58 protein-coding genes (1 of these 58 running past the window's edge) are annotated in these 55,715 nt (G+C 68.3%); 31 read left to right on the forward strand and 27 right to left on the reverse strand.

The genetic code is table 11. The features are described from left to right. A partial coding sequence (locus A5702_RS01290; protein WP_231964959.1) for a hypothetical protein occupies nt 1-556 on the forward strand: 556 nt, incomplete at its 5' end. Nucleotides 557-783: 227 nt separating this feature from the next. Here A5702_RS01290 and A5702_RS01295 read toward each other — a convergent pair. Then, entirely contained in the window at nt 784-1,095 is a 312-nt protein-coding gene (locus tag A5702_RS01295; protein WP_067818350.1) for a hypothetical protein, read from the reverse strand. A 155-nt stretch (nt 1,096-1,250) separates the two neighbouring features. Between A5702_RS01295 and A5702_RS01300 the strand changes: the two genes are divergently transcribed. Both A5702_RS01300 and A5702_RS01305 read left to right on the forward strand, forming a co-directional pair. Beyond that, the gene (locus tag A5702_RS01300; protein WP_055399346.1) at nt 1,251-1,949 is read left to right on the forward strand and encodes a DUF899 family protein; all 699 of its coding nucleotides are present in this window, start codon (nt 1,251-1,253) and stop codon (nt 1,947-1,949) included. After that, nucleotides 1,946-2,422 carry an SRPBCC family protein gene (locus tag A5702_RS01305; RefSeq protein ID WP_068217574.1) on the forward strand — a complete coding sequence of 159 codons (477 nt, stop codon included), beginning with the start codon at nt 1,946-1,948 and terminating at the stop codon, nt 2,420-2,422. Before A5702_RS01300 ends, A5702_RS01305 begins: the two co-directional genes overlap by 4 nt. Nucleotides 2,423-2,437: 15 nt before the next feature. Here the strand turns inward: A5702_RS01305 and A5702_RS01310 are convergent, their stop codons facing one another. After that, nucleotides 2,438-4,243, reverse strand: coding sequence for a bifunctional diguanylate cyclase/phosphodiesterase (locus A5702_RS01310; RefSeq protein ID WP_156669442.1), 1,806 nt, complete (start codon nt 4,241-4,243; stop codon nt 2,438-2,440). A 740-nt stretch (nt 4,244-4,983) separates the two neighbouring features. Next, nucleotides 4,984-5,295, reverse strand: coding sequence for a DUF732 domain-containing protein (locus A5702_RS01315; RefSeq protein ID WP_055399344.1), 312 nt, complete (start codon nt 5,293-5,295; stop codon nt 4,984-4,986). Between the two features lie 172 nt (nt 5,296-5,467). Between A5702_RS01315 and A5702_RS01320 the strand changes: the two genes are divergently transcribed. Continuing rightward, on the forward strand, nt 5,468-6,055 hold the full coding sequence (locus A5702_RS01320) for an FKBP-type peptidyl-prolyl cis-trans isomerase (RefSeq protein WP_369817849.1): 588 nt from the start codon (nt 5,468-5,470) through the stop codon (nt 6,053-6,055). Nucleotides 6,056-6,081: 26 nt separating this feature from the next. Here the strand turns inward: A5702_RS01320 and A5702_RS01325 are convergent, their stop codons facing one another. Next, nucleotides 6,082-6,525 carry a nuclear transport factor 2 family protein gene (locus tag A5702_RS01325; protein ID WP_055399243.1) on the reverse strand — a complete coding sequence of 148 codons (444 nt, stop codon included), beginning with the start codon at nt 6,523-6,525 and terminating at the stop codon, nt 6,082-6,084. Between the two features lie 118 nt (nt 6,526-6,643). Here A5702_RS01325 and A5702_RS01330 point away from each other — a divergent pair, with 118 nt between their 5' ends. Next, nucleotides 6,644-7,276 carry a heme oxygenase (biliverdin-producing) gene (locus A5702_RS01330; protein ID WP_067818339.1) on the forward strand — a complete coding sequence of 211 codons (633 nt, stop codon included), beginning with the start codon at nt 6,644-6,646 and terminating at the stop codon, nt 7,274-7,276. 25 nt (nt 7,277-7,301) lie between these two features. Here A5702_RS01330 and A5702_RS01335 read toward each other — a convergent pair whose 3' ends face one another. Beyond that, entirely contained in the window at nt 7,302-8,735 is a 1,434-nt protein-coding gene (locus tag A5702_RS01335; RefSeq protein WP_068217582.1) for an FAD-binding oxidoreductase, read from the reverse strand. A 239-nt stretch (nt 8,736-8,974) separates the two neighbouring features. On the opposite strand from A5702_RS01335, the gene A5702_RS01340 reads away from it, so the two are divergent. Both A5702_RS01340 and A5702_RS01345 read left to right on the forward strand, forming a co-directional pair. After that, complete coding sequence (locus A5702_RS01340) at nt 8,975-9,658, forward strand: GAP family protein (RefSeq protein WP_055399236.1); 684 nt, start codon at nt 8,975-8,977, stop codon at nt 9,656-9,658. Between the two features lie 52 nt (nt 9,659-9,710). After that, entirely contained in the window at nt 9,711-10,481 is a 771-nt protein-coding gene (locus tag A5702_RS01345; RefSeq protein ID WP_068217585.1) for a class I SAM-dependent methyltransferase, read from the forward strand. A gap of 11 nt (nt 10,482-10,492) precedes the next feature. Here A5702_RS01345 and A5702_RS01350 read toward each other — a convergent pair whose 3' ends face one another. Together A5702_RS01350 and A5702_RS26095 are read right to left on the reverse strand one after the other, a co-directional pair. Then, complete coding sequence (locus A5702_RS01350) at nt 10,493-11,728, reverse strand: osmoprotectant NAGGN system M42 family peptidase (protein WP_156349398.1); 1,236 nt, start codon at nt 11,726-11,728, stop codon at nt 10,493-10,495. An 87-nt stretch (nt 11,729-11,815) separates the two neighbouring features. Further along, nucleotides 11,816-12,241 carry a hypothetical protein gene (locus tag A5702_RS26095; protein WP_156349397.1) on the reverse strand — a complete coding sequence of 142 codons (426 nt, stop codon included), beginning with the start codon at nt 12,239-12,241 and terminating at the stop codon, nt 11,816-11,818. A gap of 357 nt (nt 12,242-12,598) precedes the next feature. On the opposite strand from A5702_RS26095, the gene A5702_RS01360 reads away from it, so the two are divergent. Next, nucleotides 12,599-13,336: a sensor domain-containing protein gene (locus tag A5702_RS01360; RefSeq protein ID WP_068217694.1), complete on the forward strand. Its 738-nt coding sequence runs from the start codon at nt 12,599-12,601 to the stop codon at nt 13,334-13,336. 10 nt (nt 13,337-13,346) lie between these two features. On the opposite strand, the gene A5702_RS01365 is transcribed toward A5702_RS01360, so the two are convergent. Beyond that, nucleotides 13,347-14,228, reverse strand: coding sequence for a CoA ester lyase (locus A5702_RS01365; RefSeq protein ID WP_055399226.1), 882 nt, complete (start codon nt 14,226-14,228; stop codon nt 13,347-13,349). A 124-nt stretch (nt 14,229-14,352) separates the two neighbouring features. Here A5702_RS01365 and A5702_RS01370 point away from each other — a divergent pair, with 124 nt between their 5' ends. Next, a complete protein-coding gene (locus A5702_RS01370; RefSeq protein ID WP_068217697.1) occupies nt 14,353-15,276 on the forward strand; it encodes a class I SAM-dependent methyltransferase in 924 nt (307 codons plus the stop codon). 8 nt (nt 15,277-15,284) lie between these two features. Here A5702_RS01370 and zwf read toward each other — a convergent pair whose 3' ends face one another. Then, complete coding sequence (gene zwf, locus A5702_RS01375; protein ID WP_055399224.1) at nt 15,285-16,793, reverse strand: glucose-6-phosphate dehydrogenase; 1,509 nt, start codon at nt 16,791-16,793, stop codon at nt 15,285-15,287. A 152-nt stretch (nt 16,794-16,945) separates the two neighbouring features. On the opposite strand from zwf, the gene A5702_RS01380 reads away from it, so the two are divergent. Next, nucleotides 16,946-17,128 carry a hypothetical protein gene (locus tag A5702_RS01380; RefSeq protein WP_055399222.1) on the forward strand — a complete coding sequence of 61 codons (183 nt, stop codon included), beginning with the start codon at nt 16,946-16,948 and terminating at the stop codon, nt 17,126-17,128. 3 nt (nt 17,129-17,131) lie between these two features. Here A5702_RS01380 and A5702_RS01385 read toward each other — a convergent pair whose 3' ends face one another. Continuing rightward, nucleotides 17,132-18,610, reverse strand: coding sequence for an FAD-dependent monooxygenase (locus A5702_RS01385; RefSeq protein WP_255378640.1), 1,479 nt, complete (start codon nt 18,608-18,610; stop codon nt 17,132-17,134). A gap of 121 nt (nt 18,611-18,731) precedes the next feature. Further along, nucleotides 18,732-22,631 (reverse strand): ATP-dependent RNA helicase HrpA, encoded by a 3,900-nt coding sequence (gene hrpA, locus A5702_RS01390; protein WP_068217587.1) that lies wholly within the window; start codon nt 22,629-22,631, stop codon nt 18,732-18,734. A 53-nt stretch (nt 22,632-22,684) separates the two neighbouring features. On the opposite strand from hrpA, the gene A5702_RS01395 reads away from it, so the two are divergent. The 3 genes from A5702_RS01395 to A5702_RS01405 all read left to right on the forward strand — a co-directional run bounded on the left by A5702_RS01395 (nt 22,685) and on the right by A5702_RS01405 (nt 24,589). Next, nucleotides 22,685-23,458, forward strand: a complete 774-nt coding sequence (locus A5702_RS01395) for an enoyl-CoA hydratase/isomerase family protein (RefSeq protein ID WP_068217591.1) — start codon at nt 22,685-22,687, stop codon at nt 23,456-23,458. A gap of 7 nt (nt 23,459-23,465) precedes the next feature. After that, nucleotides 23,466-23,825, forward strand: coding sequence for a DUF3253 domain-containing protein (locus A5702_RS01400; protein WP_231964960.1), 360 nt, complete (start codon nt 23,466-23,468; stop codon nt 23,823-23,825). Nucleotides 23,826-23,911: 86 nt separating this feature from the next. Beyond that, nucleotides 23,912-24,589 carry a cutinase family protein gene (locus A5702_RS01405; RefSeq protein WP_068217594.1) on the forward strand — a complete coding sequence of 226 codons (678 nt, stop codon included), beginning with the start codon at nt 23,912-23,914 and terminating at the stop codon, nt 24,587-24,589. A gap of 4 nt (nt 24,590-24,593) precedes the next feature. Here the strand turns inward: A5702_RS01405 and A5702_RS01410 are convergent, their stop codons facing one another. Then, nucleotides 24,594-25,256, reverse strand: a complete 663-nt coding sequence (locus A5702_RS01410; protein WP_068217597.1) for an IF2 family translation initiation factor — start codon at nt 25,254-25,256, stop codon at nt 24,594-24,596. A 26-nt stretch (nt 25,257-25,282) separates the two neighbouring features. Continuing rightward, on the reverse strand, nt 25,283-25,840 hold the full coding sequence (locus tag A5702_RS01415; protein ID WP_068217600.1) for a CsbD family protein: 558 nt from the start codon (nt 25,838-25,840) through the stop codon (nt 25,283-25,285). Between the two features lie 246 nt (nt 25,841-26,086). Here A5702_RS01415 and A5702_RS01420 point away from each other — a divergent pair, with 246 nt between their 5' ends. From A5702_RS01420 to A5702_RS01440, 6 genes are all read left to right on the forward strand, one after another. Further along, nucleotides 26,087-26,341: a hypothetical protein gene (locus tag A5702_RS01420; protein WP_055399210.1), complete on the forward strand. Its 255-nt coding sequence runs from the start codon at nt 26,087-26,089 to the stop codon at nt 26,339-26,341. 176 nt (nt 26,342-26,517) lie between these two features. After that, a complete protein-coding gene (locus tag A5702_RS25380; protein ID WP_055399207.1) occupies nt 26,518-26,763 on the forward strand; it encodes a DUF6480 family protein in 246 nt (81 codons plus the stop codon). Between the two features lie 22 nt (nt 26,764-26,785). After that, the gene (locus tag A5702_RS01425; RefSeq protein ID WP_369817848.1) at nt 26,786-27,031 is read left to right on the forward strand and encodes a hypothetical protein; all 246 of its coding nucleotides are present in this window, start codon (nt 26,786-26,788) and stop codon (nt 27,029-27,031) included. A 103-nt stretch (nt 27,032-27,134) separates the two neighbouring features. Further along, entirely contained in the window at nt 27,135-27,350 is a 216-nt protein-coding gene (locus A5702_RS01430) for a ferredoxin (protein WP_068217604.1), read from the forward strand. Continuing rightward, on the forward strand, nt 27,347-28,750 hold the full coding sequence (locus A5702_RS01435; protein ID WP_068217607.1) for an NAD(P)/FAD-dependent oxidoreductase: 1,404 nt from the start codon (nt 27,347-27,349) through the stop codon (nt 28,748-28,750). Before A5702_RS01430 ends, A5702_RS01435 begins: the two co-directional genes overlap by 4 nt. Nucleotides 28,751-28,764: 14 nt before the next feature. After that, a complete protein-coding gene (locus A5702_RS01440) occupies nt 28,765-30,033 on the forward strand; it encodes a cytochrome P450 (RefSeq protein WP_068217610.1) in 1,269 nt (422 codons plus the stop codon). Nucleotides 30,034-30,039: 6 nt separating this feature from the next. Here A5702_RS01440 and A5702_RS01445 read toward each other — a convergent pair whose 3' ends face one another. The 3 genes from A5702_RS01445 to A5702_RS01455 form a co-directional block, all read right to left on the reverse strand. Further along, the gene (locus A5702_RS01445) at nt 30,040-30,885 is read right to left on the reverse strand and encodes an MOSC domain-containing protein (protein WP_068217612.1); all 846 of its coding nucleotides are present in this window, start codon (nt 30,883-30,885) and stop codon (nt 30,040-30,042) included. A gap of 89 nt (nt 30,886-30,974) precedes the next feature. After that, nucleotides 30,975-31,256 (reverse strand): DUF732 domain-containing protein, encoded by a 282-nt coding sequence (locus A5702_RS01450; protein ID WP_156349395.1) that lies wholly within the window; start codon nt 31,254-31,256, stop codon nt 30,975-30,977. Between the two features lie 388 nt (nt 31,257-31,644). Next, nucleotides 31,645-32,973 (reverse strand): PPE domain-containing protein, encoded by a 1,329-nt coding sequence (locus A5702_RS01455; RefSeq protein WP_068217703.1) that lies wholly within the window; start codon nt 32,971-32,973, stop codon nt 31,645-31,647. Between the two features lie 356 nt (nt 32,974-33,329). Between A5702_RS01455 and A5702_RS01460 the strand changes: the two genes are divergently transcribed. Then, complete coding sequence (locus tag A5702_RS01460; RefSeq protein WP_068217615.1) at nt 33,330-34,514, forward strand: glycosyltransferase; 1,185 nt, start codon at nt 33,330-33,332, stop codon at nt 34,512-34,514. 9 nt (nt 34,515-34,523) lie between these two features. Beyond that, complete coding sequence (locus A5702_RS01465) at nt 34,524-35,567, forward strand: bifunctional 2-polyprenyl-6-hydroxyphenol methylase/3-demethylubiquinol 3-O-methyltransferase UbiG (RefSeq protein ID WP_068217618.1); 1,044 nt, start codon at nt 34,524-34,526, stop codon at nt 35,565-35,567. A gap of 5 nt (nt 35,568-35,572) precedes the next feature. Here the strand turns inward: A5702_RS01465 and A5702_RS01470 are convergent, their stop codons facing one another. Beyond that, nucleotides 35,573-37,078 carry an FAD-dependent oxidoreductase gene (locus A5702_RS01470; RefSeq protein WP_197506474.1) on the reverse strand — a complete coding sequence of 502 codons (1,506 nt, stop codon included), beginning with the start codon at nt 37,076-37,078 and terminating at the stop codon, nt 35,573-35,575. A gap of 59 nt (nt 37,079-37,137) precedes the next feature. Beyond that, nucleotides 37,138-37,962, reverse strand: a complete 825-nt coding sequence (locus A5702_RS01475; RefSeq protein WP_068217624.1) for a hypothetical protein — start codon at nt 37,960-37,962, stop codon at nt 37,138-37,140. A 131-nt stretch (nt 37,963-38,093) separates the two neighbouring features. On the opposite strand from A5702_RS01475, the gene A5702_RS01480 reads away from it, so the two are divergent. The 3 genes from A5702_RS01480 (at nt 38,094) to katG (ending at nt 42,098) form a co-directional block, all read left to right on the forward strand. Further along, entirely contained in the window at nt 38,094-39,350 is a 1,257-nt protein-coding gene (locus A5702_RS01480) for an Ig-like domain-containing protein (protein WP_055399184.1), read from the forward strand. Between the two features lie 84 nt (nt 39,351-39,434). After that, nucleotides 39,435-39,875 carry a Fur family transcriptional regulator gene (locus tag A5702_RS01485; protein WP_055399182.1) on the forward strand — a complete coding sequence of 147 codons (441 nt, stop codon included), beginning with the start codon at nt 39,435-39,437 and terminating at the stop codon, nt 39,873-39,875. 96 nt (nt 39,876-39,971) lie between these two features. Beyond that, nucleotides 39,972-42,098 (forward strand): catalase/peroxidase HPI, encoded by a 2,127-nt coding sequence (gene katG / locus A5702_RS01490; RefSeq protein ID WP_231964964.1) that lies wholly within the window; start codon nt 39,972-39,974, stop codon nt 42,096-42,098. A gap of 61 nt (nt 42,099-42,159) precedes the next feature. On the opposite strand, the gene A5702_RS01495 is transcribed toward katG, so the two are convergent. From A5702_RS01495 to A5702_RS01505, 3 genes are all read right to left on the reverse strand, one after another. Beyond that, a complete protein-coding gene (locus tag A5702_RS01495) occupies nt 42,160-42,897 on the reverse strand; it encodes a glycerophosphodiester phosphodiesterase family protein (protein ID WP_082955907.1) in 738 nt (245 codons plus the stop codon). Nucleotides 42,898-42,966: 69 nt separating this feature from the next. Next, entirely contained in the window at nt 42,967-43,626 is a 660-nt protein-coding gene (locus A5702_RS01500) for a DUF1906 domain-containing protein (protein ID WP_197281189.1), read from the reverse strand. 168 nt (nt 43,627-43,794) lie between these two features. Continuing rightward, nucleotides 43,795-45,348, reverse strand: coding sequence for a GMC family oxidoreductase (locus A5702_RS01505; protein ID WP_068217632.1), 1,554 nt, complete (start codon nt 45,346-45,348; stop codon nt 43,795-43,797). A gap of 290 nt (nt 45,349-45,638) precedes the next feature. Between A5702_RS01505 and A5702_RS01510 the strand changes: the two genes are divergently transcribed. Genes A5702_RS01510 through A5702_RS01525 form a run of 4 tightly spaced genes read left to right on the forward strand, consistent with a single transcriptional unit; the run spans nt 45,639 to nt 49,087 of the window. Next, nucleotides 45,639-46,892, forward strand: coding sequence for a glycosyltransferase family 4 protein (locus tag A5702_RS01510; protein ID WP_067818270.1), 1,254 nt, complete (start codon nt 45,639-45,641; stop codon nt 46,890-46,892). Further along, nucleotides 46,886-47,638: a class I SAM-dependent methyltransferase gene (locus tag A5702_RS01515; RefSeq protein WP_055402241.1), complete on the forward strand. Its 753-nt coding sequence runs from the start codon at nt 46,886-46,888 to the stop codon at nt 47,636-47,638. Before A5702_RS01510 ends, A5702_RS01515 begins: the two co-directional genes overlap by 7 nt. Then, nucleotides 47,625-48,701 (forward strand): prenyltransferase, encoded by a 1,077-nt coding sequence (locus tag A5702_RS01520; RefSeq protein ID WP_068217635.1) that lies wholly within the window; start codon nt 47,625-47,627, stop codon nt 48,699-48,701. The genes A5702_RS01515 and A5702_RS01520 overlap by 14 nt, the downstream gene beginning before the upstream one ends. Next, entirely contained in the window at nt 48,698-49,087 is a 390-nt protein-coding gene (locus tag A5702_RS01525; RefSeq protein ID WP_197499747.1) for an ester cyclase, read from the forward strand. Before A5702_RS01520 ends, A5702_RS01525 begins: the two co-directional genes overlap by 4 nt. 34 nt (nt 49,088-49,121) lie before the next feature. On the opposite strand, the gene A5702_RS01530 is transcribed toward A5702_RS01525, so the two are convergent. Then, complete coding sequence (locus A5702_RS01530) at nt 49,122-49,787, reverse strand: class I SAM-dependent methyltransferase (protein WP_068217638.1); 666 nt, start codon at nt 49,785-49,787, stop codon at nt 49,122-49,124. Between the two features lie 120 nt (nt 49,788-49,907). Between A5702_RS01530 and A5702_RS01535 the strand changes: the two genes are divergently transcribed. Then, nucleotides 49,908-50,579, forward strand: coding sequence for a cutinase family protein (locus A5702_RS01535; protein WP_197506476.1), 672 nt, complete (start codon nt 49,908-49,910; stop codon nt 50,577-50,579). 131 nt (nt 50,580-50,710) lie between these two features. Here the strand turns inward: A5702_RS01535 and A5702_RS26100 are convergent, their stop codons facing one another. Further along, a complete protein-coding gene (locus A5702_RS26100) occupies nt 50,711-50,917 on the reverse strand; it encodes a hypothetical protein (RefSeq protein ID WP_156349501.1) in 207 nt (68 codons plus the stop codon). 257 nt (nt 50,918-51,174) lie between these two features. Between A5702_RS26100 and A5702_RS01540 the strand changes: the two genes are divergently transcribed. Then, complete coding sequence (locus tag A5702_RS01540; RefSeq protein WP_067818259.1) at nt 51,175-52,011, forward strand: family 16 glycosylhydrolase; 837 nt, start codon at nt 51,175-51,177, stop codon at nt 52,009-52,011. Between the two features lie 6 nt (nt 52,012-52,017). On the opposite strand, the gene A5702_RS01545 is transcribed toward A5702_RS01540, so the two are convergent. Both A5702_RS01545 and A5702_RS01550 read right to left on the reverse strand, forming a co-directional pair. Next, entirely contained in the window at nt 52,018-52,863 is an 846-nt protein-coding gene (locus tag A5702_RS01545) for an SAM-dependent methyltransferase (RefSeq protein WP_067818257.1), read from the reverse strand. Nucleotides 52,864-52,892: 29 nt separating this feature from the next. Further along, nucleotides 52,893-53,549, reverse strand: a complete 657-nt coding sequence (locus A5702_RS01550) for a hypothetical protein (RefSeq protein WP_231633787.1) — start codon at nt 53,547-53,549, stop codon at nt 52,893-52,895. A gap of 61 nt (nt 53,550-53,610) precedes the next feature. On the opposite strand from A5702_RS01550, the gene A5702_RS01555 reads away from it, so the two are divergent. Then, complete coding sequence (locus A5702_RS01555; RefSeq protein ID WP_055402256.1) at nt 53,611-54,621, forward strand: NADP-dependent oxidoreductase; 1,011 nt, start codon at nt 53,611-53,613, stop codon at nt 54,619-54,621. Nucleotides 54,622-54,623: 2 nt separating this feature from the next. Here A5702_RS01555 and A5702_RS01560 read toward each other — a convergent pair whose 3' ends face one another. After that, entirely contained in the window at nt 54,624-55,457 is an 834-nt protein-coding gene (locus tag A5702_RS01560) for a class I SAM-dependent methyltransferase (RefSeq protein ID WP_055402258.1), read from the reverse strand. A 54-nt stretch (nt 55,458-55,511) separates the two neighbouring features. Further along, nucleotides 55,512-55,715 carry the 3' portion of a heme-binding protein gene (locus A5702_RS01565; protein WP_068217709.1) on the reverse strand. The gene runs 444 nt beyond the window's last position, so 204 of the gene's 648 nt are visible here — the last part of the coding sequence; its start codon lies off the right edge, out of view; it ends in the stop codon at nt 55,512-55,514.

Raw genomic sequence — 55,715 nt, forward strand, 5'->3', positions numbered from 1 at the left:
CCCGCGGGCTTACGATGTCGCCGTGGCGGATGTCACGGTGGCGATATTTACCTTTACCAGGAACGAAGCGACCGCGGTAACGGAGTTGCTCGCACGCCTCTACGTCGACCTGCCGGTGTTCGGAGCAACGTTGTGGACGCCGGTGAAACACGGGGAAGAATCGTTGGAGGGCCGCCTGTCCGACGGGCGAACCGCCAGGCTGGAGCACCATCCGCTCAGCGCCCAGGGCAATGTCGTCGCGGCGGCCGCGCTCAGCAGATCGACCCGCGAAAACCGGGCCGACTACTACGTCTTCTACGGCTGCTGTGGAACGGTCGACTCCAAGCTCGTTGGTCAGGTCTTTCGAGCCGAAAGGGTGTCATACCTGTCATTGGGCGTGGTAGTCGCCTCGCCCGACGGCGAGGTCGTCAAGCTGAAGAACAAGTGGATCGTCCGGACGCATCCCGACGAGCAGGCACCGCTCGCCGCCATTGAGCTGCGGGCCGGGTCCGCGGTCGCTTCGTTCCTGGTAAAGGTAAATATCGCCACCGTGACATCCGCCACGGCGACATCGTAAGCCCGCGGGCGGGCCTTATTAGCGCGGTCGCCGAAAACACAATTTGGGCAGCGGTCATCAGTTCCGAGTTTCCGGAATCGGAATCAATTCCGCGTGTATCGTGCGGCCAAACTTGGACCGCATGAGCCCGTGTGCCGTGGGCACCAGCACGCGGGCAACATTTCAGCCGCCGGCGCCCACGCCGGTGACCAATTCGACCGGGCCGCTTGGCGATTAGAAGTGGGCCGCTACTGGCCGGCCGGTGGACGGCACACGTTGGCGCCCGGATCCCACCACCAGCCGTTGTCGCATGCCAGCGGTTGCGGCCCCACGCCGAGAGGCCGGCATACGTTGGCGGTCGGGTCCCACCACTGGCCCGGGTCGCATGCCAACGGTTGCGGCCCCACGCCGAGAGGCCGGCAGACCTTGCCCGTCGGATCCCACCACTCCCCCTCCGCGCAATCCGCCTTGCTTACGGCCGGAATCGCGATCGTCACGGCCGCCATCGAGGCGAACGCCACCATGACGATGACTACAAGATGCCGAATGAACGTCCTCATTGTGGACCTCCCGTCGCGCTATCCATCAATCGAAACCGATTCCGGACATGCAGGTCAAGGCCGCAACCGTATTCGTCGTCATGTCTGCGATGAATTCCGGGCACTTCGCGAGTCAGACCTTCCAGACGGACAAATCGAGAGGAAAGGTGGATGCCATGTCCCCCGAACAGACGGCCCAGCCGCCGATCGTCGATCTCCAAACCTGGCGCGCCGCGCTCGACGAGCTGCGCAAGCGCGAGAAGGCCGCCACCCGCGAACTCGATGCCATCGCCGCCCAGCGCCGACGCCTGCCGATGGTGAAGTTGCCGGACTACGTCCTCATCGGCGCCGACGGGCCCATCCGCCTCGTCGACGTGTTCGACGGACGTTCGCAGCTCATCGTCTACCACCACATGTGGTCCGACGGCGCGGAGTGGCAGTGCCCCGGCTGCACGGGTTTCACGTCGCAATTCACCCGCTTGGAGTTCCTGGACAACTACGACGCCCGCTTCGTCATCGTCACCAACGGGCCGATCGAGGAAGCCCTCGCCTACAAGCACAAGGTCGGCAACCGCATGGACTGGTACTCGTCATCGCAAAGCCCATTCGGCGCCGACATGGACGCACCGCCCGGCGGCGGCTTCGGGGTCAACGTGTTCCTGCGCGACGGCGACACCGTGTACCGCACGTGGCACACGAACGGGCGGGGCACCGAGCAACTCAGCCACTCGTTCGGGCTCATCGACATCCTGCCGTGGGGCCGCCAGGAGGAATGGCTCGATTCGCCTGAAGGCTGGCCGTCGCGCCCCACATACTCAGGGTGGCTCGACTCCCCCGCCATCGCAGCCGCCTACGGACCCGAGGACAACACATGAGCGTCACCGCCGAGCGTTACGCCGTCACCCGCACCATCGCCGCGACGCCGGCCGAGATCTTCGCCGTACTCGCCAACCCGTCGCGTCACCAGAACACCGAACCCACCGACTGGGTCCGCGAAGCGGTTGACGGCGCGCCGATCACCGGGGCGGGACAGACGTTCGCGATGAACATGTATCTCCCTGCGGCCGGCGGCGACTACGTCACGCACAATCTGGTCAACGTCTTCGAGAAGGACCGTGCCATCGGTTGGATGCCGGGCATCCTGGACGACGCGGGCAACCACACCCCCGGCGGCTGGTTCTGGCGTTACGACCTCGCCCCGAATGGCGACCGCACGGACGTCACCCTGACTTACGACTGGAGCGGCACGTCGCAGGACTTCCGCGACCGCGTTGGCCAGATGCCCATCTTCGGTGAGGACTACCTCGACGCGTCGCTGGCCGCGCTCGCGCGATCGGTCGCAAGCTGATCGGTCAAAACCCAGTCACCGCAACCCATCTCCCGCCGCGAGCGCCGAGTTCGCAGGGACTCGCGGGATCTCGGCGGCGGGTAATGGCGGACAGAAAAAGTTCCCCTGCACGGCGTCGCAACCGTAGTCCCTGAGCCGTTGGGCCGTTGCGAGGTCTTCGACGCCTTCGGCCACGCTGGCGATACCGAACGCAGATGCCAACTCGATGACCGAGCGTGCAATGGTGGCGGCGCGGTCATCGTGCAGGATCGGCGCGATGAAGTCATGGCCGAGCTTGACTTCATCAGCCGGCAACTCGCGCAGATACGTCAAAGTGGCGTAGCCGCTGCCGAAGTCGTCAATCGCTACCCGAATGCCGTTGTCACGTAACCGGTTCAGCACTGCGCGGGCCTGCACCAGGTCGGCCACCACCAAATCCTCGGTGATCTCGATGGTGAGCGAGCTGGGAGACATGGCGAACTGGCCGAGCACGGACATGATGCGGTCCGGCAGCGCGTCCTCGTCGAGGGATGGCGCCGCGAGATTGATCGCGACGGCGATCGCCGCGCCGGCCTCGTGCCACGCGGCGGCGTCCGCCACGGCCCGGGAAAGCACCAGATCGGTGAGCGCATGCATCAACCCGTGCGCGCGCACCAGGGGTAAGAACTCATCGGGGCCCAGCACGCCAAATCGCGGATGATGCCAGCGCACCAGCGCCTCTACTCCGCTCACGGAGCCGGTCAACGTGCTGAATTTCGGCTGGTACAACAGGGTCAGCGTGCCGTTCTCGATGGCGCGTCGCAGTTCGCCCAGCAGTTGCAATCGGGCGATGGCCCGCTCGGATGTGGGCGCGTTGCCAAGCTGAGCGCCCATCTCGGGTGTGAACGTCTGCACATTGGTCGCGCTCCCCAGGCGGGCCCAGGAGCGCGCCGCATCCGCCTGCTTGAGTAGATCGCCGGGTGTCAGCGGCGGGAGATCTGACTCGGCCGAGGCCATGCCGATGCTCAGGCGTACGTCCAGGCGGTGATGGTCGATGTCGACGGGCTCCTCGAACGATCGCGCCACCCCGTTGGCGACCTGTATCGCCACGTCCGGACGGTCCTCGACCAAGATGGCGAATTCGTCACCGCTCATCCGCGCAATGGTGTGGCTGTCATCGACGTTGTGCTGGATCCGCTCGCCGACGCCGCGGAGCAGTTCGTCGCCCACGTCATAACCGAGCGTGTCGTTGACGAGCTTGAAATCGTCGACGCTCACCGTGAGTACGTTGACCGGCACGCTGTGCTGAACGTGTAAGCGCAGGGCGTGCGCCAACCGATCGTCGAAAAGCCGGTGATTCGCCAACCCGGTCAGCGGGTCGCGCAGGCTGGCATCGGATACCGCGGCAAGTAGCCGTTGCTTTCGCTCCAGCAACAATATGTGGCGGACCAGGGTGGTGACGAACAGCACCACACAAACCGAGAAGACGAACGCCTCACCCCGGTAAGCGGGCCAAAAGTGCACGGTCCCAACGACAATCGCCAGCATCACCGGAAGATAGGGCAGCCACAGCGACGCCCTGGACGAGGGCCGCGAAAATCCCAGATCGGGTTCGGGCCCCGGCCGAGAAGTGATTCCGGACAGCGCGACGAAGTACATGCCACCGGCCCATCCGAGGACGACGAGGTCATTGGGCCCCCGGTCGACGGAATCCCTGGCGACGTGCACCAGGCCGGCCAGCGCAATGAGGCCCCAGCCCAACATCATCAGCGTCGGGGAGAGCTTGCGGCCCGCCTCAGCCTTTTTGACAACGATGAATGTCAACGCAACGAGTCCGACGTACACGCCCGCGGCGGTGGCCAACAACACCCGCGGAACGGTCAGCGTCGTCTGCGATGCCTGCGCCGCGGGACCCAGCGGCAGGAGAATGAATACGACCAACAGCGACGCGGTGATGAGGACCCCGTCAACGAGCAGGCCGATCCCGAACCGGGCGTCGTCCCTACTGGGAATCGCGGCCGCGGTGGCCAACGCGCAGAGCGGCAGAATGAGGAACCCCAAGTTCGCCGCCGAGAGGTCCGATACCGGAAGTTCGCCTGCCAGGGCGACGTAACACCACACCGCTTGGCCCGCAGTCCAGCCGACCAAACCGGTGGACAGGACGGTCCACGCGAGGCGTTGCCGCCCCCGCGACCCGCGGGCGGCATAGACCGAACACGTGGTGGCGAACACGCCCGCAAGCAGAGAGCCCGCCGGCGCGAGTACCGCGCGGCCCGGCGCAGCCTTCCAGCCCAACAACGCCACCGCGAACGCGACCAGACCGACGGTTGCCAACACGACCACCACTTGTCGGCTTCGTGTCAGTGACAACAATTTCCCTTAATCTGTCGGGTGCGGCCCGCAAGCAGGATAAGGCACGCAGCAAGGTAGTTGAGAGAATTTACTCAGCCGTTTCTCGGTCGCCATGAGTTTTCTGGTCGCGCCGAATGCTGCACCGCCTCAGGGAGCGACTGGGCCCCGCAATGGGTCTAATTGCGTTGCACCTGCGGTGCATTCGATGCAGCGGCGCGCCGACACAGCGCCATCGGGCGAGTGCCGGGATGTCACGTGCACAGCGAAGGGGCGTCGCACACGTTGCCGGGGCAGTAGATCGAGTGCGCGGCGTCGACCATGGTTCCGACGTCCAACAACGTGACGCCCCGCGCGTTCAGGTGCGCGTGAACGTCGTCGGCGATCTGTTGTGGCGTCCAACCCCAGGTCAGGTCGTAGCAGATGAGGTGCGCCTCCCCGATGAGCGCCTCTTGCGTCTGCGGCGGCCAGCTGAGGCCGACGGCGCGCAGTTGAGCGAGGTATGCGTCGTCTTGGGGCGTGGCGGCGGCAATCGCCGCGCTACTGACCAAGCCGGCGCCGGCGATCATGGGTACGGTAAGTGCCGCCAGCCAACGAGGTGAAGGCATGCGATTCACTCCCTTTCTGCGATGCCCCCCAATATCTTGCGGACTCAACCACGTCGAAGAATAGCCAAAGTCCGTGGCGTCGGCTCGCGGTAATCGGATTGCGCTCCCCGCGGCGGCCAAGGGCCAGCCGATGGCGGGGGTGCGGTTTGGCTGTAGCGTGACGGCCGTGAAGTCCTCCCTGGTGTATTCCTCCGTCGCCGCCTGCGTTGCGGCGACCGTCCTGGCTATCGCCGCGTCGGGCAACGCAACCGCGGCCGGCTCGTGCCCGACCGCGCAGGCCCCGGCCGGTGGCACGCCCGACTGGACGTTGGCCGGCACCACCGGCAGCGTCGCGGTCACCGGGTCCACGGATACGACGGCTCCGCGCGTCGACGTCACCGCGCCGTTCGGCGTGACCCAGACGCAGGTGCATACGCTGCACGCCGGGAACGGGCCGGTGGTTCCCGCCGCGGCCCGGGTCTCGGTCTGCTACATGGGTGTCAATGGGCGTGACGGGTCGGTGTTCGACAACAGCTACGAACGCGGCGCCCCCGTCGACTTCCCGCTCACCGGAGTCGTGCCGGGCTTCCAGAAGGCCATCGCGGGACAAAACGTCGGATCGACCGTCGGCGTCGCGATGACTTCCGCGGACGGCTACCCCAACGGTCAGCCGAGCGCTGGGATCCGGCCGGGTGACTCGCTCGTGTTCGCGATCAAGATCCTCAGCGCGTCGAGCTAGCCGGAAGGCGCCAAATCGCTTGTCGCTCAACCGTTCAGCGGCGCAAACATCAGCGCGGGGTCGATCCCGAGTTGCTGTGCGACGTGGGACGCGTCCCAATACTCGCGCCAGTAACTGATCGCGCCGTCGCGCACTCCGAAGAACGCCGTGACGTAGAACGTCACGGCGACACCGTTCATGGCGTTCACGTCGACGCGCTCGACGACGACGGTGTCACCGTCGGAAACGATGGTGCGGATCTCGCTGCCCTCCACCATCCCCGTCGAAAGCGTGTTGTGCTTCTCGAGTTCCGCGCGCGCCGCGTCGCGCCCGCGAACGACGGGTGAAAGCGGCACGTGGAGCTGCCAAACGAAGTCGTCGGCCATGAGCGCCGTCATCGCGTCGATATCCATGCTCTCGCCGTAAGCGGAATGGATAAAATCGACGACGATCTTTTCGTTGTCGTTCTTGGTTGCAACGCTTTTCGCCATCTGGTCGTCCTTTGAAGGTGATTGCGGTTCGCTATTGGTCGAACTGTAGACGGCCGCCGTTGGAATAGGCGCCGATATACGAATCGCTTAGCGTGGGCCCATGTAATCTGACCAGGACATGCCCCCAACCGCAGCCGCAACCCGCCGCCGCTTGTCGGTCGCGATGAAGGCGGGGTCGGCGGCGGAGCACACCGCCGCCGAACAGAGCGCGTTCGTCGCCGAACTACTCGCCGGCCGCGTCACCGCTCGCGGCTACTCCGAATACTTGCTGCGCCTGCGTGTGGTCTACGCCGCGCTCGAGGACGCCATCCGGGCCCGCCGCGAGGATCCCATGGTCGCCGCCGTGTACGACCCGACTTTGCAGCGTTCGGCCGCCATCGACGCCGACCTGGAGCACTGGCGACCCGGCGCCCCGCGGGAGGTCGACTCGCCAGCGGCCACGGCATACCGGGACCGGATCGCCGCCCTGACGTGGGGTGGCGCGCTGCTGGCCCACCACTACACGCGCTATCTCGGCGACCTGTCCGGCGGGCGGATCATCCGCAAGGCGCTCGATCGCACGTTTGACCTTCGCGGCGCCGGGCTCGCGTTCTACGAATTTCCCGTGCGGCCCAAGCCGTACAAGGACGCCTACCGGGCGCGGATCGATGCGCTGCCCACCGGCGCGGACGACATCGAGCGGATAGTCGACGAGGTCAAATTGGCCTTCGGCTTTAATCGCGCGTTACTCGACGAACTCGCCGTCGGCTAGCGCGCTCGAGGATCCGTCGGCAATCTCAAAGATTCAGCCCCGAGAACATGATTCGGCTGGGATCGTACTTCTGCCGCACGGCGGCCAGCCGCGACAGGTTCGAGCTGAAATACCTCGAGGCGGGTTGGTTCGCCTCGAGGTAGTTCACGTATCCCCCCACCGAGTGCCCTTGCACGGCCTGGTGCGCGGTGTTGAGCCAGTTCGTCGCCGCCCCCGCGTCACCGGTCTCCACGTACCACTGCACCAACGCATACTGCCGGCGCCACGGGAAGGCCGTCGCCCCCGGCGCCACATCGGCGAGGGCGCCGTCGAGCGCATGCATGATCGCCAACATGCGGCCCGCTCCACGGGGAAAGGCGTTGACGGCCTGGGCGATCCCCTGCGCGGTGGCCGCGTCGACGACCGGCAGCACGTCGGACCCGCCGACGTATCCGAGCGGCGCCGGGTTGAGGTTCCCCACGGCCAGATACCGCACCAGGTCCAGGTAGTTGAACGTGTGGTTCTCGGTCCCCGTCGGTTGCACGCCAACGGCTTTGGTGATGTTGGCCCCGACGCTGGCGCCCGAGCCGACCGGGCAGGTGGCCATGATGCGGCAGTGCGTTCCCATCGGCTCCACGGTGGCGTCCGCCAACGCCCAGCTGTTCCGGTCGGCGGTACGCAACCAGTTCTGCCAGCCAACCAACACCTGCGCCAACGCCTCCGCCGGGAAATTGAGGTTCACCACGTCGAGATCGGTGGTCGGGAACGTGGCGAAGGTCAGCGAGGTGGTCACGCCGAAGTTTCCGCCGCCGCCACCGCGCAACGCCCAGAACAGATCGGGGTTGCTGGCGTTGGAGGCGGTCACCGCCTGCCCGCCGGGCAGCACGACCGAAGCCGACACCAGTTGGTCACAGAGCAGGCCCGCGTGGCGGGAGTTGGCGCCCAATCCCCCGCCCAGCGCGTGCCCTGACGCGCCGACCGACGGGCAGGTGCCCGTCGGGATGCCCCGGCCCGCGCCGGCCAGCGTCTGATGCATCGCATACAAGCTGGTCGCGGGCGCCACGGTGATGTTTCCGGTGGCGGCGTCGTAATTGATGCCCCCCGGCAGCTGGCGGAGGTCGAGCACCATGACGCCGTTCGCGGTCGAGGCGCCGATGTAGGAGTGCCCGCCGCTGCGCGGCGCCACCTTCAGGTTGTGGGCGGCGGCGAACGCCATGGCCTTCTGCACGTCCGCGGGCGACGTCGGGGTGACGATCGCGGCGGGCGTCGAGCCGTTGAAGTTGGTGTTGAACACCTGCTTGGCCGAACCGTAACCGCCGTTGTCGGGCAGCAGCACCTGCCCGCCGATCGCGGTGGACAGCCCCTCCCAGCCGGTGGGGTTGGGGGCGGCGGTGGCCCGCGCCGAGCCGAACACGGTGCCGGCGGCCAAGGCTCCGGCGGCGCCCCGCAGGAACGTCTGGCGGGACATCTCACGCGCCATCGCCGGGCTCCCGCGTCTGCCTCATGTCCGCATTGTCAAACGGGCGACAACGAAACCCGCGGTGCCCCATGCCCTGTGACCGGATCGAAACCGATACGAGCTGCCGCGGTGATGCGCTCCGCGGGACACGTCGACGCCTCGAACAGACATGCCACGTTCCGCCTCGTATTGTCTGCAGCATGGTCGCCGCATCCACGTCCACTCTCGGCGAGTTCACGCGGTAGGCGGGGTCGGGGCGCGTGGGTGCTCTTTTGGTGGCGCTTGCCGGCCTGGCGTTGCTCGATTCGTTGAACGTGCTCAATGTGGGCGTGGTATCCGCGGTCATCTTCGACAGCCGGTTGAGCCGGCGATCACCGATTCCGGGCGCGCTGAGCTACGTCGCGGGCGTGTTCGCCGTGACGACCACCTTCGGGCTTTGCACCGTGCTGGGTCTCAGCTTCTTGACCCATGTCGTCGGGTTTCACGTGACACCGGCCATCCGTTTCTGGGGCGAGCTGGTGCTCGGCCTGGTGCTGACCTGCCTGGCCTACTTTCCGTTGACCGCCCAATCAGCGGCTCCCGGTTGGGCATTGGCGGCGATGCGCGAGCGTCCCTGGCTGCTTGGTTTCCTCGGGCTGGCGGTCGGTAGTGGCCAGGCGCCCACGGCGATTCCCTATCTCACCGGCTTGGCCATGCTCGCCGCCCTGCATCCGCGGCCGCCGCTGTGGCCATTGGTCATCGTCGTCTATTGGGCGATCGCGCTTTCCCCGCCGCTACTGATCCTTGCCCTCTCGATGAGGAAGACCATGCGAGCCAAGCGCATTCAGCGTCGGCTGGTCCGCGCCCTCACCCGCTACGGCCCGATATCCGTGCGGCTGCTTTTCCTGGTCTTCGGAATCGGGCTGATGGCCGATGCGCTGGTCAATCACAGCGCGCTGTGGTGAGGCACAACCCTTTCTCACGTCTTGCCCAGCGAACCGGATTACCTTGGCGGATATGACCGATCGCCACGAACGCGCGCTGTCCTTCGGCTCGATTGCGGAGGACTACGACGGTTTCCGCCCGAGGCCTCCGCAAGACGCGGTGGATTGGCTGCTGCCGACCCGGTGCGAGGTGGCAGTCGACCTGGGTGCGGGCACCGGGCTGTTCACCCGGGCGCTGCTCGGCAGGGCGACCGAGGTGATCGCCGTGGAACCCGACGCGCGCATGCGTGCGGTGCTCACCGGGCGGTCGCCCGAGGTGCGGGCCGTCGAGGGCACGGGTGAGTCGATCCCGCTCGAGGACGCGGCCGTCGACGCGGTGTTCGTCTCCTCCGCCTGGCACTGGATGGACCCTGAGCGCGCCGTCCCCGAGATCGGCCGGGTGCTGCGCGACAACGGGCGGTTCGGCCTGATTTGGACCAGTCGAGACCGTGAGGTGGATTGGGTCCGCGAACTGGACCTGCTTCCGGGCGAAGACACGCCCGATGCGGAATCCCCCGACCGCTTCCGCCGGCGCCACGAGAACGTCGTGCTTCCCGACCCGCAGATATTCCACAACGTTTCCCGCGAGACGTTCACGTTTGTGCGGGCCATGACCATCGACGATGTCGTCGCGATGGTCGGCACGTACAGCAGGGTGATCATCGCGTCCCCGGACGAGCGCGCCGCGCGCCTGGCCAATGCCCGCGCCGCGTTGACCGAGCGCTTCTCCGGTGCGGAAGCGATCGACGTCCCGATGAAGTCCCGGTGCTGGCGCGCAGACCGGATGCCCCGCGGCGGCCGGTAGGCGTTAGCCGCTCAGGACTGCGGACCCTCCGATGGCGGCCAGACCGAACCCGGCGAGGCCTCGCCGGGCGAATCGTGTTCCCCACGGGCCAAAGGCACCCACCGCTCGCTGGGCGCGGGCTGCTTGGACGACGGGAAGTCCCGCAGCTTGCCCGACGGCTTGGCATCCCATTTGGCGAACGTCAGCGGCGTCTGCAGCCAGGCGTGCAGCAGGCAGTACGCCGCCTGCAGCGAATCCAGATGGGTGCGCTCCCAGCCGTGGCTGCCGTCGAGCCCAAACCCGACAAGCGCTGCGCGTGTTCCCGCGCCCGCCTCGATCGCCGCGGCGGCGTCGGAGCGGTAGAACCGGAACACATCTCGCGCGCACGGGACGCCCTGCTCCTCGGCGAGCTTGCACAGCTTCCGGGTCAGGTGATAGTCGAACGGCCCGTGCAGATCGGCCATCGGGATGGTCACGCCGTCCTCGATGGAGTGCTGGCCCGGTGCGCACACCGCGTTGTCCACCGAGACCAACTCCGCGACGTCGGCGGGCAATCCGTGGCTGGCGCCGTGGCCAACCTCCTCGGTGATGGTGATCATGACCATGGTGCGGTGCGGCAGCACGATTTTCTGCTCGGCGAAGTTCTTGGCGAGCGCGAGCGCGATTGCGACGCCGGCCTTTCCATCAAGGTGCCGGGAGACGATGTAGCCGTCGGCGGTGAGTTCCGGGCTGGCGATGAACGCGACGAAGTCGCCGACCTGTAGGCCGAGGCGGATCAGGTCCTCCCGCGAGGACACCTTGCGGTCGACGCGGACCTCGACGTGTTCCCAGTCGGTGGGCTGCAGGTCGATCTCGTCGCCGAATGCGTGCCCGCTCGCCTTAAGCGGCAGGACGGTGCCCGTGATGAATTCGTCGGGGTCGTCGGAGAAGATGCGCACGCGGGCGCCGGCGGCGAACCGCGCCGAGAAGGTGCCGACCGGAATCACCTCGAGGCGGCCGTTGTCCTTGAGCCGGCGCACCATGCAACCGATCGTGTCGGCGTGCACCACGATCGCGCGGTCGATGGCCGCCGACTCTCCGGGGAGTTCGGCGGTCAGCGCCCCGCGCCGAGTCAGCTCGAACGGCACGCCGAAGCCATCAAAGATGTCGCCGATGAGCTGCATCACCGCGTCCGTCCGCCCCGCCGGACTCGGCGTTTGGAGCAGCGCGAGCAGCGTGTCGACCATCCATGTGCGGTCGGCTTCGGACATGGCCGCGCTTGTGCGCACGGTCCCTCCTCTCGAATCACCAGGGACCGGACCAACCTACCGCGTGGCCACCGTTGATCCACCCGCCCGGGCCAAATGCCCGCGTGCTCAGGGATTCACGTTGGGGCAGACCTGTTTGATCCAACCGGTGATCTGGTCCCTGTTGGCGTTCAGGTCGGGATCGTCGGGCCGCGCACCGCCGGTGGTGACGAAGTGCTCGATCGCGGCCTTCACGTTGTCGGGCGGGCCGTACTTCTCCAGCGTGTCGGCGTACTTGCGTGCCTTCTCGGGGTTATTGGCCACCATCAAGTTGTCTTTGGCGAACGAAATGTCCAGGCAGGTGGACTGATCCAACGGACCGCCTTGCGCGGCGGACGGCGACGGCGTCGTCGTCGACGGCGGCGGTGGGGACTGCGAACTCGAGGTCGGCGACGGGCTGGACGATGAATCCGAGGACGATGCGCCGTTCGAGCAACCCGCCGTGACGATCGCGATGGCGACGATCCCTGCACTCGTGATTCGGTCTAGCCTCATCGGAAGCTCCTCTGCTTCTTCAGGTGGTGTTTGCTGCATGCACCTTATCGGCAACTTGCCTCGCGCCGCCCTGCGAACAGTCCGAATCCGCATCGAGCGGCGTGCGGCGGCTCTGTTCGCGGTCGCGTACCGCCCGCTTTTGTTGCCCTGGGAAACCCTTGATCTGCGAATGTTTCACGATTGCCGGGCATCGCACGGGTGTCGTGGGCCACTCGGCGAGTCGCCGGCTTCCCCCAACCGCGCGGCTCACCCGACGGTTGCTGCAAAACTTCGCGGTGAACCGCGCGATTTGCTGCCACAGCGGTTATGCTTCCGTCCGGCTTCCGGCAGCGGATGCAATCACGAAGGGTGAGCAACATGCGCCAATTACCAGTCGCCGTCGCCTCCATCGCCGTCCTAGTCGCCGCATGCGGGGGCGGCAAAGAAAGCGGCTCCGGCTCGTCGACGACCTCGACGGCGCCCCCGGTCGCGCAGGCCGCCCTGTCGGGCTTGCTGCTCAGCTCGGCCGACCTCGACGCCGCGCTGGGCGTGACCGGATCGAAGAGCAAGGAAAAGAGCGACAAGCTCAAGGACGACGCCGCCAAGCAGCCGTGGCCCGCGGGCTGGAAATTCCCCGACGACTGCGTCTACGCGTTCGGCCCGGGGCAGGCTCCCGTGTATGCCGGCAGCGGCTATACCGCGGTCAGCGGTGACGACGAGGTCGCTTCCCTGCCCCCCAATTCGAACGAACCGGACCCCGAGGTCGAACAGGTGCTGGTGTTGTTCCCGACCGCGAAGGAGGCCCGCGCCTTCTTCGCCCAGTCGGCCCAGCGCTGGCCCGCCTGCGCCAACCGGCAATTCACCACGCCGGCCGGGCAGGACACCCCCGAGACGGGTTGGCAGGTGGGACCGGTCACCAACTCAAACGGAACGTTGAGCACCACCCTGACCATGACGATGCGCGACAACGGCAACGTGCTGCTCACGATTACCGCCCAGCGGGCGCTGACGGTGCGCAACAACGTTGCGATCGATGTCAGCGCGCTCCGCAAGGACCCGACGGACTCCGCCGTCAAGCTCGCCGGTCAGATCGCCGGCAGAGTCGACAAGCAGTGAGCGATATCGCCTAGGAGGCGGACGCCAATTCCGCGATGAGATCCGCGAGGGCGAGGATCCGTTCCGCGTTGCGGACGTGCAGGCTTTCGATCATGCGACCGTCCACCGTGATGACGCTGGTCCCCGCGGCGCGGGCCTCTTCGTAGGCCGCGACCACCTTGCGGGCGTCGGCGACGTCTTGCTGCGACGGACCGAACAGGTCGTTGGCCGGGCCGATCTGGGATGGATGGATCAAAGTCTTGCCGTCGAAACCCATTTCGCGGCCCTGCCGCGCTTCCGCCTGGAAGCCGTCTTTGTCTGTGATGTCGTTGAAGACCCCGTCCAGGATCACCTTGCCGGCTGCCCTGGCCCCCAGCACCGCCAACGACAACGCGGCCAGCACCGGCGCTCGGCCAGGCACGTGTAAACCGTGCAGGTCGTTCACCAGGTCGTTGGTGCCGACCACCAACGCGGCCAACCGGTCACTGGCCGAGGCGATCTCCTCGGCCCTCAGGAAGGACCTCGGCGTTTCGATCATCACCCACACCCGCAACGACTCCGGCGCACCGAGCCCGTCGAGCGCGGCGGCCAGGGCCCGAACCTGCTCGCCCGACTCGACTTTCGGGACCAACACTCCGTGGGCGGCCGAACCGGCCACCGCCGCCAAGTCCGCGTCGTGCCACTCGGTGTCCAGGCCGTTGATGCGCACCACGACCTCGCGGGGCCGGTAGCCATCCGCCGCGATCGCGTCGCAGACGGCGGCCCTGGCGTCGGCTTTGGCGTCGGGCCCGACCGCATCCTCGAGGTCGAGAATCACCACGTCCGCGGGCAACGACTTTCCCTTCTCCAACGCTCGCGGCTTGTTGCCGGGCAGGTAGAGGGCGGAGCGTCGCGGGCGCAGGGTCGGTGCCAAGTGAATCGCTTCCTGTCGTCTAGCAGAGCGGGCGCGTGGTGCGCGGCATAGGCAGAAAGTACCCTTCGGTCTTGGCGGTGTGGTCGCGCAGGCGATCGGCGGCGAAACAGGAGGGAGCGAGAAAGTGTCATCACTTGGTTCTGCGCGCACCGAGGGCGACAGCTGGGATTTGGCGTCCAGCGTGGGGGCGACCGCGACCATGGTCGCCGCGTCCCGAGCGCTGGCCTCCCGCGGGCCGGACCCGCTGCTCGACGACCGGTTCGCCGAGCCGTTGGTTCGCGCGGTCGGGCACCCCTTCTTCGTCCGCATGCTGGACGGCCAGATCCCGCTCGACAGCGACGACATGCCCCTGACCCTGCAGCAACGCCGCGAGCAGATCGCCGTGCGCACCAAGTTTTTCGACGACTTCCTCACGTCCGCGACCAGCACCGGGATCCGCCAGGCTGTCATCTTGGCCGCCGGCCTTGACGCCCGGGCCTACCGGTTGGACTGGACCGCGGGCACGGTGGTTTACGAGGTGGATCAGCCCGAGGTCATCGCCTTCAAGGGCGACACACTGGCCCGGATGGGTGCCGAACCGACCGCCGAACGCCGGACCGTGGGCATAGACCTGCGTGGGGATTGGCCAACCGCATTGCGGGACAAGGGCTTTGATACCGCAGCGCCCACGGCGTGGATCGCCGAAGGCCTGTTGCCCTACCTGCCGCCGCAGGCCCAGGACCGGCTGCTGGACAGCATTACCGCGCTCAGCGCGCCGGGCAGCCGGCTGGCCACCGAGAACATCACCGACATGGGCGTGTTCAGCGACGAGCGCGCGCGGGCGATGCGCACGGCGTGGCGCAAGCACGGACTCGACATCGATGTCGCCGAACTGGTGTGGCAGGGGGAACGCCAGCCCGCCGGAGAGCACCTGGCCGCCACCGGGTGGGCCGTCACCCGCTACCCCACCGAGGAGCTATACGCCGATTACGGCTTCGTCGTCCCCGACAACGAGATTCTTCGGCAGTTCCGGCACGCCATCACCTACGTCAGCGCCAAACTCGGCTGAGCGCGCCCTCAGCCGTCGTTGGGTTTGGCCTCGCGCCACTCCCGCTCGAACGGCAACCGCCACGCGTTGGGGGCGATCAACTGATGAATGGCGTTGGGTCCCCAGGTGCCCGGCTGATACAGCTTCGCCGGCGGCGGGTCGTCGAGCAGGTCCTGCGAACGCTCCCATAGCGATTCGATGCCCTCCGCGGTGTTGAACAGGGTGTGATCGCCGCGCATCGCATCGAGGATGAGCCGCTCGTACGCCTCCAGCACGTCCACCACGGTGTCGATCTCCTGCGAGGAGAACTGCATGGACAGCTTGTCCAGCTTCATGCCCGGTCCGGGCCGCTTGCCGTAGAAGGACAACGAGACTTTCGAGTTGTCGGCGAGGTCGAAGGTGAGGTGGTCGGGCCCCTGGGTGCCCACCCCCGAGCCGGGCGGAAACATCGTCCGCGGGGCCTCTTTGAAGGCGATCGAGATGATGCGGATGCCCTCGGCCATCTTCTTGCCGGTGCGAAGGTAGATGGGCACGCCCGCCCACCGCCAGTTGTCGATGCCGACCTTGAGAGCGATGAACGTCTCGGTGTCGGAATCCTTCGCCACGCCCTTCTCGTCGCGGTAGCCGATGTACTGCCCGCGCACCACGTTCGAGGGCTTCACCGGCAGCATCGACCGGAACACCTTGTTCTTTTCTTCACTGATCGCGAAGGGCTCGAGCGCCGTCGGTGGCTCCATGACGACGAACGCCATCACCTGGAACAGGTGGGTCACCACCATGTCCTTGTAGGCGCCCGTTTCCTCGTAGAAGTTCGCCCGCTCATCCAGGCCCAGCGCCTCGGGGATGTCGATCTGAATGTGGTCGATGAAGTTGCGGTTCCAGATCGGCTCGAACAGGCCGTTGGCGAAGCGGAACGCCAGGATGTTCTGCGCGGCCTCCTTGCCCAGGAAGTGGTCGATGCGGAAAATCTGGGATTCCTCGAAGGTTTCGTGCACGAAGTCGTTGAGCGCCACCGCGCTGGCCAGGTCGGTTCCGAACGGCTTCTCCATCACCACGCGCGAGCGCTCGACGAGCTTGGCGTCCCGCAGCATGGTGATGACTTCGCGCGCGGCCTTCGGCGGCACCGACAGGTAATGCAACCGCCTGACGTTGGGACCCAGGTTGGCTTCGGCTTCGGAAACCGCCTCGGCCAGCGCCTCCGGTCCCTCGCCCTGCGGAACGTAGGTGATGATCTTGGCGAAGTTGGCCCACTGCTCGGACGTGAGCTTGTGGCTGCCGAACGAATCGATCGCGTCCTTGGCGATCTCGCGGAAGTCGTCGTCACTCAGGTCTTCCAGCGACGTCGCGACGATCTGGATGTCGGGCGCGAGTTCGGACTGGTCCAGGTACGCCAGCCCGGGGAGCAACTTGCGTTTCGCCAGATCTCCCGTCGCGCCGAACAGGACGATGACATGGGGGTCCAGCGGGTCGGTGTCGTGGCGGCGCCGCCGTTGATCCGGCGCCGGGTAAGAGATGGTCTGCGGTTTCTTGTCTGCCACTCTTGCGATACTTCCACCGACGCGGCGCAATGTCGCGTCCGTCACGTCTAGCTCGGACAACGTGGCCCTTTGCCGCCACCAACCAACGATTTCGGTTACCGCGCGGCTGACGGGGTACTGGGTACCGACGGGGCGGTACCCAACCAGAGTCGATGGAAAGCGATATGACGAATCCCGACAAAGACCTACGCGGGCACTCTCAGGAGCTGGAGGACATCGTCGACCAGCTCGAGGAAAAGGTCGCCGACGACCGGGAGGCCGAAGGGGTGGCCGGCAAGCCCAGCGACCGGGAACGCACCCCCACCCGCGGCACCGGCGACGAACCGCCCGACTAGGAGTTAAGCGCCGAACCACGCGGTGAGGGCGCTGCGAAGGCCGGAGTCGCCGGATTCTTCCACCCAGGCCACATGTCCGTCCGGCCGGATCAACACGGCATCGGGGGCCGCGACCGCACCAACAGCCGGAAGTTCCCAACCACCGGCACATTTCGCGTCGATCAGCGCGAGCCGCTGTGCCCAGGGCGTGATGTCGAATCGACCCGGTTCGCCGAGGTTGAGCAGCACCGGGCGGGCCTGGTGCAGGAGCATGTAGACGCGCCGCGGGCCGTCGGCGGTCACCAGGTCGAGGTCGGGCATGCGGCGTCCGAGCAGCGGGTGCCCGTCGCCCAGGTCGTAGCGGATGTCCAGACCCGACATCATCGCGGCGAACCGCTTGCGCGGTTCCTCCATGGCCAGCAGGTCGGACACGGTGTCGCGCAGGGCCTTGGTGCGGTCGTCCGGGCGGAGCAGCGCCATCTGCGCGACGGCGTTGCGCAGCACGCGCGCGGCGACCGGGTGGCGCTCGGTGTGATAGGTGTCGAGCAGGCCGTCGGGCGAGAGCCCGTTGACCACCTGACCCAGCTTCCATCCCAGGTTGACCGCGTCCTGCACACCCGTGTTCAGACCCTGCCCGCCCACCGGGTGATGGACATGGGCGGCGTCACCGGCCAGCAGGATGCGCCCATCGCGGTAGGCCGCGGCCTGCCGCGCCGTGTCGGTGAACCTGGAAAGCCAAGCGGGACTGTGAATCCCGTAGTCGGTTCCGTAGACGGCGACAAGCGCTGCACGCAGCTCGCGCAGCGTGGGTTCGCTGCTGGGACCGAGGCTGCGCTCGGTGACCATGACGCGCACAGCCCCGCCGTCCTCGGGGGCGGCCAGGGAATGCACGCCGAGCGCGTCGTGGTGGATTCCCCACCTCGGGGAAACGTCTGCCCCTAAATCCATTTCGACCTCGGCGAGCAGGTAGCTGGTGGTGGGCTCCCATCCGGGGAAATCGATGCCGGCGGCTTTGCGGACCACGCTGCGCCCGCCGTCGCAGCCGACGAGGTATCCCGCACGCAGCGAGCGGCCATCGGACAACGCGACGTCCACGCCCGCGCCGGATTGGGCGACGCCCGTCACCTCATGCCCGCGATAGAACCGCACCCCGAGCTCGCTCACCCAGTCGGCGAGTATGCGCTCGATCTCGTTCTGCCACAACGCCAGACCGTAGGGGTGCCGGGTGGGAAAGTCGCTGATGTCCAGACGGATCTGCGAGAACCCGGCGACCTGTGCCACCTGGCCCCGGGCGAGAAACCGGTCGGCGATCCCGCGCTGATCCAGGACCTCGATGGTGCGCGCGTGCAGACCCCCCGCGCGGGCGCCGACCAGGCCTTGGTCGACGCGCCGTTCGACGACGGCCACGTCGGCGCCCGCCAACGCCAGTTCACCGGCCAGCATCAGCCCCGTCGGGCCCCCTCCTGCAACCAGCACCGCATGGTCGACGTTCCTGCTTGACAACTCTTCAACCCCCAGACAAGTGCGAAAATCGGCTTCGGCCAGCGATTGTGCGGCATCACCCCGCCCTTGCGGCAAGCCCCCCGGTGCGCTATAGGTTGAGAGTGGGAGGGCAATAATTCGCTTAGCGGTCCCGCAGCGCGTCGATGGTGCGGTAGATCCGCTGTTCGCTCACCGGCCGTGGGGTGCCCAATTGCTGGGCCCACAGGCTCACCCGCAATTCCTCGATCTGCCAGGCGATGTCGCGGATGTCGTTCGCCGCCGGTGGCGGCGTGGCCGCCAGTTCGTCGTAGGCCCGCCGCACCGCGTGCACCCGCTGCATTCGGTCGCGGTCGGCCGCTATCGCGTGCGGAAGCCGGTCAAGGCGCTGCCGGATGGCGGTCAGGTAGCGGGTGAGGTCGGCCAGGCGCGGGCGCCCGGTGACGGTGACGAACCCCGGCGGCAAAAGCCGCTCCAGCTGGGCGCGGATGTCGGCGATCGCGTCGGCCTGCGCGGGCGGCGGCTGTCCCGGTAGCAGCAGGTGCACCTGCTGCGCCGTGGCCAGCACCCGCTGCACGCGGCCCACGATGTCGACGGTCGTCGACACCAACGCCTTGCCGACCCGGTCGCACAACGCCCTGAACTCGTCGCGGGTCCACACGGGTCCGGTCATCAACGCGTCGGTCGCGGCGTCGGCGCAGTCTTCGAGCAGCGCGGTCAGGGAGCCGTCGGGGTTGGCGCCGAGCGCCAGCCGCGAACGTGGGCTCAGTTGTCGCTCAATCGATTTGACCGGTGACGCCACGCTCAGCCGCACCAATCGGCGAATGCCGGGCCCCGACAGGGCGTCCCGCTCTTCCGACGTCGCAAACACCCGAAGGTCGACCGCGCCGCCCGCGTCGACGAGACCGGGAAAGCCGCGCACCGCGCGTCCGTCGACCGTCCGCTCGACGGTGCGCGGCAGCGCGTCCAGCTCGTCGGGCCAGGCACGCAGGCCCGTCCGCTCCAGTTCGGCGGCGACCGCCTGCGCGACGGCCCGGCGAGCCGGGCCGGCCAGCCGTTGCTGGAGCGCCGCCAGGTCCTTGCCGCGCGCGACCTCGGTGCCGTCGCCGGATTCGACCGCGAAGGTCACCCGCAGATGCGCCGGCAGCTTCTCCAGGTCGAAGGCGTCGACGGGCACCAATATGCCGCTGCGACGGCGCAATTCGCGCTGCAGCGCCGGCAGCAGCGGCTCACCCGCCGGATCGATCCCACCCAGCACGGCGCGGGCGGCGTCGGGGGCGGGAACGAAGTTGCGGCGCAAGTCCTTTGGCAGTGAGCGGATGAGGGCGGTCACCAGCTCCTCGCGCAGCGCCGGCACCTGCCAGGCGAACTCGTCGCCACCCAGCCGCGCGAGCACGTCGATCGGCACATGCACCGTGACACCGTCGTCGGCGGCGCCCGGCTCGAACCGGTAGGTCAGGGGCAGGGTGACATCGCCGGAATGCCAGGCCGTCGGCCGCTCGGCGTCGGCTGTGTCGCAGGTGCGCAACAGGTCGTCGCGGGTGAACGTCAGCAGTTGCGGGGTCTTGTGCCGCTGCTTGCGCCACCACGCGTCGAAGTGCCGCGCGGAGACGACATCCCCGGGGATGCGCGCGTTGTAGAACGCGTACACCTCGTCGTCGCCGACGAGCAGGTCGCGGCGGCGGGCCCGCTCCTGAAGTTCCTCGAGCTCTGCCCGCAGCCGCGCGTTGTCGCGGAAGAAGTGATGGCGGGTCTGCCAGTCTCCCTCCACCAGCGCGTGCCGGATGAACAGTTCGCGCGCCACCGCCGGCTCCACCCCGGCGTATCCGACGCGGCGGCGCGCCACCAGTGGCAGCCCGTACAGCGTCACCCGCTCGTAGGCCATCACCTCGCCGCGCTTGGCGTCCCAATGCGGTTCGCTGTGGGTGCGCTGCACCAGGTCGCCCGCGACCCGTTCGACAACCTCCGGCTGGATGCGCGCGGCGGTGCGCCCGAACAGGCGGCTGGTTTCGACCAGCTCGGCCACAACCACCCACCGCGGCGGCCGCTTGGTCAGCACCGAGCCCGGCGCCAGCACGAAGCGGGAGTTACGGGCGCCCAGATACTCGCGGCCGTCCTCGCGGCGCATGCCCACATGCGACAGCAACCCGGCCAGCAGCGCCGCGTGCACGCGGGCCGGATCGGCCGGTTCGTCGGACTCGATCTCGCCCAGGTCGCGCGCGATGCTGCGCAGCTGCCCGACCAGGTCCTGCCACTCGCGGATGCGCAGATAGTGCAGGAACTCCTCCCGGCACATCCGCCGAAAGCCGTTGCCCGACAGCCTGTTGCGTTGCTCCCGCAGGTAGCGCCAGAGGTTGAGATACGACAGGAAGTCGGAGTTCTCGTCGGCGAATCGGGCGTGCTTCTGACGAGCGGCCTCCTCGCGGTCGGCCGGCCGTTCCCGCGGGTCGTGGATGGTCAGCGCCGCGGCCAGCACCAGGACCTCCCGCACGCAGCCCTCGGTTTCGGCTGCCAGGATCATCCGGCCCAGCCGGGGGTCGACCGGCAGCCGCGCCAGGCGGCGGCCGAGCTCGGTGATCGCCCCGTGGCTATCGAACGCCCCCAGCTCCTGCAGCAACTGCACCCCGTCGCGGATGCTGCGCCGGTCCGGCGGGTCGAGGAATGGGAAGTTCTCCACCTCGCCCAGCCGCAGCGCCGCCATCTGCAACAGCACGGCGGCGAGGTTGGTCCGCAGGATCTCGGGCTCGGTGTAGCGCGGGCGGGCCGCGAAATCCTGCTCTGAGTACAGGCGAATGCACACACCGGCGGCGACCCGGCCGCAGCGGCCCGCGCGTTGCGCGGCGGACGCCTGCGAGATCGGTTCGATCGGCAACCGCTGCACCTTCAAACGGCGGCTGTAACGCGAGATGCGGGCGTTGCCGGGGTCGACGACGTAGCGAATGCCGGGCACCGTCAGCGACGTCTCGGCGACGTTCGTCGCCAGCACCACCCGGCGCCCGGTGTGCGGTGCGAACACCTTCTGCTGGTCGGCGGTCGGCAGCCGGGCGTACAGCGGAAGCACCTCGGTGTAGCCTGGGCCGGCCGTCAAGAAATTCAAAGCCTCTGCGGTGTCCCGGATTTCGCGTTCCCCGGAGAGGAACACCAGCACGTCCCCGGGCGGCTCGGCCTCGAGTTCTGCGATCGCGTCGACGATCGCCTCCACCTCGTCGCGGGTTTCGGTGCGGACGATCTCGTGGTCGGGGTCGTCGGGGTCCTCCTCGGCACCACTCACGACGGGAAGTTCCAACGGCCGGTAGCGGATCTGCACCGGGTACGTCCGCCCGGACACCTCGATGATCGGCGCGCCGCCGAAGTGGTCCGAGAACCGTTGCGGCTCGATGGTTGCCGAGGTGATGATCACCTTCAGCTCGGGGCGCCGCGGCAGCAGTTCGCGCAGGTAGCCCAGCAAGAAGTCGATGTTCAGGCTTCGCTCGTGCGCCTCGTCGAGGATCAGCGTGTCGTAGCGCAGCAGGCGGCGGTCGCGCTGAATCTCGGCGAGCAGGATGCCGTCGGTCATCAGCTTGATCAGCGTGCGGTCGCTGACCTGATCGGTGAAACGGACACTGTAGCCGACGGCTTCGCCGAGGGGGCCACCCAATTCGTCGGCGATGCGCTGCGCGACCGTGCGTGCGGCCAGCCGCCGGGGCTGGGTGTGCCCGATGGTTCCGCGGACGCCCCGGCCGGCGTCGAGACAGATCTTGGGCAGTTGTGTGGTTTTCCCCGAACCGGTTTCGCCGGCGACGACGACGACCTGGTTGGCCCGCACGGCGTCGGCGATCTCCTGGCGCCGCTCGCTCACCGGCAGGTCGGGGTAGGCGATGGCCGGCACGGCGGCGTGCCGCGCGGCGACGAGCGCTTCGGCCCTCGCGATCTGCTCCGCGAGCTGGCGCAGTTGGTCGGGTTTCGCGCCGCGGAGGTTTTTCAGGCGCCTGCCGAGGCGGGACGCGTCGCGGATGGTCAGACCGTCAAGGCGGCTGCGCAGATCCGCGACGGACAGTTCGGGCACTTTGGCCAGGATAGGCGTGCCGTCGACGACGTCCGCCGCCCTAGGGTGAACCCATGAGCCTCGTCACCTATGAGCTGGACGACCACGTCGCCACCATCACCCTCAACCGCCCCGAGGCTCGCAACGCCATCAACGGCGCCCTGCGCCACGATCTGAACGCGGCCTGGGATCGTTTCCGCGACGACCTGGACGCTTGGGTCGGGATCCTGACGGCCAACGGCAGCGTCTTCTGCGCCGGCGGTGACCTCAAGGACGGCGAGGGCTCGGTCGGCACCTTCGGCGGCACGTTCTGGGAGAAGCCGACGATCAACTCCTTCGAATCCGGGATGGAGCTGTTCAAGCCGACCATCGCCGCCGTGCACGGGCCCTGCATCGGCTATGGGGTGACCGGGGTACTGTTCTGCGATTTCGTCATCGCCAGCACCGAGGCCACGTTCTGCTTTCCCGAGGTCGCGATCGGGGTGCCGACCATCGTCGGGGCCATCCGGCTTCCGCAGCGGGTGGGCTGGGCGAACGCCATGGAGCTGCTCCTGACCGGCAAGCCGATGAGCGCCGAGCGGGCAAAGGAGGTCGGTCTGGTGTGGCGGCTGGTGAAACCCGATCAGCTGCAGGCCGAGGCCAAGGCGTGGGCCCGCACGCTCACCGAGGCGGCCCCCTTGGCCCAACGGGCCACCAAGGAGGTGGCGTGGCGAACCGCGGACATGGGCTGGATCGAGTCGGTCCGCTTCGGCGAGACCATGCGCAAGGTGGCCGGCGCGACCGAGGACGTCGGCGAGGGGCTACGGGCCTGGGCCGAAAAGCGAAAGCCGCAGTGGCGCGGCCGCTAGTTGCGCGGTGGCCTTGACCGGTCGGGCGGGTGAGCGATTGCGGGCCGAGCTGGCGCGGGTCCTTGACGGCGGCGGGCGCGGGGCCGACCACGCCGCGCGCGCCCTCGGGGACGGGCCGGTCGGGCAGCGGCTGGAATCGGCGATCCGTGCGCTGGCCGGGCATCGCGGCCGGCGCAGCAGCATCTGCCCGTCGGACGCCGCCCGGGCCGTGGGCGGCGACGACTGGCGCGCGTTGATGGCCGACGCCCGGCAGGTCGCCCGGGACCTGGCCAAAGCGGGCGACGTCCAGATCACGCAGCGCGGCGCCGTCGTCGACCCCGACGCTGAGTGGGCCGGACCCATCCGCATCCGAACCACCTCGGATTGACCTGTGCGGCAAGCCGACTCGGCCGTGCCCGCACGGGTACCTGCCCGCCGGGACGGGCGTGGCCGGTGATGTGACAGGATTTCGGCATGAGTTCACGCAGACTTGCTCGCATTATGGGTGTTTCGGTGGCGACGACGTGGGCGGCCTTGAGCAGCCCGCTCTGGGGGCCGTCGGCCCCGCCCACCGCCGGCGCCGATGCCTGCGCCGACGTGTCGGTGGTCTTCGCCCGCGGCACCCACCAGGAGCCCGGGCTGGGCAACATCGGCCAGGCCTTCGTGGACTCGCTCACCTCGCAACTCGGCGGGAAGTCCGTCGACGTCTATGCGGTCAACTACCCGGCCAACGACGACTACCACAACAGCGCGAACGCCGGGTCGAACGACGCGAGCACTCACATCCAAGACACCGTCGCCAGCTGCCCGAACTCGAGGATCGTGCTCGGCGGATACTCCCAGGGCTCGACGGTGATCGACTTGGCGACCAACGCGATGCCGCCGTCGGTCGCCGATCACGTCGCCGCCGTCGCCCTCTTCGGCGAGCCCAGCAGCGGGTTTTCGTCCATGTTGTGGGGCGGTCAACCGCTACCGACCATCAGCCCGGCCTATGGGTCCAAGGTGATCAGCCTGTGCGCCCCGGACGATCCGATCTGCTCCCCGGGCGGCAACATCATGGCGCACGTCTCCTACATCGACGCGGGAATGACCGCCCAGGCGGCGACGTTCGCGGCCAATAAGGTCAACCAGGCCGCGGCGCCGCGCGCCTGACGCGTCAGTCGTCCTGCCGCTGTTGCTTCTCGGCGGCCGCCAGTTGGGCGACCCGGTCCGCTTCGGAGCGCCTCTCGGCGGCGTCGCCCAGCTTGTCCTCGGCCTCGTCGATTTCCGCGGCCGCGGCCTTGGCGGCGTCCTTCTCGGCGGCCTTGGTCCGGGTCTCCACCTGGCGCTTGGCTGATTCGACCGTCTGCTTTTGCCGGTCAGCCGCCTCGTCGGCGCGCCGCTTCGCCGCGGCGCTCTGCTGGTTGGCCGCCTGCGCCGCTTCGCGTTTGCGTTGCTCGGCGGTGGTGCGCGCCTCTTTGATCTCCTGTTGCGTCGCCGCCTGAGCCTCCTGGCGGTCCTCGATCGCCTGGTCGCGGGCGCCCCGCAGCTTCGCGTCGGCCTGCTCGCGGCGGGCCGCGGCCTTCGCGTCCAGCTGGGCGGCGCGGCCCAGCGCGTCGCTGCGCTGGACGAGCGCGGTCCCCCGCTCGACGAGCTGCGGGTCGTCGAGCGCATTGCCGACGGTGGTGTCCAGCAGGCCAAGCGAGCGCTCGAAGATCAGGCGCGCGGACGCCTCGCTGGGGATCCGGGTGACCACCCGGTCCTCGATGACCTGCAACGGGAAACGGGCCAGTTGGTAGTGAAACCGCAGAACGGCCAACGGGACTTCGGATATCTTCATCAACTTCTCCTGTCTGTGGGCCGCCGTCAGGGCAGGTCGGCGTCGTTGGTCACGTTCTGGGCCTTGCGTCGAAGACGGTCGGCCTCCGACTCCTCGTTCCGGGCGACCTGCACGGAGCTCTGGTGCTCGGCGGCGGCGTCGACGATGTCCTCGGACGCGTCGCGGATTTCGGCCCGCTCCTCGGCCTTCGCCCGCTGCATCTCGTGCTGCGCGTCCAGCTCGGCCCGGGTCTTCTCGGCGGTCGCGCGCTGCCGCGCGGCCTGCTCGGCGGCGCGCTCGGAAGCCGCCGCTTGGGCTTCGATCGATTCCTCGGCCGTGACGGCTTGCGCGTTGGCGGCGACCCGCTGCCGGGCGCCTTCCGCCTTGGCCTGGGCCGCATCGTCTTGCGCGCGTTCGGCCTGGGCCTCGGCGACGGCCTCCATGGCGTTGGCTTCCTTGCGCTCGTGCGCCTGGGTCTGTTCGAGTTGCCCCTCGGCGGTCAGTGATTCGTTGCCGGTGACGGCCCCGAAGAACTCTTTGGCTTTGCCCTTGACCGAATCGATCAGGCCCCGTCGCGCTTCGTCGGCTTTGTTGTGCTCGCTCATCGAAAGTCTCCTTGCGGCGTTAGCCAAGAATTGCGTTCGTTCGTTGGTGTCACGGTCAGTGGTTCCACCGATGCGGCCGATCAAACACGCGTGTGATCTGCGTCACCCGCTTCTGGTGCGCCGCGATGAGGCCGTCGGTTGGTGAATTATCAACAGCTGCAAGGGAAGTCACCAATCGCAACCGAGACGGCATCACGGCCGACGGCGTGTGGGGCGTGCGGAGCCCGATCGGCTACCGTCGACGGTATGTCCAAAGTCTCCGGTAACGACCCGATCGACGACGTCGCCCCGGGCGACATCATCAGCGTGAACCGCGGCTCTGGTGACCGGCCCTACAAGGTGGTGTTCAAAGACGCCACCGACGGCGGCTACCGCATCACGTTCGAAGGTGACGGCGGGGAGACCTTCCAGCTCGACCTGGCCGCGGGCACCACGGTCACGAGGGCGCTCGCGTCGAAGTGGGAATCTGCGCAAAGCCCCACCCCGCAGGCCGAAGCGTAGGCGCCCGTCCCCGCACCGCCCTGCCGATTGGCGACGCGATCGCCGGTGCGCGATTTGCGGCGGTCCGTTTGGGCGCGTGCTGGGCGGGAATGCAGCCGCAACGGACCGAGTGGCGATGCGGCTCGGTGGAAAGCGCCGCTGCCGCCCGGAAGCCCACGAAAGGACCGGTGCCGACGATGACCGCGCAACCCCCCAATCCGGACCCCCTACGAACGCCCGGGCTCGAGCCGGGTGGTGGCACCGCGCCGGGGACCACTCCCCCCGCGGCGGCGCAGACCTCGGGCGTGGCAGGGCATCAACCACCCGCGACCCGGCGATTCACCCCCAGCTCAATGCTCACGGTGATCGCCGTGTGCGTCTTCGCCGTGGTGTTCCTCGCGGTGGCGGTGCTACTCGTCATGAAAATGGTTGGGGCGCACTAACATGGCCGGATTCTCTTCGACCGTGAACGCCGACGATATCCGGCGGTTGTTGGACTGCCCGGACGAGCAGGCCGCGCTGGTCGCGATCGAGGGCCGCATCGACGTCGCTTCGCCGGCGCAGTTGGAAAGCCCGGATTACCGCGGCGCCCTGCAGATCGCCACGCGCCAGGAGGTGCTGGAGCGCACCGGCGGTGCGCAGCTCTCGGAACGCGAACTGGCCGAGCAGGCCGAGGAACTCGACACGGCATTCCGCAATCTGGGCGCCTGACCTACCCCCCGGGTGCGCGAATCCTCGCGAACCCTGTAGCGGGCGACCGCGGCGAAGTAATCTGCCCGCTAAGGGGCTAATCGCCGGGCGGAAGGTCGGGAACATGCGGCTGGTCGTGGATCTCAACAAGTGCCAGGGCTATGCACAATGTGTCCCGCTGGCGCCCCACGTGCTGCAACTCGTCGGCGAAGAAGCGCTGGCCTACGATCCCAATCCTGACGACTCCCAGCGACAGCGGGTGTTGCGCGCCGCGGCTTCCTGCCCCGTCCAGGCGATCATCCTCGAAGTGGACCCACCGACCGACCGGCACGCCCCATGACCACGCGGTCGTTGGTCAGCCAGCTGGTCGACACCTTCAGAGCCCAGGGCCGAATCGTCATCGTCGGCGCGTCCCTGGCCGGTTTGCGCGCGGCGGAAGCGCTGCGCGAGAAAGGGTTTCAGGGACCGCTTACCATCATTGGCGACGAGCCCCATGAACCCTACGACCGGCCACCACTGTCCAAGCAGGTCTTGAAGGGCTGGGTGCCCGCCGACCACACCAAACTCCCCCGCCTGCGACCCGTGAACGCGCAATGGCGGCTGGGTATCGCGGCGGTGGGCCTGGACCGGCCCAACCGCCAGGTGCTGCTCGCCAACGGCGAGAAGGTGGACTACGACCGGCTGCTGATCGCCACGGGCACCAGGGCGCGCCCCTGGTTCAACCCCGAAGAGGCGGCTCTGGCGGGGCTGTTCAGCGTGCGCACGTGCGACGACGCGGCCAAGCTGGCCGCGGCGCTCAAGGCACGGCCCCGCCGGGTGCTCATCGTCGGTTCGGGGTTCGTGGGATCGGAGATCGCCTCGGTGTGCCGCGATCTCGACCTTCCGGTGACCGTCGCCGAGCGGGGCAAGGCGCCGCTGACCGGTGCGCTGGGCGGGGTGATCGGTGACATCGCCGCGCAAATGCAGATCGAGGCCGGGGTCGATCTGCGCACCGGCGTGGCGGTCGATCGGCTCGAAGGCGACGCCGGCGGCAAGGTCCGCGCGGCCCACCTGTCGGACGGCACCGTGCTCGAGGTCGACGTCGTGGTGGCCTCGCTGGGCTCGATCCGCAACGTGGAGTGGCTCGAGGGTGCCCGGCTGGCGAGCGGGTTTTGGGGAGTGGCCTGTGACGCCGGCTGCCGCGCGTTCGACATCAACGGCGTGGTGACCGACAACATCTTCGTCGCCGGCGATGTGGCGCGCGCCCCGCACGTCCTCTACGAATACCAGTTCATGTCGCAAGAACATTGGGACAATGCGGTTTTCGGCGCCGAGGTGGCGGCCAACAACATGATCAGTGTGGAGACGGGACGACGGCCGCACCTGCCGCTCCCCTCGTTCTGGTCAGGACAATTCGGCGTCAACATCAAGAGCGTCGGCGTGTGCTCGTTCGGCGACGAGATCGTCTTCACCCAGGGCTCGGTCGAGCAGCGCCGCTTCGCGGCCGCCTACGGACACCGGGGCCGCATCGTCGGGGCGGTCACGTTCAATCACGGAAAATGGCTGCCGTACTACGCTTCCCTGATCGAGCGGTCCGCACCGTTCCCGCCGCCCCCGCCCGGCTACGACCGGCCCCTCCTCTTCGAGCCGATGCCGGCCCGATTCCCCGACCCGCGCGAACGCACCGACATTCCCGACGTCGTGCTCACCGGACACGACCCGACCTCGCGTGGCGCCGAATTCCGACCCCGGATCCGCTGACGGCAGGAGACGACATGAACGCCGCGACCGCCTGGGCCGAAGCGATGAAGTTCGAGAACCGGCCGAACCCCTACCCGTTCTTCGAGGAGCTGCGCAAAACACCGGTGGCCAAGGTCGCCGACAAGACCTACGTCGTCACCGGCTACCCGGAGTTACTCGCGCTGGCCCACGACCCGCGAATCAGCTCCGACATTCGCCGCAGCCCTTCGGATTTCGGTGTCGATAAGCCCGAACCCGAGCCCGGCAGCGGACACCTGCAGGCCTACGGCCGGGAGCCGAGCATCATCGTCTCCGACCCGCCCGAGCACGACCGGGCGCGGCGCCAGGTGATGCGCCACTTCGGGCCGCCGCACTCCCCCGACGTGATCCCCGGCATGGAACCGCTGGTGGTCCGGCTGGCCAACGACCTGCTCGACGAGATCAGGGCGCGCGGCACCGGCCGTCTGGACGTGGTGGCGGAGTTCGCCTATCCGATACCCGTCTCCGTGATCTGCAAGATCCTCGGCGTGCCCGTCGAAGACGAATCGAGGTTTCACGCCTGGATCTTCGACTTCATGATGGGCCTGGATCTGGGGCCCGAGGGCGCCACCGAGGAGGGGCGGGCCCTGGCGGAGAAGGGCCGCGCCGGAACCGTCGCCCTGCTGGCCTACCTGGGTGAGCTGGTGCAGACATACGCGGCAACCCCCGGCGAGGGCCTGCTGTCCAGGCTGCTGCACGACGACGGCCCCGACGGCCCGATGTCGGTGAAGGAGGCGACGTCCAACGCCATGCTGCTTCTCGTCGCCGGACACGATTCCACGGTCAACACCATCAGCAATTGCGTGATGACGCTGCTGCGCAACCCCGGCAGCTGGGATTTGGTCAGGCAGCGTCCGGAGCTGATTCCGCGCGTCATCGAAGAGGTGCAGCGGCTGCAGTCGGCGGTTCAGTTCTTCCCCAGCCGCAGCGCCACCGCGGACATCGAGATCGCCGGGACGCTGATCCCCGCGGGCTCGGCCGTGTATCTGATCTACGCCGCCGCCAACCGGGATCCGCGTCGCTTCGACAATCCCGACCGCTTCGACCCGCTGCGCCCGGATAACGAGCATTTCGGTTGGGGCAGCGGCATTCACACCTGCATGGGCGGCCCGCTGGCGCGGCTGGAGGTCAACCTGGCGCTGGAGATCTTCGTCCGCCGCCTCGAATCTCCCAGGCTGGTGATCGACCCGCCGCCCTACCGGCACAATCAGGTGTTCCGCGGGCCCCGCCAGCTCTGGGTGGACTTCGCGGCGATCACCGAGTGAATCCCCCTACCCGCCGATGGTGACGCGGTCGCCGACGCGGATGATCCCCTCCGCCGCCACCGCGAGATACGCACCCGCGCACGGCTGGGGGCCGTGACCGCCTGTGTCCCAACGGTTTTCAGCTGCCGGTGTGCGCAGGGCATGCGGGGCGCGTGGCAGCGATCCGTGTTCGAGCGTCGGTACGACACAGCGGGATGTGGCCGTGAGGACGCGCAGTCGTGCGTCGCCGACGGCGATGTCGCGGCCGACCCAGTCGTTTTCGGCGTACGGCGGGTAGCCGGGCGGCGTCTCGATCACCAAGTTGGGTCGATACCGAAGCGCCTCCACACCGATGTGTTCGAGCGTGGCCGTCGTAATCGCATGCAGCGGCGCCTCATCGGTGAACGCGTCACCCGGCGTCGCCTGGGCGATCTGAAGGATGCGGCCACCGACGTCGGCATCCAGGCCCAGCTCCAGCAACTTCTCCGGATCGGGGCGCACCAACGAGGCGCCCTGCGGGCGCTGGGCGATCAGTCGGACCGGCCGCCCCAACAGCTGCGAGAGCAGAGCGTCGACGCCGGGGTCGTCGGCCGCCACGCTGGATCCGTCGGGCAGTTCGATGCTCACCCGGCCGGCGTCTGCGTTGGCGGTGCACTTCAACAAACCACGCCACAGCCGGGCATTCTTGGCGCTGGCCACATGGCCGGTGTCGGCGTCGAGCAGCGCCAGCCGCCGGTCGCCCTGGGCGCCGTGCTCGTCGACGAACAGGTGCGACACGGCTTCGCCGAGCATCGATTTCACCGGATAGCGCAACAGGGTTTGGACCCGCAGCTCAGCAGCGGCCTGACCCGAAAACCCCGTCGGCTCCGTCACTGCCCGTCCCCACTCAGCGATCCTGCCCGCACCGTCCGGATCAGACTATGCGGGCAGGACGCCAAACCCACTGGGGGGTCAGAAATCGATCAGCCCGGGCAGTAGGTCGACTCCGCCGCGCTCACCCAGCCGGTCATGTCGGCGAAGCTGAAGCCCTTCGCGCTCATGCCGGAATGCAGGTCGGCGGCGATGGCGTCCGGCGTCTTGCCGGCCATCCGGTCCGCGCAGACCGCGTGCCCCAGCGCGATCATGTCGGAGTCACTCGACGAGGGCCACGTGAATCCGAGGTTGTGCAATTTCGCCAGGTATGCGTCGTCGGTGCTGTCGGCCGACGCAATCGCGGTCGTTGCGGTGAGGGCAGCGCCAACCATGACGGGAATTGTCAGTTTGGCCAGCCAACGCGATGTAAGCATTTTGTGCCCTTCTTTTGTTGTCGGTATCGAGGTGGGGCAAGTATATGAGCGAGGGATGCCGGCCAATATTAAAAATAAGAAAATTGCTGCGGCCCTTCGGTAACCGCGGGGACAACATTTCTGCGGGCTTGGTGCGAGCCGTGGTTGCACCGGCTCAGTCGCCCGGATGGCTGCGCTGCGCCCGGAGTTGCGCAAACGGCGATCGACTGCTATCAGGTTTGCCGGTCGGCCGGCGACACGGCGAGGCCACCCGGGAATTCATTGACCCCGGTAGCAATTGCCCGAGCCATCTGGCGGTATTGGGCGCCGGTTATGGAAAATGCGGCCCATGTCGGCGCGCGCGAGGTCAGTGCGGGAGCAGGCGCTGCTTTTGCTCGAGGAACTCGTCCTCGGTGATGATCCCCGCATCGCGCAGGGAAGCGAGCTCGCGCAACTCGGCGGCGATGCTGGTGATCGGCCCGCCAGCCGGCACCTGAGGTGCCGTCGTGCCGTCCTTCGTCGGCTTTTGCGTTGCCCCCCTGACCCTTTCGGCGCGGCCCGCGCCGCCCGTGCCGGCCATGGCGCGCCCGGCCATGCCCGCCGCGGCCATCTCACCGAACAGGCTGCCGGAGGTGCCGGACGAGGCCGGCGCGGCGCCCACGCTGGTGGCGGGCAGCGCCAGGGCGGCCGGCCGTATCTCCGGGGCGGCCGCGGTCCAGGCCGGCGGGACCGACAGACCGCCGACGGTGTTCGCCTGGGCCAGACCCGCCGTCGCGGCCGACCCGCCCGCCAGGTTGGTGATCACCGGGAAGGGCGTCGGGGGAACCGGGGCGAAGCCCGGCCAGGACTGCACCCCGGCCCAGCCGCTGACGATGTCATCGGTGTGGAAACCGGTCAAAGCACCGGAAACGTCGTAGGGAAGGGCCACGACGGCGGCGGCGAGGCCCGCCGCGCCGATCTCCGGGTCGACGAAGACCGCGCTGAGGTCCGCCGCCAGGCCCAACAGGTCCCGCCCGCCGAAGCCCGGGAGGAGCGGGCCCGCGAGGTTGTTCAGTGCGTCGGGCGTCGCGGCCAGGGCCTGCTGCGTCGAGGTGACCGCGCTCTGCACCTTTCCGGCCGACGTGGCCGCGGCCTGGTTGAGGGCGGCCGCCTGCCGCACCGAGCCGCCCGAATCGGTGCTCTGCTGTGGCGGGGTGAAGGGCGTCAGCCTGGTCGCCGCCGCCGCGGACGCCGCGTAGCCGTACATGGCCCCGGCGTCCTGGGCCCACATCTCGGAGTACTGCGCCTCGGTGGTCGCGATCGCCGGGGTGTTCTGCCCGAAGATGTTCGTCGCGATCAGGGACATCAGCTGGCTGCGGTTGGCCGCGATGACCGGCGGCGGCACCGTTTCCGCGAACGCCGCCTCGTAGGCGGCGGCGGCCGCTTTGGCCTGGTTGGCGGTCTCTTCGGCCTGTGCGGCGGCCGTTCGGGTCCAGCTCACATAGGGTGCCGCGGCGGCCGCCATCGCCTCCGCCGACGGCCCCATCCAGGGCCCACCGGTCAGGGCCGTGATCTCGGACTGGTAAGACGTCGCCGCGGCATGCAGCGCGACGGCCAGCGCGTCCCAGGCGATGGCCGCGCCGAGCAGCGGTGCCGCCCCCGGCCCGGTGTACATCCGCGCGGAATTGATTTCCGGAGGCAGCGCTGCGAAATCCATGGTCGTCTCCTCCGGACGGTAGGTGGCCACAGTGTTAACGGTTCGTAGCTGGCCGTAGTGGGATTGCCCAACGGACAGCGAACAAATCTAGATCCTTCCCGCAATAAAGATTTCACCATGACTTGAAACCGAGTCCTGCCGCCGGACGGCGCGCGAGGCGACGCAGAGGCGCGAGTGGGGCCGGTGACCAGCGATGCAACGACGGTGAGTGGCGCCGATCACCGATAAGCAACCCCGGGGTTCCCGCGGAGCCCGGCAACGACGCGGCCGGCCTCGCCCCGCATGCGGTATAAGCGGACCGGGCGATCAACGGCCGGTCTGCTTGGATCGGTATCACCACCGCGAGTTAGGTCTTGATGAAGATTGTGCTGGCCGCCTACGGAAGCCGGGGCGACGTCGAGCCGTGCGCGGCTGTCGGCCGCGAGCTGCTCCGCCGGGGTCACGACGTGCGCATGGCGGTCCCCCCCGATCGGCTGCGCTTGGTGGAATCGGCCGGGCTCACCGCGGTCGCCTACGGGCCGGACACGCGTGAACAGATAGCCGCCGCAACGAGTTTCGTTCAACGCGTCCAGGATCCGATCGGTGCGCTACCGCAGATCGCGGAGCGGGTCACCGGCGTGTGGGCGGAGAAGACCACGACGCTGTCGTCGTTGGTGCAGGACGCCGACCTGCTGGTGGCCGGCATGAACGAACAGCGGCTGGCCGCCAACGTCGCGGAGGCCTACGGCCTGCCGTTCGCCGCCCTGCACTTCTTCCCCGCCAAGGCGCTCGAACTGGGCGGGCTCCAGGCGCACGTGACGAACGCCGCCGAAGGCACCCAGCGCCTGACGCTGGGTTTGCCGGCGGCCGGCGGCTCACCGGCCTCGCAGGCGTTGGAGATCCAGGCCTACGAGGAGCTGTGTGTGCCAGAGCTGGCCGCCGATTGGGCGGGGTCCGGGCTTCGGCGGCCGTTCGTCGGATCGCTGACCCTGGAAATGCCGACCGACGTCGACGACGAGGTGTTGTCGTGGATCGCCGAAGGGGCGCCGCCCATCTACTTCGGTTTCGGCAGCACGCCGGTCACGTCGCCCGCCGAGACGGTCGCGGTGATCAGCGGGGCGTGTGAGCAGTTGGGCGCACGGGCGCTAATTTGCAGCGGCTTCAACGACTTTTCCGAGGTGGCGCGGGCGGACCATACGAAGATCGTGGACGCGGTCAACCATGCGGCCATTTTTCCGGCCTGCCGCGCGATCGTGCACCACGGCGGTTCGGGCACCACCGCGGCGGGCATGCGGGCCGGAGCCCCCATGTTGGTGCTCTGGCTCTGGCTCGATCAGCCGATCTGGGCCTCCGCCGTCAGCCGGCTGAAAGTCGGTATCGCCAGGGCGTTTTCGGAATCGACCTACGATTCACTCGTCACCGACCTGCGCTCGGTCCTTGCTCCGGAATGTGCCGTCCGGGCCCGCGAGGTGGCCGCGCAGCTGACCAAACCCGCCGAAAGCGTCGGCAGGGCCGCCGATCTTCTGGAAGACGCGGTGGTGCAAAGCGGTCGGGTCGGGTAGAAGGTTCTGGTGCAAGATCCGCCGCCCAGCCCTTTCGATCCGTCGATGCTGCATGAAGCGATGGTCAGGCGGTTGTATCGCCGTTCGTCGTCCGAGGGTCACATCCGGGTGCCGGCCGTGCCCAGCATGCTCGACGAGTACGTCCTGTTGTGCGGCAACATCTGCGCCACCCTGGGCGTCTGGCACACGCCGGAACAATCCGCCCAGCTCAGGACCGCGCTGGCGGCGGAGCTGGCGAAGGGTTTCAAGGCCTCTCCCCGTTCGGACATCCTCATCTCGTTCAACTCCTCCTTCGGGACGAGCGTGAACATCCGCGTCAAAGCCGAATGGCGGACGGTCGAGGCCGACTACGACGAATGGGTGGCCGTGCGTCCGCCGCCGCTGTTCGGCACCGAGCCCGACGCGCGGGTGCTGGCGTTGGCTGCCGAGGCGGTCGACCCGACGGCCCACCGCGTGTTGGACGTCGGAGCGGGAACCGGACGCAACGCCCTGGCCCTGGCCCGCCGCGGCCACCCGGTGGACGCGGTCGAGATGGCGGCGAAGCTCGCCGACATCATGCGCTCGGAGGCCCAGAGCGAATCGCTGGGCGTGCGCGTGATCCAGAGCGATGTCTTCACCGCGATGGAAAGCGTCCACGACGAATACCAGCTGATGGTGCTCGCCGAAGTGGTGCCCGACTTTCGGACCACCCACGAGTTGCGGGGCGTGTTCGAACTCGCCGCCGACTGCCTGGCCGCCGGGGGCCGCCTGGTGTTCAACGCCTTCCTGCCCCGGGAAGGCTACGTCCCCGACGCGTCCGCGGTGGAACTCGGCCAGCAGTGCAACACGATGATCTACACGCGCGATCAGCTGGCGAGCGCGGTGTCCGGGCTGCCGCTCGAGCTGGTCGCCGACGATTCGGCGTACGAATACGAGAAGGCGCACCTGCCCGAGGGCGCCTGGCCACCCACGGGTTGGTTCGAGGGGTGGGCCAGCGGCCTCGACGTGTTCGACGTGCAACGCGAGCACTCGCCGATCGAGTTGCGCTGGCTCGTCTACCGAAAGGCCGGCTGACCGCCTCAGGCCGTCAGATCGCGGGTGGCCGGCCCCTCCAGCAGGGTGCCGTCCGGCGCGAAACGCGACCCGTGCAGTGGGCACTCCCACGCCTTGTCGGCGTCGTTCCAGTTCACGATCCCGCCGAGATGCGGGCACACCGGCGAGACGCGGTGCTCGGTGCCGTCGACACGGCAGCGCGCCTCCAGCCGCCACGGCGGCCCGCTCACCACGCCGCCCTCGTCCGGGCCGGGGCTCCGCTTGCCGGTGCGCAGCAGCGGGGTGATCCAGCCCTTGGCCAGATCGAAGCCCACTTCGAGGTTGGCTTGCATGGCCGTCGGCAGCCCCGTCAACTCGTGGGGGCTCCAGCTGGCGAACGCTCTGGCCCAGTCCATCCGGCCACCCAGGATGCGGCTCGACAGCGCCAACGCGGCGGCCGCGCCGTTGGTCATCCCCCACTTGTTGAATCCCGTTGCGACGAAGATGGTTTCGGTGTTCGGCAGGATGGGCCCGACGTAGGGCAGCTGATCGATCGGCGTGTAGTCCTGTGCGGACCAGAAATGCGTCTGCTTGGCACCCGGGTAGTGCTTGCGGGTCCATGACGCCAGTTCCTCGAGCGCCTGGGTCGGGCTCTTCTTGCGGCCCACGGTGTGGCCGCCCCCGCCGACGATCAGCAGCTCCCCGTCCGCGACGGGGGCGTAGCGCACCGAACGGGTCGGCGAGTCGCTGGAGATCATCATCGGCCTGGTGATGTCGCCGGGAACCTTGAAGGCCATGCAGTAGGACCGGCTCGGCTTCACGCGTGCGAAATACCCGCCGCGATCCAGGATCGGGATACCGGTGGCGAGCACCAGTTGCCCGGCTTGCAGCTCGACGTCTTGCTGCGCCGCGTCGTTGACGTGCACGCGCACCCGTCCGCCCCGGCTGGACACCCGCCGGACCCGCGTGTGCTCGACCAGTCGGCCGCCCCGGTCGAGCAGTTCCTTGGCCAGCGCGTCCAGGAACAACATCGGATCGAACTGCGCCTGGTCGCCGAGCCGGACCCCGCCGTGGTACGGGAACGGCACGGCGGCCTCGTCGTCCCAGACGGCGGGCAGCCCGACCGCTTGGCACGCCTTGAGTTCCAGGCGTGTGGACGGCACTCCCTTGGCGGATTGGGCATAGGTGTAGGCGTCCTCGCGCTGCACCGGTATGTCATGGGACTCGCAGTAATCGATCACCCAGTCCTGGCCCTCGCGGTTCCCGTCCACATAGGCGCGCGCCAATTCCCGGCCATGCCTGGGCAGGATCTTCGACAGGTGGGTGCTTTGCAGCAGGCTGATCTTCGCGGTGGTGTTGCCGGTGGCGCAGGCACCGACGGTGCGCGCCTCGAGCACCAACACATCCTTGCCCGCGCGGGCCAACAGGACCGCCGTCATCAGCCCGGTGATGCCGGCGCCGACGACGATCACGTCCGCGGAATGGGAGCACTCGTCAAGCTGGCTTGCGGCCCAAGGCTGTTCGGCCCGATTGGCCAACCATAAAGACGTCACGCGTGGGCTAATACCCCTCCCGAACCCGGGGAAACACCGCGGCGGCGCGGTCGCCGCCGTCACGCCCGCTTCAACTGCGCTTTCGCCTCCGCAACCAAATCCGCGGCGGCGCGGCTGGCTTGCTGGGCCTTGTCGTACTTCGCCTCGGCGCGGTCGGCGTCGCGTTCGGCCGTGCGCAGGGCCGCGAGCGCGTCGTCACGGCGCTTGCGGGCGGTGTCGCGCTCGGCCAGGCGCTCCGACAGCTCGGCGTCGGCGTCGGCCTTCTTGCGCTCGGCGGCGGCCACGGCGGCGGTCAGCTTTTCGGGCCGCCGCCGCGCGGTCGCGTCGCGCGCGGACGGCTTGGCGGGTTGCACCCCCGATTTCGCCGCCGGCGCCGTCGCCTTCGCGGTCCGGGCGCTGCCCGCCGACACCGGGGCCGCGCCCCCGAAATCGCCGAAACCCGACCACTGCTCGGGCCGGGCCAGCCGGCCGAGTCGCCGCCGGACATCAGGGTCGGCGATCGCCGCTTGCAGCGTGCTAGTGATGTCGTCGCGCACCGCCGCGGACGGCCGGCTGATGTCGGCCGCCTCGAGCGCTGCCCGCGTGAGCTCCCCGATGAGCCGATGCTGCTCGGCGGACAAGTCCCGAATGCGCGCGCCGTCCATCGCGGCGTGTGCGGCGCGCAGTTCGTCGCCCAGGTCCGCGAGCCGTTGTCGGGTGTCCCCGTGCGCGAGGGCGAGCCGGTTGACGACCCATGCCGCGGTGGTCGGCTTGTTGGCCGCGGAGATCCGCTTGGCGGCGGCGTCGTCCCCGCGGCGCTTGGCCGCGGCGGCCAATCGGGTGCGCTCCCCGGTGAAATCCTTCGGCGCCGCCCAATACAGACTGTCGAGTTCGTCGTCGGCCATGAGGCCATGATCCCCGCGCCGTGGCCCGTCGGTTTAGAAACCGCACGTCCGTGGCACCTGATGGACAACATCGTCCCGCCGGCGGCGAGCGCGCCCCGGCAGCTAACAGAACGCAAGGATCCGTCAGCTCAATGATGCCCACGACCAGCGATCGGCCCGTCCGCCGGATCTTCCGGGACCGCAGCGCCCGCCGGATACTGCTCGCCGTGCTGGCGGTCGTCGTCGTCGCGGCATCGCTTGCCGGCTGCGGTCACCGCAGTGCCTCGTCAAACACCCCGGGGCCCGCGCACGTCACGATCACGCCCGGCCCCGACGCGCGTGACATCGATCCGGTAGCCCACGTCATGGTCAAGGCCGACACGGGGACGTTGACCGAGGTCCGCATGGTCAACGAGAGCGGCAAGCCCGTGCAGGGCGTCATGACCCCGGACAACACCGTATGGAAGCCCACGGTCCCCCTGGGCTACGGCCGCACGTATACTCTGACGGTCACCAGCCGCGGCCCCAACGGTGTTGCGGCGACGCAAGTTTCGTCGTTCTCGACGCTGAAGCCGTCCAACCAGACCAAGGTTTCGTTCACCACCACGGCGGAGGCCGCCCTCAAAGACGGCGGCACCTACGGCGTCGGCACGGTGGTCGTGGCCCACTTCGACGAGCAGATCGCCGACCGGGCCGAGGCCGAGCGGCACCTGGCGGTGACCACCGACCCCAAGGTGCAGGGGTCGTGGTACTGGGTGGACGGCCAAACCGCCCACTGGCGGCCGGAGCACTACTACGCGCCCGGCACCACCGTCACCGCCGAAGCCAAGATCTACGGAATCGCGTTGGGCGACGGCCTATTCGGCCAAGACGACGCCAAGGTGTCGTTCCGGATCGGCGACGCGCACGTCTCGATCGCGGACGACGCGACCCATCAAGTGAGCGTCTTCAACAACGGCGCCCTGGTGCGCACGATGCCGACCTCGATGGGGATGGGCGGCACCGAGAACGTCGGCGGCAAGAGCATCTCGCTGTGGACGCCACCGGGCGTCTACACCGTCCTGGACAAGGGCAACCCGGTGGTGATGGATTCTTCGACGTTCGGGTTGCCCAAAAATTCGCGCCTCGGGTATCGGGAGACGATCAACTGGGCCACCAAGATCAGCACCGACGGCATCTACCTGCACGAGCTGGACGCCACGGTGTGGGCCCAGGGGCATCAGGACACGTCGCACGGCTGCCTGAACCTCAACGCCGACAACGCGAAATGGTTCTACGATTTCTCGGTGCCCGGCGACGTGGTCGAGGTCCGCAACAGCGGCGGCCCGCCGCTGACGCTGGCGCAGAACGGCGACTGGACGCTCAGCTGGGACGACTGGCGCAAGGGCAGCGCCCTGAAGCCGACGTGACGCAGCTCATTCGTCGCCGGAAGTTGTGCCCCACTTCACAGTAAAGTCTTGACTCGTTCCAGATAAGTGCGTCATATTGGTGCGGTGTCATCGACGGCCGATTACGCGGAACGATTGCGGATGGCCGATCTCCGGGTGACCCGTCCCAGGGTCGCGGTGCTGGAGGCGGTGGACGCCCACCCGCATTCCGACACGGAAACCATCTTCTCGGCGGTGCGCGTCGGCCTGCCGGATGTCTCCCGCCAGGCCGTATACGACGTCCTCAACGCGCTGAGCACGGTCGGATTGATCCGCCGCATCCAGCCTTCGGGTTCGGTCGCCCGCTACGAGTCACGCGTCGGCGACAACCACCACCACGTCGTCTGCCGATCCTGCGGAGTGATCGCCGACATCGACTGCGCGGTCGGCGAGGCGCCCTGCCTCACCCCGGCGGACGTAGACAACGTCCTCGACGGCTTCGTCCTGGACGAGGCCGAGGTCATCTACTGGGGCGTGTGCCCCGACTGTTCGACTGCTGGTTCCTAGATCGCAGCCCCATTTATCCACCACCCCGAAAGGAACGCTGTGAGCGAAAGCGAAAACCCCACAATCTCGGCGCCGACACCGAAATCGAATGCGCCCCTGACGAACCGGGACTGGTGGCCCGACCAGGTCGACCCCTCGATGCTGCAGCCGCACAATCCGAAATCGACCCCGTACGGCGCAGACTGGAACTACGCCGAGGAGTTCGCCAAGCTCGACGTCGAGGCGCTCAAGCGAGACGTCATCGACGTGATGACCACCTCGCAGGACTGGTGGCCCGCCGACTACGGCCACTACGGCGGCCTGTTCATCCGGATGAGCTGGCACGCGGCCGGCACCTACCGCATCTTCGACGGCCGGGGTGGCGGCGGCCAGGGCATGCAGCGGTTCGCCCCGCTGAACAGCTGGCCGGACAACGTGAGCCTGGACAAGGCCCGCCGGCTGCTGTGGCCGGTCAAGAAGAAGTACGGCAACAGGATCTCCTGGGCCGACCTGATCATCTTCGCCGGTAACTGCGCGCTGGAGTCCATGGGATTCAAGACGTTTGGCTTCGCCTTCGGCCGCGAGGACGTCTGGGAGCCCGAGGAGATCCTGTGGGGCGAGGAGGACACCTGGCTGGGCACCGACAAGCGCTACTCCGGCGAGCGTGACCTCGCCCAGCCCTACGGGGCGACCACCATGGGGCTGATCTACGTGAACCCCGAGGGCCCCGAGGGCAAGCCGGACCCGATCGCCGCGGCGATCGACATCCGGGAGACGTTCGGCCGCATGGCGATGAACGACGAGGAGACCGCCGCGCTGATTGTCGGTGGGCACAGCTTCGGCAAGACCCACGGCGCCGGCAGCGGTGACCTGGTCGGCCCGGAGCCGGAGGCCGCCCCGATCGAACAGCAGGGGCTGGGCTGGAAGAGCTCGTACGGCACCGGGGTCGGCAAGGACGCCATCACCAGCGGCCTGGAGGTGGTCTGGACGCCCACCCCGACGAAGTGGGACAACACCTTCCTGGAGACGCTGTACGGCTACGAGTGGGAGCTCCAGAAGAGCCCCGGCGATGCGTGGCAGTTCGTCGCCAAGGATGGCGCGGGCGCGGGCACCATTCCCGACCCGTTCGGCGGCCCCGGCCGCGCGCCGACGATGCTGGTCACCGACATCTCGATGCGCGAGTCGCCGATCTATCGCGACATCACGCGGCGGTGGCTGGACCACCCGGAGGAGCTGACCGAGGCGTTCGCCAAGGCCTGGTACAAGCTCCTGCATCGCGACATGGGCCCGATCAGCCGCTACCTCGGACCCTGGGTTGCCGAGCCGCAGCTGTGGCAGGACCCGGTGCCGGCGGTCGACCACGAACTGGTCGACGAGCAGGACATCGCGGCGCTGAAGGGCAAGGTGCTCGAGTCGGGGCTGTCGGTTCCGCAACTGGTGAAGACGGCCTGGTCGGCGGCGGGCAGCTACCGCAACACCGACAAGCGCGGTGGCGCCAACGGGGCGCGGCTGCGCCTGGAGCCGCAGCGCAACTGGGAGTGCAACGAGCCCTCGGAGCTGGACAAGGTGCTGCCGGTGCTGGAGAAGATCCAGCAGGACTTCAACGGCTCGGCATCCGGCGGCAAGAAGATCTCGCTGGCCGACCTGATCGTGCTGGCGGGGTCCGCGGCGGTCGAGAAGGCGGCCAAGGACGCCGGCTACGAGATCTCCGTGCACTTCGCGCCCGGGCGGACCGACGCCTCGCAGGAGAACACCGACGTGGAGTCGTTCGCGGTGCTCGAACCGCGGGCCGACGGCTTCCGCAACTACATCCGGCCGGGCGAGAAGGCGCCGCTGGAACACCTGCTGATGGAGCGGGCGTACCTGCTGGGCGTGACCGCCCCGGAGACGACGGTGCTGATCGGCGGGCTGCGCGCCCTGAACGCCAACCACGGCGGCGCCAAGCACGGCGTCTTCACCGACCGGCCGGGCGCGTTGACCAACGACTTCTTCGTCAACCTGCTCGACATGGGCACGGAGTGGAAGCCGTCGGAAACCGCCGAGAACGTCTACGAGGGCCGCGACCGGGCCTCCGGCGCGATCAAGTGGACCGCGACCGCGAATGACCTTGTGTTCGGGTCGAATTCGGTGCTACGCGGGTTGGCCGAGGTCTACGCCCAGGACGACAACAAGGGCAAGTTCGTCGAGGACTTCGTCGCGGCCTGGGTCAAGGTCATGAACAGCGATCGGTTCGACCTGAAGTAAGACCACGCGGTAGCGCAATCCGGCACCTCCGCGGGCCCTCGGCTCGCGGAGGTGCCGCGCGCTAACGCGGCCGCCATTCGTTTCGCGCGATGAGGACGTCGCGCAGGACGTCCGCGCGATCCGTGATGATGCCGTCGACACCGATATCGCAAAGTGCGTGCATGGTGTTCGGGTCGTCCACGGTCCACGCGTGCACCTGAAGTCCCGCCGCATGCAGGGCCCTGACCAGTCCGGGCGTGATGATCGGTACGCGGCCCAGCCGGGGCGGCAGCTGCAGGCAGTCGCTGTCGCGCAGCATCTGCCAGGCATACGCGCGGGCTACCGGCGTCCTCGCCGCCAGCAGTGCCAGGAACGCGCTCGTGCCGGCCGAACTGGCGACCCGTTTCGACAGCAGACTCAGCGCGCGCCGTCGCCGACGATCGGAAAACGACGTGATCAGCACCCGGTCATGCGCGTTCATCCGTTCGACGACCTCGACGGTGGGCACGATGGCCGACGCCGCTTTGATATCGATGTTGACGCGCATGTCCGGCAGCGCGGAAAGCAGTTCTTCGAGGGTGGGGATCGCCTCCCCCGCACCGAGATTCAGCCGGCGGACGTCGCGCCAGTAACACCGGTCGATGGCGCCCGATTCGCCCGATTCCGATCGGAACGTGCGGTCGTGCAGGATCACCGCGACGCCGTCGCGGGTTGCCCGGACGTCGGTCTCAATGTATCGAAGCCCGAGCTTCGCCGCCTCGTGAAACGCGCCCATGCTGTTCATCGGCAATCGGAAGGCGGTGAAACCCCTGTGCGCCATGGCGATTCGTCCGGCGTCGCGCAGGTACTGCAGTGTCGGTTCGCGCGGTTGCCTGGCTGCACGCACGGCTCACCGAGCCAGATCCCACTGACCGAAGTCGGGCGCCAAAACGTCGTCGATGTCCACGTTGATCCCGCCGAGGACCGGGCTGGGGTTGGCCGGGCTGTTGACGACGGACTGGTAGAGCACCGCCGCGGGCTCGCGGTCACCATGCGACCACGATCTGGTCTGCCACGCCCACCGGTGCCCGGGGGTTGTCGAGCTGCCGATGACGCCGTCGCGGATCGCCCAGCCGCACGCGGCGGCGTGCCCGTAGATGCCGGTGCGGCCGACGCCCAGCACCGAATTGATGCCCCGGAACCATTGGACCGCAACGCTATTCCAGGTGTTGACGTCGATGTCGTCGTCGATGCTGAAGAAGATCGGGGCCGAGGACGGGCCACCGGCCGCGCCGTGCAGCCGCAGGGCGCTCTGCGCATCCGCCACGCCACCGTCATAACCGCGTGTGCAGTCCGAGGGATCGGGCCAGCCGGGCTTGCCGTACTGAAAGTTGCTGACGATTTGCAGGCCCGCCGCGCGCAGCGCGTCCGCGTATTCGCGGGTGATTGGCTTCGCCTCGAAATTCGCGCCCGGCCGCGACAACGACACGTAGTTCACCACACCGCCATAGCCCGCCGATTTGATCTCGTCCGGCGCGATGCGGCGCTCGGCGAAATCGATGAGCCGCATGTCCGCGGCGGACGCCTTGGGCCCCGCCGGGCCAGCGGCCAGCGTTGCGAAGCCGAGGAACGCCGGCGCAGCGGCGAGCCGAAGGACGTCGCGTCGCGACACCGATCGCCGCCCGCCGCATTCGCCTGATGCAGCCGAACCCTGCACCGCGCGATGGTAACAAACAGCTCAGAACCGATGCTCGGCCTTGATGAACTGGGCGGCGCGTTCTCCGATCACCACACACGGGGCCATGGTGTTGCCACTCGTGATCCGCGGCATGACCGATGCGTCGGCGACGCGCAGGTTTCGGGTGCCGTATACCTTTAGGCGTCCGTCGACCACCGACATGGGGTCGCGCCCCATCTTCGCCGTCCCAGACTCGTGCCAATACGTGGTTACGGCATAGCGCAGATATTCGTCGAGCTCGGTGCCCGAGAGGTCGCCCGGCATGACTTCGCGCGCGACGAAGGGCCGCAGTTCGGGCGAATTGCCGATCTCGCGCAGCGTTTCGACGCAGGCGATCGCGGTTTTGAGGTCGTCGCCGTTCGAGAGCGCGTTCGCTTCAATGCGGATCGGGTCGGCCGCGTTCGGGCCCGACAACCGCAGCCGGCCGCGGCTTGTGGGGTGCGTCGGGGAACCGAAGAGGATCCAACTGTTAGCCGGCAGGCCGTATCTCGCGGCGTTCTCCGGCGTCGCCTTCGGGAAGGGCCCCAAGCAGGCGAAGAGGTCGGGGCTCTGGCCGTTGGCCGCCCCCGAGTCCCAGAACATGGTCGCCCCGACCTGGGTGCTGACCTGCTCCCGGTCCGGAAACTCCCACACGCAGTCGAACCCGAAATGATCCTGGAAATTGCGGCCGACCCCGGGCAAGTGCCGGCGGACCGTGATTCCGACACGCCGCAACTCCTCCCCGTCGCCTATGCCCGACTGCATCAGCACCTTGGGGGTGTGGATCGCCCCGAGTGACAACACCACCTCCGCCTCGGCGGCGACGTGACGAATTGCGCCCGCATAGCCGACTTCGACGCCGGCCGCCCGGTCACCCTGCAGGATCACGCGGGTGACCAGGGCGTGCGGCACCACCGTTAAGTTCGGCTGCCCCATCCGCGGGCCGGCGTAGGTGCGGAACACGGATTCGCGCTTGCCGTTGCGGCTGCGCAGGTCGGCGATGGCGGCGCCGCGTGCGTTTTCCATCATGCGGCCGTTCGGACTCTGGTAGGTGGGGATGCCATAAGAGCGCGCCGCGTCGAGTACCGCGGGTGCGAGCGGATGCATCTCGGAAGCCGGCTCGACGAACACCGGCCCGCCCCTGCCCCGATGATCCGGCTCGCCGGTGCCCTGCCAGTCCTCGAGTTGCCGGTACAGCTGCAACACCTGCTCGTATGCCCAGGCCGGCTCGCCGGACTCGGCGGCGAAGTGGTCCCAGTCCCCGCGGTGGCCGCGCGACCAAACCATCAAATTGATGCTCGACCCGCCGCCGAGCACCTTGCCCATCGAAAACGGGATGGAGCGCCCGTGCAGCCGAGGGTCGGGTTCGGCCGCGAAACCCCAGTCGCGGTCACTCCCCAGATTGGACGGCCACTCGCTCGCCTCGTTCACGGCGGGCAGGTCGTCGGAGCCGCCCGCTTCCAGCAGCAGCACATTGACATCGGGGTTTTCCGCCAGCCGGGCGGCGATCACCGATCCCGAGGACCCGGCACCACACACGATGACGTCGTAACGCGATTTCAATACAGCAGCCACGGCTGCCCTCACCTCCAGCTGAGTATGGTTTTGTGTACCCAGTACTACGCGAGGGCGGGCCGAACGGTTCAACTCGCACTCTGGACCGAATGGCATGATCCTTAAGTGCCGGATTTCCGTCAGAACGTTTACCCGGTGTCCGGTGACGTCCGAGCTCGTTGCGCTCGATTAGGCGATCGAACTATAGTCTGGACACATGTCCAGTTTGCTGTCACGGAGCTCGGGAGTCCGTTGACCGCGATGGGTTCGGCGCTGTTCCGCGGTCATTCACCAGCAAAGAAGAGTTGAGTATGCGAATTGCCCTGCTGTCCTACCGTAGTAAGACCCATTGCGGCGGACAGGGCGTCTACGTGCGCCATCTCAGCCATGGATTGGTCGAACTCGGTCACGACGTCGAGGTGTTCTCCGGCCAGCCCTACCCCGACCTGCTCGATCCGCGGGTGCGGCTGACGAAGGTGCCGAGCCTGGATCTCTACCGCGAGCCCGACCCCTTCCGCGTGCCGCGGCCCAGCGAGATCCGCGACTCGATCGACCTGTTGGAACTGCTCACCACGTGGACCGCGGGGTTCCCCGAACCGCGGACGTTCACCATGCGCGCCGCCCGGGCGCTGGCCGGCCGGACGGCCGATTTCGACGTCGTCCATGACAATCAGAGCCTGGGCACCGGACTGCTCACCATCGCCGAAGCGGGACTGCCGGTGGTGGCCACGGTGCACCATCCCATCACCCGCGACCGAGTGCTCGACCTGGCCGCCGCGCGGTGGTGGCGAAAGCCGTTGGTGCAGCGCTGGTATGGATTCCTGGCGATGCAGCAGCAAGTGGCGCGCCAGATCCCGGACCTGCTGACGGTTTCGTCGTCGTCGGCCGCGGACATCGTCAGCGACTTCGGCGTTGCGCGGGAGCAACTACACGTGGTGCCGCTGGGCGTGAACACCGAACTGTTCAAGCCCGGCTCGCTGGCTCGGCAGCCCGGGCGGATCATCGCGATCGCCAGCGCCGATACGCCGCTCAAGGGCGTGCGCACGCTGTTGCAGGCGATTGCCCGGCTGCGCACCAGCAGGGATCTCGAGCTGCGCCTCGTCGCCAAGGTGGAACCCAACGGCCCCACCCACAAACTGATCGCCGAGCTCGGCATCTCCGACATCGTGCACATCACCAGTGGGCTCTCCGACGCCGAGCTCGCCGCGCTGTTCGCGTCGGCAGAGGTCGCGTGCATTCCGTCGCTGTACGAAGGGTTTTCGTTGCCCGCGGTGGAGGCCATGGCCAGCGGCACGCCGATCGTGGCGAGCCGGGTCGGCGCGTTGCCGGAAGTCCTCGGCACCGACGGCGCGTGCGCCGAGCTGGTGCCGCCCGCCGACGTCGATGCGCTGACCCGCGCGCTCGGCGACCTGCTGGATTCGCCGGAGAAGCGGCGGAGCCTGGGCAAGGCGGGGCGAACCCGCGCGGTCAACGTGTTCAGCTGGGAAGCCGTGGCGGCGCAGACCGTCCGGGTGTACGAGCGGGCGATCGCACGCAACGCCGCCAAAGGTGCCGCCCAATGCTGACCGTGGATTTCGACCGGCTGGGGATCGGGCCGGCCACCAAGGTCATCGACGTGGGGTGCGGGGCGGGCCGGCATGCGTTCGAGGCGTACCGACGCGGCGCCGACGTGGTGGCATTCGACCAGGATGCGGCCGAATTGCGTTCGGTGGATGCCATTCTGCGCGCGATGGCGGAGACCGGCGAAGCCCCGGCCGGGGCGTCGGCGAAGGTGGTGCTCGGTGACGCGCTGAAGTTGCCGTACGCCGACGAGACGTTCGACTGCGTGATCGCGTCGGAAATCCTGGAGCACATACCGCACGACGACGCCGCCATCGCCGAACTGATCAGGGTGCTCAAGGTCGGCGGCACCCTGGCGGTCAGCGTGCCGCGGTGGCTTCCGGAGCGATTGTGCTGGCTGCTGTCCGACGAATACCACAGCAACGAGGGCGGCCACGTGCGCATCTACCGGGCCAGCGATTTGCGCGCCAAAATCGTTGGCGGCGGCATGGAAATAACGCATGCCCACCACGCGCACGCCTTGCACTCGCCGTTCTGGTGGCTGAAATGCGCTGTGGGGGTGTCGAACACCGATCACCGCGCGGTGTCGGCGTACCACAAGCTCTTGGTGTGGGACCTGATGCAGCGGCCGAAAATCACCCAGCTGGCCGAGTCGCTGCTCAATCCGTTGGTCGGCAAGAGCGTCGCGATGTACTTCGTCAAACAAACCGAAAGCCAAGCGACTGTGGGATATTCAGTTGCGTCGGGTTAACCCCCCAGCGGTAGCGGGTGTCCTCACCCCCGAGCAATGCCGTCAGACCGCACAATCGATCGCAGCCACCCAGGAACCCTCGGGGGCCATCCCGTGGTCCGAGGATGGCCACACCGATCCGTGGGATCACGTCGAGTGCGCGATGGCGCTGACCGCCGCCGGGCTGCTGGAACCGGCGCGCGCCGCGTTCGACTGGAGCCGCCGCACCCAGCGCCCCGACGGATCGTGGCCCATCCAGCTCCGCGCCGGCGTCATCGAGGACGCCAACAGCGACAGCAACTTCTGCGCCTACATCGCCACCGGCGTCTGGCACCACGTCCTCGTCACCGGCGACCGGTTCTTCGCCGCAATGATGTGGCCGGTGGTGCGCAAGGCGATCGACTTCGTCATCGACTTGCAGGTTGGCTATGGCGAGATCGGTTGGGCGCGAAGCGAAGCCGGCCCGCTGACGGAAGCGCTGCTGACGGGTTGCGCGAGCGTGTATCACAGCATCCGGTGCGCCCTGGCGTTGGCCGGGCTGGTGGACGACCCCCAGCCCGAGTGGGAGCTCGCGCTCGGGCGGCTCGGGCACGCGATAGCCGCGCACCCGGAGGCGTTCACCGAGAAGGACCGCTACTCGATGGACTGGTACTACCCGATCCTCGGCAGCGCCCTGCGCGGGCCGGAGGCGGCCGCGCGAATCAGGCAGCGCTGGGACGACTTCGTGGTCGGCGGGTTGGGCATTCGTTGCGTCGCCGACCGCCCCTGGGTGACCGGCGCCGAGACATGCGAGTTGGTGATGGCGCTGGAGGCCATCGGCCAACGGCCGGCCGCCCACCGGCAGTTCGGCGCGATGCAGCATCTCCGTGAGGAGGACGGCTCCTACTGGACGGGATTGGTGTTCGCGGACGGGAAGCGGTGGCCCGAGGAGCGCACGACGTGGACCGGGGCGGCGATGATTTTGGCCGCCGACGCACTGTCGAACACCACCGCGGGCGCCGGGATCTTTCGCGGCCACGGGTTGCCGCTGGGCCTGCAGACGGACTTCGACTGCGAATGCGTCGCCGCCGGGCCCGGCCGGTGAGTACCGATGCGCTGCGCACGCTTTATCTGTCGTATCTCGATGCGTGTAACTCGCACGACTTCGAACGAATGACGACCTTCTATGCACCGACCATCAAGGTCAACGACGCCCCCATGGAGCCGACTGCCGTCGCGGCGCAGTTCGCGCCGCTCGTGTCGGCCTTTCCCGATTGGCATTGGGAATTACGGCATCTGGCCATCGACGGGAACCTGATCGCGCTGCACTTCTCGGTCACCGGTACCCACCGGGACACCTTTCAGGGCATCCCGGCCACGGGTCGGCGGGTGGCCATCTCCGAGTTCACCATCTATCGGGTGGAAGACGGCAAGTTCGCCGAGGTGTGGGATCTCGCCGACATGGGCGCGGTGCTGAGTCAGATCGGTTGAGGCGAAAACGCGGTGACACCGCGCGGGATGACTCCTATGGGATGGGTTCCCCCGGCGTACCGCTGACCCGTTCGAGCACGCGGAGCGAGCCGGTGGCCGAGACCTCCCGGAACTGGCCGGAATCGATTGCGCGACAGTAGATGTAGTACGGCGGCCGGCCGCCGTCCTTTGGGTCGGGGAAAACATCGTGGATGGCCAGCCCGCCGCCGACCGCCACCCATTTGGCCCATCCGTCGAAGTCCTGGTTGGCGGCGGCCTCGCTGTGGCCGCCGTCGATGAACAGAAACCGCAGCGGCGACCGCCACCCGGAGGCCACGACCGGGGACTTGCCCACGACCGCGACGACGTGGTCGTCGAGCCCCGCGGCGTCGAGGGTGTGGCGAAACGCCGGCAGCGTGTCGAACAGGCCCGTGACCTCGTCGACCAGCGAGGCGTCGTGGTACTCCCAGCCGGCCTGATGTTCCTCGGAGCCGTGGTGGTGGTCGATCGTGTACAGCACGCCGGCGGTCTGTTGGGCCGCCGCGCCGAGCAACAGGGTCGATTTGCCGCAATAGGTGCCGATCTCGACACCGACGCCGCCGTCGAGATACCGCAGCGCGGCGTCGTACAGCGCGCGCCCCTCGTCGGCGGGCAGGAAACCCCGCACCTGCTCGGCCAGCGCGAACAAGCGCTCGGGCGCACTGGCATCGGCGTGACTCATCAGCCGAACCTATCGCCTGCCCCGCCGCAGCCGGCACGGTGGTCGGCCGTGCATCGAGGGGTCTCCATCCGTTGCCCAGCGGCCGGAGCGGGACCGTTTTACCATCGTGCTGTGCGTGCCCTGCCTGTTCGTAGATGTGTCAACGCCGTCCTCGCCGTGGCGGCGCTGACGCTGACCGCCGCGATCCTCCCGCCCGGCACGCCGGGCGCCGCCGGGCCGGCCGCGGCTGCCGGTTGCCCTCCGGTGCAGGTGGTGTTCGCCCGTGGCCGGATGGAATCGCCCGGAGTGGGAACGCTGGGCAACGCGTTCATCAGCGCGCTGCGATCCAAGGTCAACAAGAACATCGGCGTGTATGCCGTGAACTACCCCGCCGACACCGAGGTGGCCCAGGGCGCCAACGACATGAGCCACCACGTTCAGGACATGGTCACCAACTGCCCCGCCACCCGCCTGGTACTGGGTGGTTACTCGCTCGGCGCGGCGGTCACCGACGTCGTGCTCGCCGCGCCCATCGGCGCGTTCGGTTTCGACAGCCCGCTGCCCCCGGGAACCGATCAGCACATCGCGGCCGTCGCGTTGTTCGGCAACGGCAGCCAGTGGGTGGGCCCGATTACGAACTTCAGCCCGATCTACAACGACCGGACCATCGAGCTGTGCCACGGCGCCGATCCCATCTGCAACCCGGCGGACCCCAACACATGGAAAGCGAATTGGCCTCAACACCTGGCCGGCGCGTACATCGACGCGGGCATGGCCAACCAGGCCGCCGATTTCGTCGCCGGCAAGCTCTGAGCGATCCGGCGGTAAGAGTAGTTAAGGTCGGTCGACAGCAATGAGATTCCGAGTTATCGGATCGTTTTCGGTGCCCAATACTTCGTTTGCGGACCCAACTGGCCGGTTATTGCGCGGTTTGCGCGCGGAATTCAGGCCGGGGTGTTGGTGCTCGAGTACAGCTTGAAGTCGCGGACAAGCGGAATGACCTCGCCGCCGACCGCCGCGGCATGCTGGCGGGCCAGGAAGGCCGGATGGCGGCGCATCGCCTCGCTGCGTTCGCGTTCGTGCCGCTGGGCCGCGGTCCACACCGGGTGGGACTGGAGGAAAATAACGTTCGCTCCCGTTGTATTAGCCACGATCGTTAACTCCTCTCACTGCCACCGGCAAAAGCTACGACTAGTGGTTATCGGCTCGTGATCTCAAGGATGCCCGGCCGATCCTGAGACCAAACCATCCAACTAGTTGAGAATTAGCCATGAATTTCGGCTAATGCTCGGCCACCGTCGCGCCGCCGTCCGTGCTGGCCCGCCGGCGATCCGAAACTTTATCGGGGGCCACCGACACATTTCCCGTTTCGGCTTCGCACACGCCGTGCTGCTATGGTCCCTTGCCTATGCCGAAGATGGACCGCCGCCGCATGATGTTGACGACCGGGATCGGCGTGCTGGCAGCCGCGCTGCCTGCGCCGGAAGCCGGGGCGCACCCCTCGGGGCGCGGCACCGCACCCCCGCCCGCCGCGCCCAGCGGCCAAACCGGAACCTACATTTTCCAGGACGAATTCGACGGCCCCGCCGGCTCGGCGCCCGATGCCTCGAAATGGGCGATCGCCAAGGCCCGCGAGACGATCAAAGACCCGACGTATTGGGAGCTGCCCGAGCACATCGGGCAGTACCGGGACGACCGGCGCAACGTCTTCCTCGACGGCAACTCCAACCTGGTGCTGCGCGCCGCCAAGGACGGCCCCACCTACTACAGCGGCAAGGTCCAAAGCCTTTGGCGGGGTGGCGTCGGCCATACCTGGGAAGCCCGCATCAAGCTCAACTGCCTGACGGCGGGCGCCTGGCCGGCCTACTGGCTCGGCAACGACGACCAGGGCGAGATCGACGTCATGGAGTGGTACGGCAACGGCAGCTGGCCCTCGGCCACCACCGTCCACGCCAAGGCCAACGGCGGCGAATGGAAGACCCACAACATCGCGATGGACAGTGGCTGGCACACCTGGCGCACCCAATGGGACGCGGCCGGCATCCGGTTCTGGAAGGACTACACCGACGGGGCCCAGCCGTACTTCGACGTGCCGGCCAGCTCGCTGCCGGATTGGCCGTTCAACGGGCCGGGCTACACGGTCTATCCGGTGTTCAATCTGGCGGTGGCGGGTTCCGGTGGCGGCGACCCGGGGCCGGGCAGCTACCCGGCGGACATGCTCGTCGACTGGATCCGCGTCTGGTAAGCGCGCTCAGTGCGTGAGCAGGGCGGTCGCGCTCCAGGCCCTGCCGCCCGGGTGCCGCGGGTCGGGCTGGGGCAGCCAGGCCAGCGGGCGCATCCATAGCGGCAGGCGGTGAAACCGGTAAGCGGCGAGATACAGCGCCTGCACCTCCACGGTGCGCCAGCCCAGGCCTTCGAAGTAGGCCAAACCGTTCTCCGGCGCGAACTTGAAGGGCGCGTTCTGCATCATGCCGGCCATCTTCTTGTTCATCAGCTTCTTCAGCCCCGGGCCGGCGAAGTCGAGCATCCACCACGCGACCTCGGGCCGCTTGATCGCCGCGGAGAGCGCGGCGACGTCGCTTGCCTCCAGGTACATCAGCAGCCCCTCGGTCAGCACCAGCGCCTTGCTGGCCCCGCGCAGGGCCTCGTCGAGGAAGGCGTCGCGGGCCGCGGGTTCGGCCAGGTCGACGGCCATCCGGGTCAGCCGGCACCGCGGCGTCTCATCGGCGAGCAGTTGCGTCTTCTCGGCGAGCAAGTCCGGCAGATCCGCCTCCACCCAGGTGAATTCGGCCGGAAGGTCGAGCCGATACGGGCGGGTGTCGAGGCCGGCGGCCAAATTGAGCACCCGATCGCAGCCGCCGGCGATAGCGTCGGCGAGCGCGTCGTCGATGAGCTTGGTCCGCGCGACGAGCCACCAGCCGTTGCGCGTCGACCGCGGGACGTTGGCGACGATCTCGCGGCCGTGTTCGCCGGCGAGCCGCTCGGCTAGCGGGTCGCTGAACAGCGCGTCCGGGCGGGCCGATTCGGTCGCCCGGTGCAACGCCGTCCAGCGGGCCGTATCCGAAACATGGGTGATGGTGTGCCTGGGGGTGGACATACCTGCGTTATAGCAGCACCCCGGCCGGCCTATTGGCCGGCCTTGCCCCCGGCGAACCACGCCTCGGTCACCGTGCGGGTCTGCGGCGGTGGGAAGACGGCACCGGGTGCGCCGAGCTGGCCAACCTTGACGGTCCACGCCGGCGCGGAGCGGTCGATGCACGTCCCCGGGCCCTGGCTGGGCAGCCACAGCACCTCGGGGTTGCCGGCGCCGCACCAGTAGATGCCCTCATACCCGTCGGCGCGCAGGCCCCAGGCGCCGCCGTTGCGCAGCCGGCACCGCGTGCCGTCGTCGAGGGTCAGCGCGAAGGGGTCCGGGCTCGCGGTCGGCTGCACCGGCGGGAGCGAACCCCCGTATTTCACCCGATGCAGTTGCCTCTCCCACGGATCGTCGACGCACAGCAGTGATCCGGGCGTCGACGGCCAACACGTGCCGGCCCCGGCCGCACTCGGCGAGCAGGAGTACACGTTGTCGTCCACCGCCGACGGCGACGCCGTGTCGCAGGTGACCGTGACGACGTTGCCCTCCGGCGGCGTCTCCCGGTAGCCGTTGATCGGTTGCCCGTCGGGCCCCACGGCCATGACGGTGATCTGCTGGGTGGGCGGCGGGTCCGCGGTGGCCGACCCGGGCGGCGAGAGCGCCACGATCGTCAGCGCGGCGACGGGGACAGCGACCACTCGCGACATAACGTTCACCGCACAAAACCTTCCGTCCGGCGGGCCCTTTGTTGAAGGGTACGGTGCGCATATGACCGATCGAAACCGTCGTTTCCTGCTTCGCGAACGCCCCACCGGCCGCATCGGCCCCGACACTTTCGAACTGACCGAAGAGGCGATCCCCGAGCTCGGCGACGGCGAGGCGCTGGTGCGCGTCGACTGGATCTCGCTCGACCCGACGAACCGCATGTGGATCAACGACACCCCGACCTACCTGCCCCCGGTTGGGCTCGGCGAGGTCATGCGCGCCGCGGGGATCGGCGAGGTGGTCGCGTCCAAGAGCCCCGCCTACCAGGTCGGACAGCAGGTGCAAGGACTCCTCGGCTGGCAGGAGTACGCGGTGCTCACGGACACCGCGATGGTCAACCCGGTGGAAGTGGCACCTGGCATGTCGCCGAGCGCCTACCTCGGCGCCCTCGGGATGACCGGGCTTACCGCGTGGATCGGGATCCGCGACATCGGCAAGCCCCGGCCCGGCGAGACCGTCGTCGTCTCCGCGGCGGCCGGCGCGGTGGGCTCCGTCGCCGGGCAGCTCGCCAAGGCGGCCGGCGCCCGCGTCGTCGGGATCGCCGGGGGTCCCGAGAAGTGTGCGTTGCTCACCGATCAGCTGGGCTTCGACGCGGCCGTCGACCACCGCGCCGACGATTGGGCCGCGCAGCTGGCCGCGGCGACACCCAACGGCATCGACGTCGACTTCGAGAACGTCGGCGGCGACCTGATGGACGCAATCTTCGCGCGCCTCAACATCGGCGCACGCGTCGCGCTGTGCGGCCTGATCTCCGGCTACAACGCCGAGGACCCACCGCCCGGTCCGCGCGCGTTCGGGAACCTGCTCATCCAGCGCGCCACCGTGCAGGGCTTCATCGTCCTCGACCACTTCGGGCGCGCGCCCGAGGCGATCGGCGAGATCGCCGGCCTGATCGGGGCGGGAAAGCTCAAGCCGCTCGAGACCGTCGTCGAGGGATTCGAGCAGCTGCCGACGGCGATCAACATGCTGTTCGACGGCAAGAACGTCGGCAAGCTGGTGGTCAAGCTCGGCTGAGTTCAGCCGAATTCCAGGAGGGCATAGACCCCGCGGTACGGCTTCGCCGGCGGAAACCGCCAGAACGCGGGGTACAGCGTCCCGAAGAACAGGCCCCGCCCCGCGGGCATCGGTACGTCGTGCACCGCGCGGATTCCGGGCATGGTGCGGGGCAGCCGCGCCAGTTGACGCACCGAAAGGCTGAACGGCATCGGCGGCACGCGGTAGCGCTTGGAGGAACGCAGCCCCTTTCGTGCGACCTTCTTGACCACGGTCGGCGGTAGGTCGAAGAACATCTGGCCGCCGGGAAAGCTCCTGGCGCACTGGGCAATGAGCCCCAGCGCCTCGTCGGGCCGCAGGTACATCAACAGGCCCTCGGCGGTGATGAACACGCCGTTGCGCGCATCGACCGCATCGATCCAGCTGTAGTCGAGGGCGGATTGGGCGAGATAGGTGATTCGCGGCGAATGCGGCAGCAGCCGCCGCCGTAGGTCCACGACCGCGGGCAAATCCACCGAGACCCATTTGAATTGTGGGTCGGGCAGTGCGCGGTCCAAGCGCCAGAAGGACGTCTGGAAGCCCTCGGCAAGCGCGACGACGGTCGCCCGGGGGTGGGTGGTGAGGTAGTCGGTGGCGCACCGGTCGACGGCGAGCGAGCGCAGCGCCATCTCCTGGCCGCGGCGGCCGAACTTCTCGAAGTCGAAGTCGATGGAGTCGACGAGCTTGACGGCCATCGGGTCGTCGATGATCGCGTCGGGGAGCGCCGCTTGGTGTGCCCTTCCGTAGAGCGTCAGCAGCGCCGTCTCCGAAATTCCGGTGAGCTGCCGCGCGTCCACCCTCTTGTTGTCGTCAGTCATTACGCGAAACAGTAGCCGCTGGGCAGGTGCGCAAGACCGGGAGCGGCAGCCGGGCTAGCGTGGCGCCGACGCCGGGTCGATGGGAATTGCGACCTCATTGCGGCGCCGCATCGGCAGTGTCCAGGGCGGGTCGTAGAACCAGGCCTCCGCATCTCCGGTGGCCTCGATTCCCCTGTCCTGCAATACCTTCGAGAGCTCCCCGGTTCGGGAGGCGACTGCCTTGGGGCTGCGGTCGCCGCTGAATCGCAACACCGCCAC

Origin of the sequence: Mycobacterium sp. E3339, assembly GCF_001666915.1 — a bacterium.
Taxonomy (GTDB): Bacteria; Actinomycetota; Actinomycetes; order Mycobacteriales; family Mycobacteriaceae; genus Mycobacterium.

Bases quoted from the DNA above. Each gene is read 5' to 3' on its own strand.
- A5702_RS01295 (WP_067818350.1), bottom strand. From the start codon at position 1,095: ATGAGGACGTTCATTCGGCATCTTGTAGTCATCGTCATGGTGGCGTTC.
- A5702_RS01300 (WP_055399346.1), top strand. From the start codon at position 1,251: ATGTCCCCCGAACAGACGGCCCAGCCGCCGATCGTCGATCTCCAAACC.
- A5702_RS01305 (WP_068217574.1), top strand. From the start codon at position 1,946: ATGAGCGTCACCGCCGAGCGTTACGCCGTCACCCGCACCATCGCCGCG.
- A5702_RS01320 (WP_369817849.1), top strand. From the start codon at position 5,468: ATGGCGGGGGTGCGGTTTGGCTGTAGCGTGACGGCCGTGAAGTCCTCC.
- A5702_RS01325 (WP_055399243.1), bottom strand. From the start codon at position 6,525: ATGGCGAAAAGCGTTGCAACCAAGAACGACAACGAAAAGATCGTCGTC.
- A5702_RS01330 (WP_067818339.1), top strand. From the start codon at position 6,644: ATGCCCCCAACCGCAGCCGCAACCCGCCGCCGCTTGTCGGTCGCGATG.
- A5702_RS01335 (WP_068217582.1), bottom strand. From the start codon at position 8,735: ATGGCGCGTGAGATGTCCCGCCAGACGTTCCTGCGGGGCGCCGCCGGA.
- A5702_RS01345 (WP_068217585.1), top strand. From the start codon at position 9,711: ATGACCGATCGCCACGAACGCGCGCTGTCCTTCGGCTCGATTGCGGAG.
- A5702_RS26095 (WP_156349397.1), bottom strand. From the start codon at position 12,241: ATGAGGCTAGACCGAATCACGAGTGCAGGGATCGTCGCCATCGCGATC.
- A5702_RS01360 (WP_068217694.1), top strand. From the start codon at position 12,599: ATGCGCCAATTACCAGTCGCCGTCGCCTCCATCGCCGTCCTAGTCGCC.
- A5702_RS01380 (WP_055399222.1), top strand. From the start codon at position 16,946: ATGGAAAGCGATATGACGAATCCCGACAAAGACCTACGCGGGCACTCT.
- A5702_RS01395 (WP_068217591.1), top strand. From the start codon at position 22,685: ATGAGCCTCGTCACCTATGAGCTGGACGACCACGTCGCCACCATCACC.
- A5702_RS01405 (WP_068217594.1), top strand. From the start codon at position 23,912: ATGAGTTCACGCAGACTTGCTCGCATTATGGGTGTTTCGGTGGCGACG.
- A5702_RS01410 (WP_068217597.1), bottom strand. From the start codon at position 25,256: ATGAAGATATCCGAAGTCCCGTTGGCCGTTCTGCGGTTTCACTACCAA.
- A5702_RS01415 (WP_068217600.1), bottom strand. From the start codon at position 25,840: ATGAGCGAGCACAACAAAGCCGACGAAGCGCGACGGGGCCTGATCGAT.
- A5702_RS01420 (WP_055399210.1), top strand. From the start codon at position 26,087: ATGTCCAAAGTCTCCGGTAACGACCCGATCGACGACGTCGCCCCGGGC.
- A5702_RS25380 (WP_055399207.1), top strand. From the start codon at position 26,518: ATGACCGCGCAACCCCCCAATCCGGACCCCCTACGAACGCCCGGGCTC.
- A5702_RS01430 (WP_068217604.1), top strand. From the start codon at position 27,135: ATGCGGCTGGTCGTGGATCTCAACAAGTGCCAGGGCTATGCACAATGT.
- A5702_RS01435 (WP_068217607.1), top strand. From the start codon at position 27,347: ATGACCACGCGGTCGTTGGTCAGCCAGCTGGTCGACACCTTCAGAGCC.
- A5702_RS01440 (WP_068217610.1), top strand. From the start codon at position 28,765: ATGAACGCCGCGACCGCCTGGGCCGAAGCGATGAAGTTCGAGAACCGG.
- A5702_RS01450 (WP_156349395.1), bottom strand. From the start codon at position 31,256: ATGGTTGGCGCTGCCCTCACCGCAACGACCGCGATTGCGTCGGCCGAC.
- A5702_RS01455 (WP_068217703.1), bottom strand. From the start codon at position 32,973: ATGGATTTCGCAGCGCTGCCTCCGGAAATCAATTCCGCGCGGATGTAC.
- A5702_RS01460 (WP_068217615.1), top strand. From the start codon at position 33,330: ATGAAGATTGTGCTGGCCGCCTACGGAAGCCGGGGCGACGTCGAGCCG.
- A5702_RS01475 (WP_068217624.1), bottom strand. From the start codon at position 37,962: ATGGCCGACGACGAACTCGACAGTCTGTATTGGGCGGCGCCGAAGGAT.
- A5702_RS01480 (WP_055399184.1), top strand. From the start codon at position 38,094: ATGATGCCCACGACCAGCGATCGGCCCGTCCGCCGGATCTTCCGGGAC.
- A5702_RS01495 (WP_082955907.1), bottom strand. From the start codon at position 42,897: ATGGCGCACAGGGGTTTCACCGCCTTCCGATTGCCGATGAACAGCATG.
- A5702_RS01500 (WP_197281189.1), bottom strand. From the start codon at position 43,626: ATGCGGCTCATCGATTTCGCCGAGCGCCGCATCGCGCCGGACGAGATC.
- A5702_RS01510 (WP_067818270.1), top strand. From the start codon at position 45,639: ATGCGAATTGCCCTGCTGTCCTACCGTAGTAAGACCCATTGCGGCGGA.
- A5702_RS01515 (WP_055402241.1), top strand. From the start codon at position 46,886: ATGCTGACCGTGGATTTCGACCGGCTGGGGATCGGGCCGGCCACCAAG.
- A5702_RS01530 (WP_068217638.1), bottom strand. From the start codon at position 49,787: ATGAGTCACGCCGATGCCAGTGCGCCCGAGCGCTTGTTCGCGCTGGCC.
- A5702_RS01540 (WP_067818259.1), top strand. From the start codon at position 51,175: ATGCCGAAGATGGACCGCCGCCGCATGATGTTGACGACCGGGATCGGC.
- A5702_RS01545 (WP_067818257.1), bottom strand. From the start codon at position 52,863: ATGTCCACCCCCAGGCACACCATCACCCATGTTTCGGATACGGCCCGC.
- A5702_RS01550 (WP_231633787.1), bottom strand. From the start codon at position 53,549: ATGTCGCGAGTGGTCGCTGTCCCCGTCGCCGCGCTGACGATCGTGGCG.
- A5702_RS01555 (WP_055402256.1), top strand. From the start codon at position 53,611: ATGACCGATCGAAACCGTCGTTTCCTGCTTCGCGAACGCCCCACCGGC.
- A5702_RS01560 (WP_055402258.1), bottom strand. From the start codon at position 55,457: ATGACTGACGACAACAAGAGGGTGGACGCGCGGCAGCTCACCGGAATT.